The 57,216-nt window shown below is 66.9% G+C and carries 52 protein-coding genes, 1 other RNA gene, 1 pseudogene and 1 riboswitch (1 of these 55 only partly in view); of the genes and pseudogenes, 15 read left to right on the forward strand and 39 right to left on the reverse strand.

The genetic code is table 11. The features are described from left to right. The first annotated feature begins 1 nt into the window (after position 1). The 4 genes from EVS83_RS11575 (at position 2) to EVS83_RS11590 (ending at position 4,681) form a co-directional block, all read left to right on the forward strand. Complete coding sequence (locus EVS83_RS11575; protein ID WP_246022904.1) at positions 2–373, forward strand: pilin; 372 nt, start codon at positions 2–4, stop codon at positions 371–373. Further along, positions 342–2,402: a HEPN domain-containing protein gene (locus tag EVS83_RS11580; protein ID WP_133501203.1), complete on the forward strand. Its 2,061-nt coding sequence runs from the start codon at positions 342–344 to the stop codon at positions 2,400–2,402. The genes EVS83_RS11575 and EVS83_RS11580 overlap by 32 nt, the downstream gene beginning before the upstream one ends. Then, positions 2,374–4,137: a hypothetical protein gene (locus tag EVS83_RS11585; protein ID WP_133501204.1), complete on the forward strand. Its 1,764-nt coding sequence runs from the start codon at positions 2,374–2,376 to the stop codon at positions 4,135–4,137. The genes EVS83_RS11580 and EVS83_RS11585 overlap by 29 nt, the downstream gene beginning before the upstream one ends. A gap of 127 nt (positions 4,138–4,264) precedes the next feature. Beyond that, positions 4,265–4,681 (forward strand): pilin, encoded by a 417-nt coding sequence (locus EVS83_RS11590; protein WP_133501205.1) that lies wholly within the window; start codon positions 4,265–4,267, stop codon positions 4,679–4,681. Here EVS83_RS11590 and EVS83_RS11595 read toward each other — a convergent pair whose 3' ends face one another. The 8 genes from EVS83_RS11595 to EVS83_RS11630 are packed head-to-tail and all read right to left on the reverse strand — an operon-like array spanning position 4,682 to position 12,642. Then, positions 4,682–5,485, reverse strand: a complete 804-nt coding sequence (locus EVS83_RS11595) for a methyltransferase domain-containing protein (protein WP_166636890.1) — start codon at positions 5,483–5,485, stop codon at positions 4,682–4,684. It abuts the gene before it with no gap. 8 nt (positions 5,486–5,493) lie between these two features. Continuing rightward, positions 5,494–6,432 (reverse strand): glycosyltransferase family 2 protein, encoded by a 939-nt coding sequence (locus EVS83_RS11600; RefSeq protein WP_133501207.1) that lies wholly within the window; start codon positions 6,430–6,432, stop codon positions 5,494–5,496. Beyond that, the gene (locus EVS83_RS11605; protein WP_133501208.1) at positions 6,416–7,909 is read right to left on the reverse strand and encodes a lipopolysaccharide biosynthesis protein; all 1,494 of its coding nucleotides are present in this window, start codon (positions 7,907–7,909) and stop codon (positions 6,416–6,418) included. The genes EVS83_RS11600 and EVS83_RS11605 overlap by 17 nt, the downstream gene beginning before the upstream one ends. Continuing rightward, positions 7,906–8,478, reverse strand: a complete 573-nt coding sequence (locus EVS83_RS11610) for an acyltransferase (protein ID WP_133501209.1) — start codon at positions 8,476–8,478, stop codon at positions 7,906–7,908. Before EVS83_RS11610 ends, EVS83_RS11605 begins: the two co-directional genes overlap by 4 nt. Continuing rightward, on the reverse strand, positions 8,475–9,584 hold the full coding sequence (locus EVS83_RS11615; RefSeq protein WP_133501210.1) for a DegT/DnrJ/EryC1/StrS family aminotransferase: 1,110 nt from the start codon (positions 9,582–9,584) through the stop codon (positions 8,475–8,477). The genes EVS83_RS11610 and EVS83_RS11615 overlap by 4 nt, the downstream gene beginning before the upstream one ends. A gap of 1 nt (position 9,585) precedes the next feature. Further along, on the reverse strand, positions 9,586–10,542 hold the full coding sequence (locus EVS83_RS11620; protein ID WP_133501211.1) for a glycosyltransferase family 2 protein: 957 nt from the start codon (positions 10,540–10,542) through the stop codon (positions 9,586–9,588). Between the two features lie 4 nt (positions 10,543–10,546). Next, positions 10,547–11,773, reverse strand: a complete 1,227-nt coding sequence (locus tag EVS83_RS11625) for a glycosyltransferase family 4 protein (protein WP_133501212.1) — start codon at positions 11,771–11,773, stop codon at positions 10,547–10,549. Next, positions 11,773–12,642 carry a glycosyltransferase family 2 protein gene (locus tag EVS83_RS11630; RefSeq protein ID WP_133501213.1) on the reverse strand — a complete coding sequence of 290 codons (870 nt, stop codon included), beginning with the start codon at positions 12,640–12,642 and terminating at the stop codon, positions 11,773–11,775. Before EVS83_RS11630 ends, EVS83_RS11625 begins: the two co-directional genes overlap by 1 nt. 302 nt (positions 12,643–12,944) lie before the next feature. Between EVS83_RS11630 and pilB the strand changes: the two genes are divergently transcribed. From pilB to EVS83_RS11650, 4 genes are read left to right on the forward strand one after another with little or no spacing between them, the layout of a single operon-like run. Then, positions 12,945–14,672, forward strand: a complete 1,728-nt coding sequence (pilB, locus tag EVS83_RS11635; RefSeq protein WP_133501214.1) for a type IV-A pilus assembly ATPase PilB — start codon at positions 12,945–12,947, stop codon at positions 14,670–14,672. 11 nt (positions 14,673–14,683) lie between these two features. Next, positions 14,684–15,934 (forward strand): type II secretion system F family protein, encoded by a 1,251-nt coding sequence (locus EVS83_RS11640; RefSeq protein ID WP_133501215.1) that lies wholly within the window; start codon positions 14,684–14,686, stop codon positions 15,932–15,934. A 6-nt stretch (positions 15,935–15,940) separates the two neighbouring features. Continuing rightward, positions 15,941–16,804, forward strand: a complete 864-nt coding sequence (locus tag EVS83_RS11645; RefSeq protein WP_133501216.1) for a prepilin peptidase — start codon at positions 15,941–15,943, stop codon at positions 16,802–16,804. An 8-nt stretch (positions 16,805–16,812) separates the two neighbouring features. After that, positions 16,813–18,798, forward strand: coding sequence for an acyltransferase family protein (locus EVS83_RS11650; protein ID WP_133501217.1), 1,986 nt, complete (start codon positions 16,813–16,815; stop codon positions 18,796–18,798). Here the strand turns inward: EVS83_RS11650 and coaE are convergent. The 4 genes from coaE to EVS83_RS11670 all read right to left on the reverse strand — a co-directional run bounded on the left by coaE (position 18,777) and on the right by EVS83_RS11670 (position 24,096). Then, positions 18,777–19,388, reverse strand: coding sequence for a dephospho-CoA kinase (gene coaE, locus EVS83_RS11655; protein WP_133501218.1), 612 nt, complete (start codon positions 19,386–19,388; stop codon positions 18,777–18,779). The two genes, EVS83_RS11650 and coaE, sit on opposite strands and share 22 nt — an antisense overlap. Positions 19,389–19,407: 19 nt before the next feature. Then, the gene (locus EVS83_RS11660; protein WP_133501219.1) at positions 19,408–20,361 is read right to left on the reverse strand and encodes a Nudix family hydrolase; all 954 of its coding nucleotides are present in this window, start codon (positions 20,359–20,361) and stop codon (positions 19,408–19,410) included. Between the two features lie 69 nt (positions 20,362–20,430). Next, positions 20,431–23,160, reverse strand: a complete 2,730-nt coding sequence (gene secA, locus EVS83_RS11665) for a preprotein translocase subunit SecA (RefSeq protein ID WP_133501220.1) — start codon at positions 23,158–23,160, stop codon at positions 20,431–20,433. A gap of 138 nt (positions 23,161–23,298) precedes the next feature. Next, the gene (locus tag EVS83_RS11670) at positions 23,299–24,096 is read right to left on the reverse strand and encodes a peptidoglycan DD-metalloendopeptidase family protein (protein ID WP_425456102.1); all 798 of its coding nucleotides are present in this window, start codon (positions 24,094–24,096) and stop codon (positions 23,299–23,301) included. An 88-nt stretch (positions 24,097–24,184) separates the two neighbouring features. Here EVS83_RS11670 and EVS83_RS11675 point away from each other — a divergent pair, with 88 nt between their 5' ends. Further along, a complete protein-coding gene (locus EVS83_RS11675) occupies positions 24,185–24,631 on the forward strand; it encodes a DciA family protein (RefSeq protein WP_246022906.1) in 447 nt (148 codons plus the stop codon). Positions 24,632–24,888: 257 nt separating this feature from the next. Here the strand turns inward: EVS83_RS11675 and lpxC are convergent, their stop codons facing one another. The 17 genes and pseudogenes from lpxC to rsmI form a co-directional block, all read right to left on the reverse strand. After that, positions 24,889–25,812 carry a UDP-3-O-acyl-N-acetylglucosamine deacetylase gene (lpxC, locus tag EVS83_RS11680; protein WP_133501222.1) on the reverse strand — a complete coding sequence of 308 codons (924 nt, stop codon included), beginning with the start codon at positions 25,810–25,812 and terminating at the stop codon, positions 24,889–24,891. Between the two features lie 535 nt (positions 25,813–26,347). Next, positions 26,348–27,394: pseudogene (ftsZ, locus tag EVS83_RS11685) on the reverse strand (cell division protein FtsZ); the annotation flags it as partial. 167 nt (positions 27,395–27,561) lie between these two features. Next, positions 27,562–28,800, reverse strand: a complete 1,239-nt coding sequence (ftsA, locus tag EVS83_RS11690; protein ID WP_133501224.1) for a cell division protein FtsA — start codon at positions 28,798–28,800, stop codon at positions 27,562–27,564. Continuing rightward, the gene (locus tag EVS83_RS11695) at positions 28,797–29,669 is read right to left on the reverse strand and encodes a cell division protein FtsQ/DivIB (protein WP_133501225.1); all 873 of its coding nucleotides are present in this window, start codon (positions 29,667–29,669) and stop codon (positions 28,797–28,799) included. Before EVS83_RS11695 ends, ftsA begins: the two co-directional genes overlap by 4 nt. Next, positions 29,666–30,646 (reverse strand): D-alanine--D-alanine ligase, encoded by a 981-nt coding sequence (locus tag EVS83_RS11700; protein ID WP_133501226.1) that lies wholly within the window; start codon positions 30,644–30,646, stop codon positions 29,666–29,668. The genes EVS83_RS11695 and EVS83_RS11700 overlap by 4 nt, the downstream gene beginning before the upstream one ends. Further along, positions 30,643–32,082 carry a UDP-N-acetylmuramate--L-alanine ligase gene (gene murC / locus EVS83_RS11705; protein WP_133501227.1) on the reverse strand — a complete coding sequence of 480 codons (1,440 nt, stop codon included), beginning with the start codon at positions 32,080–32,082 and terminating at the stop codon, positions 30,643–30,645. Before murC ends, EVS83_RS11700 begins: the two co-directional genes overlap by 4 nt. Further along, entirely contained in the window at positions 32,079–33,185 is a 1,107-nt protein-coding gene (murG, locus tag EVS83_RS11710; RefSeq protein WP_246022910.1) for an undecaprenyldiphospho-muramoylpentapeptide beta-N-acetylglucosaminyltransferase, read from the reverse strand. Before murG ends, murC begins: the two co-directional genes overlap by 4 nt. After that, entirely contained in the window at positions 33,182–34,498 is a 1,317-nt protein-coding gene (ftsW, locus tag EVS83_RS11715; protein ID WP_133501228.1) for a putative lipid II flippase FtsW, read from the reverse strand. Before ftsW ends, murG begins: the two co-directional genes overlap by 4 nt. After that, the gene (gene mraY / locus EVS83_RS11720) at positions 34,498–35,592 is read right to left on the reverse strand and encodes a phospho-N-acetylmuramoyl-pentapeptide-transferase (protein WP_133501229.1); all 1,095 of its coding nucleotides are present in this window, start codon (positions 35,590–35,592) and stop codon (positions 34,498–34,500) included. Before mraY ends, ftsW begins: the two co-directional genes overlap by 1 nt. Continuing rightward, positions 35,582–36,958 (reverse strand): UDP-N-acetylmuramoyl-tripeptide--D-alanyl-D-alanine ligase, encoded by a 1,377-nt coding sequence (locus EVS83_RS11725; protein ID WP_133501230.1) that lies wholly within the window; start codon positions 36,956–36,958, stop codon positions 35,582–35,584. Before EVS83_RS11725 ends, mraY begins: the two co-directional genes overlap by 11 nt. Next, on the reverse strand, positions 36,955–38,424 hold the full coding sequence (locus EVS83_RS11730) for a UDP-N-acetylmuramoyl-L-alanyl-D-glutamate--2,6-diaminopimelate ligase (RefSeq protein ID WP_133501231.1): 1,470 nt from the start codon (positions 38,422–38,424) through the stop codon (positions 36,955–36,957). The genes EVS83_RS11725 and EVS83_RS11730 overlap by 4 nt, the downstream gene beginning before the upstream one ends. Further along, positions 38,421–40,208, reverse strand: a complete 1,788-nt coding sequence (locus EVS83_RS11735) for a peptidoglycan D,D-transpeptidase FtsI family protein (RefSeq protein WP_246022919.1) — start codon at positions 40,206–40,208, stop codon at positions 38,421–38,423. Before EVS83_RS11735 ends, EVS83_RS11730 begins: the two co-directional genes overlap by 4 nt. A 110-nt stretch (positions 40,209–40,318) precedes the next feature. Continuing rightward, the gene (gene ftsL, locus EVS83_RS11740) at positions 40,319–40,582 is read right to left on the reverse strand and encodes a cell division protein FtsL (protein WP_115647957.1); all 264 of its coding nucleotides are present in this window, start codon (positions 40,580–40,582) and stop codon (positions 40,319–40,321) included. Continuing rightward, positions 40,582–41,520 (reverse strand): 16S rRNA (cytosine(1402)-N(4))-methyltransferase RsmH, encoded by a 939-nt coding sequence (gene rsmH, locus EVS83_RS11745; protein ID WP_133501253.1) that lies wholly within the window; start codon positions 41,518–41,520, stop codon positions 40,582–40,584. Before rsmH ends, ftsL begins: the two co-directional genes overlap by 1 nt. 11 nt (positions 41,521–41,531) lie before the next feature. After that, entirely contained in the window at positions 41,532–41,978 is a 447-nt protein-coding gene (gene mraZ, locus EVS83_RS11750; RefSeq protein WP_133501233.1) for a division/cell wall cluster transcriptional repressor MraZ, read from the reverse strand. 354 nt (positions 41,979–42,332) lie between these two features. After that, positions 42,333–42,685: RNase P RNA component class A (gene rnpB / locus EVS83_RS11755), an RNA gene on the reverse strand. A 56-nt stretch (positions 42,686–42,741) separates the two neighbouring features. Further along, positions 42,742–43,569, reverse strand: a complete 828-nt coding sequence (gene rsmI, locus EVS83_RS11760; protein WP_133501234.1) for a 16S rRNA (cytidine(1402)-2'-O)-methyltransferase — start codon at positions 43,567–43,569, stop codon at positions 42,742–42,744. 61 nt (positions 43,570–43,630) lie between these two features. On the opposite strand from rsmI, the gene EVS83_RS11765 reads away from it, so the two are divergent. Genes EVS83_RS11765 through EVS83_RS11790 form a run of 6 tightly spaced genes read left to right on the forward strand, consistent with a single transcriptional unit; the run spans position 43,631 to position 48,768 of the window. Next, positions 43,631–45,022 carry a penicillin-binding protein activator gene (locus EVS83_RS11765; protein WP_246022914.1) on the forward strand — a complete coding sequence of 464 codons (1,392 nt, stop codon included), beginning with the start codon at positions 43,631–43,633 and terminating at the stop codon, positions 45,020–45,022. Position 45,023: 1 nt separating this feature from the next. Beyond that, complete coding sequence (locus tag EVS83_RS11770; RefSeq protein WP_246022916.1) at positions 45,024–45,404, forward strand: YraN family protein; 381 nt, start codon at positions 45,024–45,026, stop codon at positions 45,402–45,404. Then, entirely contained in the window at positions 45,404–45,913 is a 510-nt protein-coding gene (locus EVS83_RS11775; RefSeq protein ID WP_133501236.1) for a metal-dependent hydrolase, read from the forward strand. Before EVS83_RS11770 ends, EVS83_RS11775 begins: the two co-directional genes overlap by 1 nt. Then, positions 45,910–47,298, forward strand: coding sequence for an FAD-binding oxidoreductase (locus tag EVS83_RS11780; RefSeq protein ID WP_133501237.1), 1,389 nt, complete (start codon positions 45,910–45,912; stop codon positions 47,296–47,298). The genes EVS83_RS11775 and EVS83_RS11780 overlap by 4 nt, the downstream gene beginning before the upstream one ends. Before the next feature lie 36 nt (positions 47,299–47,334). Continuing rightward, on the forward strand, positions 47,335–47,940 hold the full coding sequence (locus tag EVS83_RS11785; RefSeq protein WP_133501238.1) for a uracil-DNA glycosylase family protein: 606 nt from the start codon (positions 47,335–47,337) through the stop codon (positions 47,938–47,940). A gap of 9 nt (positions 47,941–47,949) precedes the next feature. Then, positions 47,950–48,768 carry an SGNH/GDSL hydrolase family protein gene (locus EVS83_RS11790; RefSeq protein WP_133501239.1) on the forward strand — a complete coding sequence of 273 codons (819 nt, stop codon included), beginning with the start codon at positions 47,950–47,952 and terminating at the stop codon, positions 48,766–48,768. On the opposite strand, the gene thiL is transcribed toward EVS83_RS11790, so the two are convergent. The 10 genes from thiL to glyA all read right to left on the reverse strand — a co-directional run. Beyond that, on the reverse strand, positions 48,765–49,757 hold the full coding sequence (gene thiL / locus EVS83_RS11795; RefSeq protein WP_133501240.1) for a thiamine-phosphate kinase: 993 nt from the start codon (positions 49,755–49,757) through the stop codon (positions 48,765–48,767). The genes EVS83_RS11790 and thiL overlap by 4 nt on opposite strands. 19 nt (positions 49,758–49,776) lie before the next feature. Further along, positions 49,777–50,241, reverse strand: a complete 465-nt coding sequence (nusB, locus tag EVS83_RS11800) for a transcription antitermination factor NusB (RefSeq protein WP_133501241.1) — start codon at positions 50,239–50,241, stop codon at positions 49,777–49,779. After that, positions 50,238–50,717: a 6,7-dimethyl-8-ribityllumazine synthase gene (ribH, locus tag EVS83_RS11805; protein ID WP_133501242.1), complete on the reverse strand. Its 480-nt coding sequence runs from the start codon at positions 50,715–50,717 to the stop codon at positions 50,238–50,240. The genes nusB and ribH overlap by 4 nt, the downstream gene beginning before the upstream one ends. A gap of 72 nt (positions 50,718–50,789) precedes the next feature. After that, positions 50,790–51,890 carry a 3,4-dihydroxy-2-butanone-4-phosphate synthase gene (gene ribB / locus EVS83_RS11810; RefSeq protein ID WP_133501243.1) on the reverse strand — a complete coding sequence of 367 codons (1,101 nt, stop codon included), beginning with the start codon at positions 51,888–51,890 and terminating at the stop codon, positions 50,790–50,792. Continuing rightward, positions 51,887–52,486: a riboflavin synthase gene (locus EVS83_RS11815; RefSeq protein WP_133501244.1), complete on the reverse strand. Its 600-nt coding sequence runs from the start codon at positions 52,484–52,486 to the stop codon at positions 51,887–51,889. Before EVS83_RS11815 ends, ribB begins: the two co-directional genes overlap by 4 nt. Positions 52,487–52,618: 132 nt before the next feature. Beyond that, positions 52,619–52,762: riboswitch (FMN riboswitch) on the reverse strand. Between the two features lie 126 nt (positions 52,763–52,888). Then, the gene (locus EVS83_RS11820) at positions 52,889–53,644 is read right to left on the reverse strand and encodes a class I SAM-dependent methyltransferase (protein ID WP_133501245.1); all 756 of its coding nucleotides are present in this window, start codon (positions 53,642–53,644) and stop codon (positions 52,889–52,891) included. Next, entirely contained in the window at positions 53,641–54,738 is a 1,098-nt protein-coding gene (gene ribD, locus EVS83_RS11825) for a bifunctional diaminohydroxyphosphoribosylaminopyrimidine deaminase/5-amino-6-(5-phosphoribosylamino)uracil reductase RibD (protein WP_133501246.1), read from the reverse strand. Before ribD ends, EVS83_RS11820 begins: the two co-directional genes overlap by 4 nt. 167 nt (positions 54,739–54,905) lie before the next feature. Next, entirely contained in the window at positions 54,906–55,430 is a 525-nt protein-coding gene (gene nrdR, locus EVS83_RS11830) for a transcriptional regulator NrdR (protein ID WP_133501247.1), read from the reverse strand. After that, the gene (locus tag EVS83_RS11835; RefSeq protein WP_133501248.1) at positions 55,430–55,963 is read right to left on the reverse strand and encodes an energy transducer TonB; all 534 of its coding nucleotides are present in this window, start codon (positions 55,961–55,963) and stop codon (positions 55,430–55,432) included. The genes nrdR and EVS83_RS11835 overlap by 1 nt, the downstream gene beginning before the upstream one ends. Beyond that, positions 55,963–57,216: the 3' portion of a serine hydroxymethyltransferase gene (gene glyA / locus EVS83_RS11840; RefSeq protein WP_133501249.1), read on the reverse strand. The gene runs 9 nt beyond the window's last position; only the last 1,254 of its 1,263 coding nucleotides appear in the window; the start codon falls outside the window, past its right edge; the stop codon is at positions 55,963–55,965. The genes EVS83_RS11835 and glyA overlap by 1 nt, the downstream gene beginning before the upstream one ends.

The following is a 57,216-nucleotide window of genomic DNA, read 5'->3' on the forward strand; positions in this document are numbered from 1 at the left end:
CATCCTGGCCGCCATCGCGCTGCCGGCCTACCAGGACTACGTCGCCCGCTCGCAGGTGTCGGAAGGCATGAGCCTGGCGTCGGGTGCGAAGACGGCTGTGGCCGAGTACTACGCGAACTATGGCGCGTGGCCGACCGACAACCCGGCTGCTGGCTTGGCCACTGCCGCGTCGATCAAGGGCAAGTACGTGACGAGCGCGACCGTTGCTACGGGCAAGATCAACCTGGTCTTCAACGAGACGTCGACGAGCTCGAAGATCAAGGGCGCGGGCACGGGCCTCACGCTGAGCCCGGTGGACAATCAGGGTTCGATCTCGTGGACCTGCACCGGCGGTTCGATCGGTGCGAAGTACCGTCCGAGCTCCTGCCGCTAATCGCCGGCTGGACGAGAAGGGCCGCGAGAGCGGCCCTTCTTTTTTGCGTATGGCCTCAACGCGCGTCATTGCAGCAGTGCTCGCGGTCGTGCTTGCGACTGTCATAATCGCCGCCTATTGGCCCGGCCTCCACGGGCCATTCCTGTTCGACGATTACGCCAATCTCCCAGCACTCGGCGCCTTTGGCCCGGTCGACAATTTTCGTACTTTCGCGTACTACCTCACCTCCGGCCGAGCGGATCCTACTGGCCGACCGTTGGCGCTGCTGTCATTTCTGATTGATGCGCGTGATTGGCCTGCAGATCCGGCATCATTCAAACGCACCAACCTCGCGCTGCACGTAGCCGTCGCGCTTCTGCTCTTCGACACCGGGCGCCGCGTGTTGATGCAACTCGGTCGCGACGCTACACAAGCGACGCTATGCAGTGCCGTCGGTGCCGCGCTCTGGGCCGTTCACCCAATGCTTGTGTCGACGACACTTTACGTCGTGCAGCGAGAAGCGATTCTTGCATCGCTTTTCACGGTTCTGGGCCTCTGGACGACCGTATCGCTGTGGCCAAGCATTCAAGCGGGTGAACCCCGGGCCCGTTGGACATTCGCCGCCAGCATAACGTTGGCGACGTTACTCGCTACCCTTTGCAAAGCTAACGGCGCCCTCCTTCCGTTGCTTGCGAGCGTCCTCATGGGAACGGTGCTGTGGACACCCGCGCCGCTCCCCCGCGCATCGCAGCGCGTCGTTGGGCTCGTTATCGGCGTCCCTTCTGTTTCCCTGCTGCTCGTACTGGCTGGTTTAGGAATCCGAGGAATCGGCTTGGGGCTTATTCCGCAGCGCAATTGGTCAGTGATCGACCGATTGATGACGGAGCCGCGCATACTGGCAACGTATTTGCGCGATTTGCTGCTCCCTCGAACGGACACTACGGGGCTCTTCAACGACGCTACCGTTCCCTCCTACTCCTTGATCGAGCCAGCCAGCACACTACCTGCAATAGCGTTGGTTGGAGCGCTCCTGACAATCGGCTGGCGTTTTCGGAAAACTCAGCCACTCGTCGCACTCGCCATCCTGTTCTTCTTCTCGGCGCATCTTCTCGAGTCCACCGTCATCCCACTCGAACTTGCATTCGAGCATCGCAACTACGCCGCGTCGCTCTTCCTATTTCTGCCGGCCGCCGACTGGCTCATCGGTGGGGGGCGTCGTGCTCTGGCCTCGCGACGATGGCGACACGCGACCTACTTCGTAGCGGGCGTGCTGCCACTCCTGCTTGCCGGCCTCACCTGGACGCGCGCCAGCGTTTGGGGCGACGAAAGTCGCCAAGCATTGGCGTGGGCGGCAAATGTTCCTCTTTCCGCCCGGGCACAGACCTTTGCAGCGCGACATGAAATCGATGCCGGCGCGCCTGCTGTTGCGGCCGGGCGCGCCCGCTTGGCGCTTGCGAGAACCCCCGCTGAGCCACAGCTCGCACTCGCATTGCTGGACGCTGGCTGCATTCAAGGCGGCGTCGGCCCCTCCGACCTCGAGCTTGCAGAAACCGCCCTGAGAACCAGCCATGTGCTGACCAGCCAGATCTACAACTGGGTGTCGTTTCATGTTGCGCAAAGCGCCGAAAATGGCTGTCGCGGGTTGGATCGTGCAAGCCTCTCTCGGCTCGTTGAAGCGCTTGGCGAAAACCCCGCTGGACACACCATCCCCGGCCGTCTGCAAGACGTCGCCCAGCTTCGAGGTGAGCTGGCGATCACTACTGGCGACCGCGCACACGCGGAGTACTGGTTCCAACGTGCTTACGACGCCGATCCGCGCCCTGCCGTAGCCCTACAGCAATCGGCGCTGCTCGCTCAGCATGGATTGCCGTGCGAGGCGCTACATGTTCTGCGACACGCACACGACCGTCTCGTAATGCGGCCGAAGATCGAGTTATCCATGCAGGGTCTGCATGCGTATCTGCTATGGCGAGACGGTTACTGGAAACGCGAGGCCCTTCGACTCGACACGATAGTGCGTCATGAAGCCGACGATCAGTGCCATGCGTAAGGTCTGCATCGCCGCGCCGCTAGCGACACTGAACCTCGCAATTGCGGCACTACTAGTGGGCATGACCGTGGCCATTTACTGGCCTGGTCTCCACGGCGGCTTTCTCTTCGACGACATCCCGAATCTGGTGGGCGCCACCGAGTGGCGGATGACCGAATTCACTGCGGATCAAGTCCGGCGCGTAGTCGGGGCGGACATGACAGGGGCGTTCGGGCGAGGCCTGGCAATGCTCACGTTTGGCCTCAACCATCTACTGACAGGTGACAGCCTGTGGTGGATGAAGTTGACCAACGTGCTAATCCACGCTTTGAACGGTGTCCTCATATGGCGGCTCAGCCGATGGATGTGTCAGCGCCTCGATGGCCGTGCAGGAGATATGGCGCCGCTCCTCATCGCGACCGCATGGCTCTTACACCCGCTACAGGTATCGACGGTCCTCTACACGATCCAGAGAATGGAGCTTGGTGCGCAATGCATGGTGCTTGCGTGCCTGCTAGCGTATGTGCGCGGGCGCGAGGCCAGCTTGCGCGGGCAGCACAGCCTGTCGTGGTTTGCACTCGCGGCCGCATTCGTCGTCGTGGGTCTGGGGTTCAAGGAATCGGCCGCGCTGGCGCCGGCGTTCTGCGCACTCATCGAGATATTCGTGCTGCGGTTCGCTTGTCGTAACGCCACGACGTCGAGGCAGCTACGGATCGCCTACGGTGCCGCCGCGTTCATCGCGGTCGCGATTTACGCTACCTATGTCGTGCCACATTTCGCCACGGCCGAGATGTATCGGGCGCGCGATTTCTCGGCGTGGCAGCGGTTGCTTACGCAGCCGCGCGTACTTGTGCTCTACGCTTCGGAAGCGTTATTCCCCTTGCCCGATCGCTTCCGGTTCTACTACGACGACATCGTTGCCTCGACGGATCTCACGACACCTTGGCTGACGAGCGTGTGCTTGCTGCTTCTCCTCGCGTCCGTGGGCGGAGCATGGATGTTGCGCAAGCGGCGCCCAGTACTCGCTCTCGGACTGATGTGGTTTCTCGTTGCGCACGCGCTGACGAGCAATGTGGTTCCTCTCGAGCTTGCGTTCGAGCACCGAAACTACCTGGCGCTTCTTGGACTGTGCTGGGCGGTATTCGATGTCGGCAAGTTGCTGACAGGTCCCCTCAACAGAGACGCGCGGCTAACTTTGGGAGCGCTGGCCGTGTTGGTGCTTGCCGGCGCCACGCTTCTTCAGACGCTCACATGGGGCGACCCTTTCCGCCTCGCCGTTGCGCTGGATGCCCGGGCGTCGCAGTCTTCTCGCGCGGCCTACGGTTTGGGCGTCGCTATTTATGGACGCACGGGAGACGATTCCAATGTGCCTGCATGGTCACTTGCGCATCGCCAGTTCGAGGTCGCCAGCCAGCGCAGTCCCCACAGCATTCTCGGGGACCAGGCGATCATTCTGATGGACAGTCGCGCGGGACGGTCGGTTCCTGCCGCGCGATGGTCAGTACTGCGTCAGAAGTTGACCTCCAGCGGCGATCGCCCCGAAAACCTGATGGCATTGGACGCGCTGGTCGCATGCGCAATGCAACCACACTGCGGAGTTGACCAAACGCCGTTGGGCGACGCTCTCGAGTATGCCGCCCGTCACAATCCGACCTCGCGAGATCTTGAGCGACTGCGAAGTTCGTTACAGATTGTTGGCCAATCCAGTGTCTCGAAGGGCGCGCTCACCACCCCGCTGCAGTCAGCGCCGCGCTGAAATCGGCTTGCGCGATGTTGGCACTGAACTTGCAAGCAATGTCGTGGGGATAACGGACGCGCACCCCAATGGTCGGAAAGAGGTTGAGGGCGGTTCCGACCGGCGCACCGGGAACGAGGTGGGAACCATGTCCAAGCAGTCGGGTTTTACATTGATCGAGCTCATGATCGTCGTCGCGATCATTGCCATCTTGGCTGCCGTGGCGCTACCCGCTTATCGCGACTACGTCACCCGGGCTCAGGTTTCTGAGGGTTTTTCCTTGGCCACAAGCGCAAAGGTCGCGATCGCGACCTACTACGGCGAATACAGCGCTTATCCCAATAACAATGCATCGGCTGGTATGGCGCTCCCCGCATCGATCAAGGGGAAGTACGTCAGCGCCGTAGTGGTCGACAATACGGGCTCGATCACGATCACCTATGGTGGCGGGAGCAACGCGGCCATCAACGGCCAATCGATGACGATGCAAGCGACGAACAACGGCGGCGCGCTGAACTGGACCTGCTCCGGTCTGCCGCGTAAATACTTGCCCTCGAACTGCTGATCACGCGACCTGCGCTTTGCGGAAGAGCATTAAGGGCTCTTCCGGGTTAACGCCCCAGCGTTCCGCGTCGAACCCGGGCAGGACATCGCCATGATCAAGAGGCGATGGTACGAGCCCAGTGCGTCCAATCTGCTCGAAGACGTCTCCTCCGAACAGTCGCACGTGGTCGTCTTGTCCGTAGAGCTGCTCGCGCGCGGACGGCGCGCTTACGGCACGATCTTCAATTGTGCGGGCAAGTCCCGCACACCAAGGGGTCTGCAGAATGGCTGTTCCTGCGTGCGCCAAGACGCGCCGGATCTCGCCCGTCGCCCGGTCCAGTTGCGTTACATGCTCCAACACGTGATTGGCGATGACGATGTCGAAGCTTTCGGGCTCGAATGGTAAGGATTCGAGGTTAAGGCGGTCGATGCCAGGTCGGGACGGCATGAGATCGCCGCGGACATAGCGCGCCGGTAATTGCGATTCGATCCATCGTTCCAGCACGGGCTCAGGCGCAAGATGCAGAACTCGCGCGCCGGCGAAGCGATCGCCGAGATCCGTGTTTTCGAGATAGAGACGGAGGTGCCGGTCGCGATCCGTGCATCCGCAACGCGGACACGCGAAGTGGTCGAGGTCACTTCCGATCATGTGCAGTTCCCGCATGAGCGGTGGCGCGGCGCGCCAACCGCCACGCCACGGGAGGAAGCACGGCACAGTCCGCGCGCAGACGACGCAGAACCGCCGGCGGCCGAATACCGTCGCAATGATTCCCGCGGCCAGCGCGCCGCCTGAAGCCCAAGCGGCTTTGAATCGGAAGGTCGACATCGGTCTCCTCAGGGAAAAAAGACGCCGCGCCGACGCCACGCCACCGAGCTCGCTGCGCGTAACGGGCCTAGGAGTACTTGTCCTGCCACCCATGCGCGGCTCGCGTCCAGGCCGCGGATCGAACGCAGCGTCGCGGCCAGTTCCGGCACCGCTCCCAAACGCCCGCCGAGTAGGGTATGCACCGTGGTTCGACCGAGCATACGGCCCGCAGCGCGTCGCGCGTCGTGTGGCATCGCCCCCTGTGCGAGCGCCTCAACGATCGCGTCGACATGGCCTTGTAGCACGACCTCAGGAAGCGACGTAATCATCGAGCCCGGCGAACGCCAGCGGTACGCAGCAAGTGGCGCATCGATGTAGGCAAGATCGCCCTTCGCGGCCAACCGGATATGCAGGCGGTAATCGATGTAGGGCGGCGACACACCCAGCACTGCGTCGATGGCCTGCCGCCGGTACAGCAACGTGCTGTGACACAGGAAATTTCCGCGCCTCAATAACTCGCGCCCGTCGATGGTCGTCCCCACGTCGCGGTTGAAGACACCCAACGGTCGCTCGTCCGGCGCGATGACGGTCGCATTCGTGTAAACGGCTGGCGACCGGGGAGACTTGGCGAGGCGGTCGAGCTGCATCGCCAGCTTGCCGGGCAGCCAATAGTCGTCACCATCGAGGTGAGCGACGAATGCGCCGCGCGCGCGCGCGACGAGACTTGAAAGATTCGCGCTCGGCCCAAGCCGGGTCGGGTTGAAGATCGCGTGCACTCGCGGGTCAACGTCGGCAATCGATTGCGCGATGTCACGCGTGCTATCGACGGAACCGTCGTCGCCGACCAATACCTCCACCGCTTCCGCGCCAACCTGATCCAGCACCGACGAGATGCAGCGGCGGATGAATGCCGCATGCTGGTATGTCGTGATGCATACCGTGACGAGTGGGTCAGGCGACGTGTTCACGGGACCACCAGCGTCGAAGCTCCTCGCGCGCTCCCGCGTGCGACAACGACGTCACCAACAGGGTCGTAAGCACGAGCGTCCCGACGATTAGGAACGCAGCCAGACGCCCGGGGGCGCCGTAGGTGGCGAGCCACGATGCCGCCACGACGCATGCCAAGCCGCCAAGGAGTGGCCGCAAGCAGTCGGTCGCGAACCAGCGGGCTTGCCGAGCCGCCAGGAAATGACGATGAATCACAGGCAGCCACAGGAGTGCGAACGCCATATTCGCCGCGGCATAGACAACAGCGGCCGCGCGAGCGCCCCAAACAGCCGCGGCAACGGCCAGCAATGGAGCTTGGATCAATGCCTGGCTCGCCGTGACTTTGGCATGGAGGCCCAGCTGCCCGCGCGCATTCTGGAGCTGGTACGCCTGCGCCATGATCGCAACGGCGATGTTGCCGACCCCGTACATCGCCGCGATCCAAACAGGGTCGATCGTCGCTGCGCGAACGCTGGGGATGAGCAGGGCGCCTCCAGCGATGATCGCCACTAGCGCTGTCGTGCCAAGCGAAACAGACAGCGCCGTCCCCAGTCCGTACAGCGCTCGCAGATGGTCCTCATCACCACTGGAGACAAGGCGTGTAAGCCGCGGTTGAATCGCGGTTTGGAGTGCGCCAACCGTTAGCGTGACGGCAGACGCCATGTGGACGCCTAAGGAATAGGCACCATAGTCCTTCAGCGCGAGCACCGAAGACAAAACGAACCGGTCGAGTTGCGAACTCGCCAGCCATAGCGCGGATAGCCCGGCAAGGGCCAGCGAGAAGCGGACTTGCGTATTGAGTTCAGCGCGTTCAAGCGGTGACGCGGGTACGTGCAGGACACGCTCTAGCACAATGCGGTAACCGACCATTTCGGCAAGCGATACGACGGGCTGCATGGCAAAGAAGCCGACTACGCCCGTGTCGGTCATCACCGCGGCTGCCAGAGCTCCAAGGGTGCGTGCGACCGCCGCCATCCCTTGTATGACATTAACCGCCACTTGCCTCTCGAGCGCAGCCAGCGCCGCGCGATCGAGCAGCATCGGCATCCGTAATGCGAGCGCCGCGGCAATCAAGATAAGAACAGCGTGTGTCGTCCCGGCATCGAGTTGCGCTGGCCCCAGCCAGCGCAATGCGATCGGCCGCGCAAGCGCGAGGAACGCGACGAACAACATCGCTGCGAGGGCCGTGATCGGCCGACGCGCGACGCCGATGAGAGTGCGAATTTCGCCCAGCCCGCCACGTCCATGGTGCCAAGCAGTTGCGCGCGCAAGCCCCGCGGTTATGCCGGCATCGAACAAGGGAAGAAGCCCCTGCAGCAGCAGATGGAATCCGACGAGGCCGTAGGCGTCGGCTCCCAATTCACGGTAGATGAGCGGCGCCGACAACACGCTCGCGACGGCCGCGATGCCAGTACCCGCGATGCTAGCCAGCACGTTGTGCCGTAGGCGGCTCGTCACGGCCGGTCGATATCCGTGAGCTGCCTCTCCAGTTCGAGTAGGCGACGGCTTCGCGCCTTAAGGCGTCGGGCAGGCGCGCCGCCATAGATGCCGAACGCCTCGCAACGCCCACGCACGAGCGACAGTGCCGCGACGGCCGCGCCCTCTTCCAGCACGGCCCCCGGCAATACCACGCTGCCGCAGCCTACGATGACGTGCCTACCGATTTCGACGTCGGCATGCTTCACCGCAGTCAACGCTTCCGGCACTGTCGGATTCGTCATCGCGTAGCCCGAGTAGTCATCACTGCTCGAATAGATCGATACGCGCGATGACAGATTGGCGAAGTCGCCCAGTCGCATCCGTCCACGACCGATGAGGCTGGTGTACGCCGCGACATGGACATGGCGCCCGATCTCGATTCCGCCAGTACCTGCGCTCAGCAAGCAGAAATCGTCGATTCGAACGTGGTCGCCGAGAACGATGCGTTGGGCCCCATGGAAACTCGCCAAACGGGAAATGCGCACCTCGCGCCCGTATGCGGCGAAGCCGATGCGCTCGAGTTCGTCAGGGGCCAGAAACGTCGTCATCCACCGCGGACCACATCGATAACACGCTGCTGATCATCGGGTGACAGCTCTGGATAGATCGGCAAGCAGATCACACTATCGGCCGCCTGCCGCGCGACCGGCAAGCCGGCGGGCGCCGCGCTCGGGCGGCCGCGATACATCGGAAAGTCGCTGATAAGCGGGTAGAAATAGCGTCGACCGTAGATGCCAGCGCTCTTCAATTGGCGATACAGCTCATCACGACTGCATCGAAATGCCTCCCGTACGAAGACGGGATAGTAGCTGCCGTTCGGCTCATGCTCGTCCATCGCTTCGAGGCGCTCCAGACCGCGGATGCTGCCGAATGCAGCGTCGTAACGCACCGCAATCTCCCGACGGCGGTCGATGCAATCGTCAACATGCGCGAGCTGGCGAAGCCCCAGCGCAGCCTGGAACTCGTTCATCTTGCCGTTGATTCCGGCCGCCACAACGGTCACTTCATCAGCGAACCCAAAGTTCTTGAGATAGTCGATCCGCTGCTTCGTCTGTGCGTCGCGAGAAACGATAGCCCCGCCTTCGAAAGTGTTGAACACCTTGGTGGCGTGGAAACTCATGATGGCGAGGTCACCAAACGCAGCCAGGCTCTGCCCGCGATAGCGCGCGCCAAATCCGTGCGCGGCGTCATAGATCGTTCTTAGCCCGTACGTGTCGGCGATGCGCTGGATCGCTTCCACGTCAGCGGGTCGACCGTACACATGGACCGGCATGATCGCAGTCGTCCGCGGGGTGATAGCAGCCTCAATGCGTGCGGGGTCGATCGACAGCGAGACGGGGTCGATGTCGACAAAAACGGGCTCGATGCCGTTCCACAGAAGCGAGTGCGCGGTGGCGACGAACGAGTAAGGCGTCGTGATCACCTCACCGGAAATCCGCAGGCATTGCAGCGCCGTAATCAGCGCGATCGTCGCGTTGGCAAACAAGGATACGAATGGAACGCCCAGGTACGACGCAAGCGCGCGCTCGAACTCGCGATGAAACGCGGCGCCGTTCGTGAGGTCGCGACGCGTCCAGATGCGCTCCAGATCCGGCATCAACTCTTCGAGCGGCGGAAGGAACGGCCGGGTGACGTAGATGTCGCGATCGCTCATGTCATTTCCTTTCGGGCCCGCGGCTCCATCCATCACGTATGCCCCGCGCCATCGCTGCCAGCTGCGGCCACCTGACAGCGTCGAAAATCCCGTGGACTACTGCTGTCAGCACCAGCTTGGGGACGAGCCAGATCTTCCAAACGCGTGGCACATAGGACCGGCGGACCAGGGCCGTCGCGTTGCGGAAGAGATAGTAATGCCGACTCGGGCCACGGTACGGCCAGATGCGCCATCCGAACCACCAGAAACGCCAAGTCTTCTCTCCCATGCGGTGGACGAAACTGATCTCCGGGACGCCGTACAGGGCTGCACCTTTTGCGCGAACGCGGAAACTCCACTCGGTGTCCACGTGATCGATGAAAAACCCGTCCTCCGGTCCGCCCAGCTCCGTGAACATTCGCGCAGAGGCCAAAGTGCCGCTGCCGTTGAGACTGGAACAGGGGACCGGTGGCCCGGCGACCGGATGCACCCGCGACCAGCGCAGTCCGCGGATTTGATGAAAGCCGTGGTCGAGGCCCGTGGCGTCGTCGATCAGACGCGGGCCCACGCATGTCAACTCCCCGAGCTGCATCACAAGTCGCTCGCGGGCCTCGACCAGGCGCTGGACCTCGCCCGCGCTAGCCTCCGTGTCCTGATCGAGGAGTAAGACGACTTCCGCACCGCGCCCCAGCGCGTGGACGATGCCGACGTTCAATGCACGTGCAAGGCCGAGGTTGCTTCCGTTGTAGATGACGTCGGCACCAACAGCTGCTGCAAGCGCATCGATTGCTTGCCGGCGACTGTGACTGGAACCGTTGTCGACGACGATGCGGTGCGCGTCTCGTGGAAGATGATTCAATTGACGCGCCAGGACGTCGAGGTCGGGCTCGAAGGTGACGGTTACGGTGGCCAGACGTCTCGACACAGCGGGCTCACATTCGCTACTCGCGAAGGCGTGGCTCGGCGTGCCGGCACCCATTCGACTAAACTCCGCGCCCAATTTCGCGCTTCAACAGCGCGGCGTAGCGGCTTGCCACGCTAGTCCAATCGAGCTGTGACAGTGCGGCCTGGCGTGCGGCGATCGCACGCGAACGTGCTCCGTCAGGGTCATCCAGGACCGCCGAGATCGCGTCTACAAGTGCAGCTGTATCGACTGCGTCCACACGGGCCAGATGTCCGCCTGCAATCCGCTCGAGTTCAACCGACGCTGCTACACGTCCGATGATCGCAGGGCATTCGCACCCGACCGCTTCAATGGCAACGAGGCCCAGACCCTCCTGATCGCCGGAACTTGCTTCCACGAACGGGGCGACGAAGACCGCCGCGCGCCGGTAGTACGCGGGCAGCCCGGAGTGACGCACAGCGCCTTCAAAACTTATGAACGCATCGAGTCCGGCATCGAGCACCTGCTGCTGCAACGCCGGTGCGTCGGGGCCGCTTCCCACTATCGTCAGGCGCGCGTTGGGGTGACGCCGAAGCAACTCCGGCATCGCGGCAACAAGATGCCTGACGCCCTTCTTTTCGACGAGGCGGCCGACGAAAAGGATCTCGTCGTCACGACGCACGACGGAGCGGTCGGGCGCAAAAAGGCACGTCAAATCGACCCCCATCGGCATGACCTCGACATCGCCCCTGAAGCCGAGGCGCTCGACCGATTCGCGCATTGGGGAGCTTACAACCGTAACGCACGAGGCAATTCGCAATGCAGCACGCTTGGCCCAACGGCCAAGGAGGCCCCGGAACATGAAGAGGTCACCGCCGTGCGATGTCAGCACGACGGGCGGCAGACGTCTCACCGCAAGTCCAGCGGCGGCCAGTGCCATGCCTTGCGGTATCAGCCAATGCGCATGCACGACATCGAATGCGCCGCGCGTGAGGGCGCGCCAGGTCGCATGTATCTGCGCCGCAAAGAAAAGTGGGAGAATGAACCAACACAGCGGTCGCCGCCGCAGGTTCGATGCGAGTCCTCCGGCGTGGACGAGCGTTTCCAGGCTCGCCGGCCCATATCGATAGCGCTGAATGTCCACGCCGTCCAACGCTTCCCGCACGGATGCGCCATCGGCGTGCGGAGTCAGGACGGTAACCTCAAAGTCCCGCACCAAACGGCGACACAGTTCGTGGACGAAGCCCGGCTCGGTGTCACCGGCCCAACGCGGGTATGTCGACGCGAGGACAAGCAAACGATGCCGCGCGTCAGGTGCGTCGGACATCAGCGCCTGCCTGTTTCGTCGCGCGCCGTCAGGTACGTCAGCGACGTGATCTGCTCTGAAACCAACCCGATGAGAAAGACGATCACCGATGCGCTGAGTAGCAGAGCGCTCATGTTGGTGAACCGGTGCTGCGTGGCGAAGGTGTACGCGTAATAGGCGATGCCCAAACCACCGAACGTCACCGATACCGGCGCAAAAAGCTTGAGCGGCGAATAAAGGGTCGCGATTTTGAAGATGATTAAAAGAAATCGCACGCCGTCCCGCAACGGGCGGATGTGGCTGCGACCGATGCGCTGCGCAACCGGAATAGGCACGTAGGCGACCGGATATCCGCTGCGGAAGAAGGCCATCGTCGACGTTGTTGGATATGAGAAACCGTTCGGCAGGAGATGCAGGAACTCGCGGAAGCGCGCAGCCCGAACGGCCCGGAACCCGGAAGTGAGGTCGGCGACCAGGTGACCGGTCATCCAGCTGGCAAGCCGATTGTAGAAGGCGTTGGCAACACCGCGGCTTCGGTTAGCCTGCCCGCTTGCATCACGCGCGCCGACGACCATGTCGTATCCGTCGTCCAGCCGCCTCAGCAACACGTCGATGTGCGAGGGGTCATGCTGTCCATCGGCATCCATGAAGACGATGATGTCGCCATTCGCCGCACGCGCGCCTCGCTTGATCGCCGCGCCATTGCCCATGGAATAAGGCGAGGAGAGGACCCGTGCTCCGTGCTCACGAGCAACGCGGGCGGTGGCGTCCGTGGACCCGTCGTCCGACACGATCACTTCGGCATCAGGAAAAGCCGCTCGCAAAATAGGCAATGTCTTCGCGAGCCCTGCTTCTTCGTTTTTCGCGGGCAGTACGATCGTCAGCGACATCCCGATTCCTGTTGATGGCCGTTGTCAGGCGCTCGCCCAAGGCTTTACGCCGACGTCGCCCTCGAAGCGGAGATCAGCGCCGATCGAAGGCATTGCGTCAACGCCTGCTCGGTCCCCGTCTCCCTCTAGGCGACCTGGTGGCTCCGCGAGCGGCCCGTCGGAAGTGTCGTCGCTGGCGACCGGCCGCCGCCCGCGCCGTTCCTGAAGGGCGCCAGGACGATAGTCGAAAATGGCGGTGTCGTCCGCAATGCGTGGCCCGGATTTTGCGTTAGAGTCCTGAGAGGGGCTGGAAAAGGGTCAACATGAATACCGTCGCTGCCGCCAATCTGGTGGGGATCACGGGCATTGCCCGTCGTCTGGTGCTCGACGGAGCGCTGGATGAGAGCGTCGCGCGCGAGGCCATGTCCGCCGCGACCACGGAAAAGAAGCCGCTCGCGGTCTACCTGTCGGACCGCCGGCTGGTGTCGGCCGCCAGCATGGCCGCCGCCAATTCGGTCGAGTTCGGGGTACCGCTGCTCGACGCGAACGCGTTCGACCCCAGCCAGTCGGCCATCAAGCTGGTCAACGAGGAACTGCTCCGCAAGCATGGGGTGCTGCCGCTGTTCAGGCGCGGCAACCGGCTGTTCGTCGGCGTCACCGACCCGACGAACTCGCACGCGCTCGACGAAATCAAGTTCCAGACGAACCTGGCCGTCGAAGGCATCCTGGTCGACGCCGACACGATCGCCCGCTGCCTGGACCGCTGGGCAGACACCTCCGACACGCTCGGCGACGGCGGCGGCGATGACGAGGGCCTCGAGAACCTGGAAGTCGGCAAGGACGACGACTTGGGTGCGGCCGGCGACTCCGGCGTCGACGCCAAGGGCGACGACACACCCGTCGTCCGCTTCGTCAACAAGGTTCTGGTCGACGCGATCCGTCGCGGCGCTTCGGACATCCACTTCGAGCCCTACGAGACGGATTTCCGGGTGCGCATGCGCATCGACGGCATCCTGAAGAACGTCGCGAAGGCGCCGTCGAAGCTCTCGACCCGAATCGCCGCGCGCCTGAAGGTCATGGCGCAGCTGGACATCGCGGAAAAGCGAGTCCCGCAGGACGGGCGCATCAAGCTCAACCTGTCCAAGACGAAGCAGATCGACTTCCGCGCGAGCACCCTGCCGACGCTGTTCGGCGAGAAGGTGGTGCTGCGTATCCTCGACGGCAGCGCGGCCAAGCTCGGCATCGACAAGCTCGGCTACGAGGACGACCAGAAGGATCTGTTCCTCAGCGCTATCGCCAAGCCCTACGGCATGGTGCTCGTGACCGGCCCGACTGGCTCGGGTAAGACGGTGTCGCTCTATACGGCGCTCAACATCCTCAACGACGAGACCCGCAACATCTCGACGGTCGAGGATCCGGTCGAAATCCGCGTCGCGGGCATCAATCAGGTCCAGCAGAACCAGAAGCGCGGCATGACGTTCGCCGCCGCCCTGCGCTCGTTCCTGCGCCAGGACCCGGACGTCATCATGGTCGGCGAAATCCGCGACCTCGAGACGGCCGAGATCGCCGTCAAGGCGGCGCAGACCGGTCACATGGTGCTGTCGACCCTGCACACGAACGACGCGCCGCAGACCGTCGCCCGCCTGATGAACATGGGCATCGCGCCCTACAACATCATTTCGTCGGTCTCGCTGATCATCGCCCAGCGTCTCGCCCGCCGCCTGCATGACTGCAAGCGCCCGGTCCAGCTCCCCGAGCACGCCCTGATCGCCGAGGGCTTCACGCCCGAGGAAATCGCGACCGGCTTCACGGTGTACGAAGCCGTTGGTTGCCCGGATTGCACCGAGGGGTACAAGGGGCGGACGGGCATCTACCAGGTCATGCCGATGACGGAAGAGATCCAGGCGATCATTCTGGAAGGCGGGAACGCCATGCAGATCGCTCAGGCGTCGCAACGTTCTGGCATCCGGGATCTGCGCCAGTCCGCGCTCATGAAGGTGCGCAACGGCGTCACCAGCCTTGCCGAAATCAACCGCGTCACGAAGGACTAAGGGACTAAGCCATGTCCGCGAGCCGATCGACAGTCAAAACCACCGCCCGCGCCAACGACGGCCTGCAGACCTTCACCTGGGTCGGCAAGGACAAGCGCGGCGTCGTCATGAAGGGCGAGCAGGCGGCGAAGAACATCAACCTGGTCAAGGCGGAACTGCGCCGGCAGGGAATCACGCCGCAGACGGTGAAGCCGAAGTCGAAGCCTCTGTTCGGTGCGGCCGGCAGCGCGATCAAGCCGCGTGACATCGCGATCTTCAGCCGCCAGATCGCCACGATGATGAAATCGGGCGTGCCGATCGTGAGCGCGCTCGAGATCATCGGCAACGGCAACAAGAATCCGCGCATGCGCGCGATGGTCGACTCGATCCGGGGCGACATCCAGGGCGGCATGTCGTTCACCGAGGCGCTGACCAAGCATCCGGTGCAGTTCGACGAGCTCTACCGCAACCTCGTCCGTGCCGGCGAAGCCGCAGGCGTGCTCGAGACGGTGCTCGATACGATCGCCACCTACAAGGAAAACCTCGAGGCACTGAAGGGCAAGATCAAGAAGGCGATGTTCTACCCGGCGATGGTCGTCGCCGTTGCGCTGATCGTCAGCGCGATTCTTCTCGTGTTCGTCGTGCCGCAGTTCCAGGAAGTGTTCAAGGGCTTCGGCGCCGACCTGCCCGCCTTCACACTGATGATCATCCACCTCAGCGACTTCATGGTGTCGTGGTGGTGGCTGATGCTGCTTGGACTTATCGGCGCAGGCGTCGCATTCATTGCGGCGAAGAAGCGCTCGCTCGCGTTCCAGCACTTCCTCGATCGCATGATCCTGAAGGTGCCGGTGATCGGCCAGATCATGCACAACTCATCGATCGCACGCTTCTCGCGCACGCTCGGCGTTACGTTCAAGGCGGGCGTGCCGCTGGTCGAGGCGCTGGATACCGTCGCAGGCGCAACGGGTAACGCGGTCTACACCGACGCGGTCTATCGCATCCGCGACGACGTGGCGGTCGGCTACCCGGTCAACATGGCGATGAAGCAGGTCAACCTGTTCCCGCACATGGTCATCCAGATGACGGCGATCGGCGAAGAAGCCGGCGCGCTCGACACCATGCTCTTCAAGGTCGCCGAGTTCTATGAGCAGGAGGTCAACAACGCGGTCGACGCGCTGTCCAGCCTGCTCGAGCCGATGATCATGGTGTTCCTCGGCGTGATCGTCGGCGGCATGGTCGTGGCCATGTACCTGCCGATCTTCAAGCTCGCTTCGGTCGTCTGACGCTGGATGGCGTTTCTCGATCAGAACCCCCAGCTCGGTTACCCGCTCGCAGCAGGCTTCGGCCTGCTGGTAGGCAGTTTCCTCAACGTCGTCATCCTCCGGCTGCCGACGCGGCTGGAGTGGACGTGGAAGCGCGATTCGCGCGAAGTGCTCGGGCTCGACGAGGTCTACGACCCGCCGCCGCCGGGCATCGTGGTCGAGCGCTCGCATTGCCCGCACTGCAAGCACGTCCTCAGCTGGTACGAGAACATCCCGCTCTTCAGCTGGCTGGCGTTGAGGGGCCGCTGCCGGCACTGCAAGGCGCCGATTTCGCCGCAGTACCCGCTCGTCGAACTCATGACGATGCTGCTGTTCCTCGCCTGCGTGGCCCGTTTCGGGTTCGGCTGGCAGGGTTTCGGCGCGATGCTGTTCACCGGCTTCCTGATCTCGATGTCGGGCATCGACCTGCGCACGCAGCTGTTGCCCGATTCACTGACGCTCCCGTTGATGTGGCTGGGCCTGATCGCGGCGTCGGACCATCTCTACATCCCCGCCAAGCCCGCGCTGATCGGCGCGGCCGTGGGCTACGCGAGCCTGTGGTCGGTGTGGTGGCTGTTCAAGCAGCTCACCGGCAAGGAAGGCATGGGGCACGGTGACTTCAAGCTGCTCGCAGCGATCGGTGCGTGGACGGGTCTGCGGGGCATCCTGCCGACGATACTGATCGCCTCGCTCGCGGGCGCGATCATCGGCTCGATCTGGCTGGCGATGAAGGGCCGCGATCGCGCAACGCCGATTCCCTTCGGCCCCTATCTCGCGATCGGCGGCTGGATCGTGTTTTTCTGGGGCGACACGCTGGTCAACAGCTACCTGCAGTTCGCGCACCTGCGTTGACCTCGGGTATGGCGGTAACGCCCAAACCGGGCTTCCGGCCCGATATCGAAGGGTTGCGGGCGCTGGCAATAGTGCTGGTCGTCGCGTGCCACGCGGGACTGCCGGGCTTCGCCGGCGGGTTCATCGGCGTCGACGTGTTCTTCGTGATCTCCGGGTACGTGATCACGCGATTGCTCGTCTCCGAATGGGCGGCGAACGGACGCGTCGATTTCACTGCGTTCTACGCGCGCCGCGCGAGACGTCTCGTCCCAGCACTGCTACTGATGCTCGGAGCGACGGGGTTCGCGGCCGCTGTACTGCTCGCGCCGTGGGAACAGTCCGAGCAGTCGGTGTCCATTACGGCGGCCGCGCTTTGGATCAGCAACATCCGCTTCGCGCTTGCCGATCTCGACTATTTCGCGCCCGAAGGCGCGTCCAACGTGGTGCTTCATACCTGGTCGCTCGGCGTCGAGGAGCAGTTTTACCTCGTATGGCCCGCCTGGCTGCTCGCGTGTCTCGGCGCATGGAGCTGGCAACGCCGTAATGCCAGTACGAGTCAGCTGCTCGCAAGTCTCTCCGCCACGTTGCCAATCGCCCTCTTTCTAGCCGCAGCGATGACAGTCGCTGCGCCGCGACTGGGCTTCTACATGATGCCGGCGCGATTCTGGCAATTCACTGTCGGTGCGCTCGTCTATGCGGCAGTCGACGAGCGTCGCCGCACAGCCGGTCCGCGGGCAGCGGCTTTTGTCGGCGTCGTCGGGTGCGCGTCAATCGGGCTCGCGTGCGCACTGATCGACAGTCGCACGTCGTATCCCAGTCCGTGGTCACTCGCACCGACCCTCGGGGCGGCGTTGCTTCTCGCCGCGGGCAGTCTGGCGCCAGGCAACGCCGTCAGTAACGTGTTGTCGACTCGCGCGGGGCAGGCCATCGGGCGTTTGTCGTACGGCTGGTACCTGTGGCACTGGCCACTACTCGTGCTTGGCAGCGGCGCCGTGATCGTGCCGAGCGTGTCACTGCGCATTGCACTCTCGCTCGCCGCGCTTGGCCTGGCTGCGATCTCCTATCGCCTCGTCGAACGGCCGCTGCGTCGCCCCGACGGCCGTCGCGCCGGGCAACTACGCTCGCTGGCGACAGCGGTTTCGGCATTGCTCGCGGTGGCGCTCGGCGCGTACACGTGGGCACAGCATGTGCCGCGCTGGATGCACATCGCATCCCAGCAGCGAATCGAGGCGGCGCGGACGGATATACCTTCCATCTACGGGAAAGGCTGCGACGACTGGTACAACAGCGACCGCCTCATGCCGTGCATCGACGGCGACCGGCACGCGCCCCATACGGCCGTGGTCCTAGGCGACAGCGTTGCATTGCAGTGGTATCCCGCACTCGCGAAAGTCTTCGCACGCGAAGGCTGGCGCCTCATCGTCCTGACCAAATCGTCGTGCCCGGCCGCAGATATCGACTTCGTCTACGAGCGGATCGGTCGGCGCTACGACGAGTGCACGCGATGGCGGCGTGCTGCGCTCGACTACGTTGTGCATGCGACGCGAGCGGACCTGGTCCTGATTGGTTCGTCGGCGGCGTATCCGTTTTCGCGGACCGAATGGTCGGCCGGTACGCGCAGTGTCCTGGCAAGTCTCGCTCCGGCCACACCCCGGATCTACGTGATTCGCCCAACGCCAATGCTTGGCTTTGACGGTCTTGCCTGCCTTGGTCGCCTCGCATGGCGCCCGGAATGGTTGCGCTCCGCGGCCGGCTGCTCCGTTCCTATGCAACATGCTTCGGCGTTCGACGGCGTGCGCGACGCGATTGCCGCGTACCCGACGGTTCGCATTGTCGATCTCGATACAGACGTGTGTCCGAATGGGCGGTGCTCGGCCTATCGCGACGGCCGTATCGCCTATCGAGATGGCATGCACCTCACCGCATCGTTCGCGCAGACGTTCGAACCCCAATTCCGCCGTGCGCTGGAGCCCGGCATACGCGATGCGGAAGGTCAGCCGGTCGCGAGCCGCTGATAACGCTCATGAAGGGCGTGGGCCTGATTGGTCAGTGCTTCGCGCGTTCCCGTGTTGACGACCACATCGTCCGCGATCGCCAGACGCTGCGCCCGGGTCGCCTGTGCAGCGATCATGCGGTCGGCGAGCGCGCCGTCGATTCCGTCACGGGCGATCAGGCGCTCGTGCTGCACTTCGACCGGCACGTCGACGACGAGGATGCGGGAAAAGTAGGGATATGACGCACGCCCGCCGCCTTCGGCCAGCAGCGGGATCGCCGCGACGACGTAGGGCGATGTCGCCTCGCGGCACCGCTGCTCGATCGTGCTGCGGACCAGCGGATGCACGATCGCTTCGAGCGCAGCGCGCGCGTCGGGTGCGTCGAAGACGCGTCGTCGCAGTGCGGCGCGGTCGAGCTGGCCGTCGGGTTGCAGGACATCGGCGCCGAAGCGTGCGACGACCGCCGCCAGCCCGGGCGTGCCCGGCGCTACGACCTCGCGCGCAATGACGTCGGCATCGACCACCTCGATACCTCGCGCTTCGAACTGCCGCGCGACTTCCGATTTGCCGCACGCGATGCCGCCGGTCAGGCCGATGACATAGGGCTGCATGGCGACCTCCGCGTCCAGCCTAGCCGACATCGAAGAAGCCGCGGATGCCGGCCACGCCTTGCGCGCCGTGGCCACGCGCGATGTCGATGTCGGCCGGGCCGACCCCACCGATGGCATAAAGGGGCAGCGACGTGTGTTCACGCAAGGCCGCGAAGCCGGTCCAGCCCATGGGCGACTTGTCGGGATGCGATGGCGTGGCGGCGACATGGCCCAGCACCGCAAAGTCGCATCCCAAGCGTTCGGCCGCCGCGAGGTCGTGGGCGTCGTGGCAGGACGCGCCGACGAGCACGTCGGGACCGAGCGGTCGTGCATCCAAGGTGCCGAGCTGGGCGGCGCGCAGGTGGACGCCGATGCGGAGGCGTCGCGCGGTTTCGATGTCCCCGTTGAGCAGGACCTCGGCGCCCACGGCACGGCAGCGCTCGATGGCGCGCTCGACGGCGGATCGCCAGCGTTCCGGTGGCGTCCCCGGCGAACGCAGCTGCACGCGACGGACACCGCTGTCGAGCGCTGACGCCAGCCGCTCGAGCCATGGATCCAGATCGTCGCCGAGCGCAGGCGTCACCGCGTACACCGGCGATTGCAGCAGCGCCGCGACCACCGGGCGATCCGCCGGCGGCATGTCGTAGCGCGCGAGCTTGTCGGCGGGCACCCAGGCGAGCGCCTGCCCTTCCCGTCCACGCACGGCGCCGGTCCATGCCTCGACGATGCGCACGTCGAGCACGAGCGCCTTGTCCGGGTACTGCTGCGGCACGCGGATGAGCGCAGCGCCAACGCGCGCGTCGATGCCGAGCTCCTCGTGCAGCTCGCGAGCAAGCGCCTGCTCGGGTGTCTCGCCCGGCTCGCATTTGCCGCCCGGAAATTCCCAGAGCCCGGCGAGGTCGCGACCTTCGGTACGCCGCGCCAGCAGCACGCGGCCACGGGCGTCGCGAATGACCCCCGCGACGACGTGGATCGAGCGACGCGCCTCAGCCATGGCCCGGACACGACACCGGCGCGACCGTGAGGCCGCGCCGGCGAGGGGTACCGCGTGCGCGTTGTCCGGTCAGGCGAGCTGGCCGTGGCAGTGCTTGTACTTCTTGCCGCTGCCGCAGGGACACGGGTCGTTGCGACCGATTGTCGCGCCTGCAGCCGCAGCCGCCGCGCCACCCGCCGCGAGCACGTCGCCCGCTTCCTCGTCGGCGCCGAAGCCGCCGACGTCGGCATGCTGGAACTGCATCTGGCGCGCCTGCGCTTCAAGCTGCGCGCGTGCGGCGGCTTCTTCCTGCGCGATCTCCTCCTCGGTGCGGATGCGCACGCGGGCGAGCAGCGTTACGACTTCGCGCTTGACCTTCTCCAGCATCTCGGAGAACAGCTCGAACGCTTCGCGCTTGTACTCCTGCTTCGGCTGCTTCTGCGCGTAGCCGCGCAGGTGGATGCCCTGGCGCAGGTAATCCATGCGCGCGAGGTGCTCCTTCCAGTTCTGGTCGAGCACGTTGAGCATGATGTGCTTCTCGAGCATGCGGGCGGTCTCGCTGCCCAACGTCTGCTCGCGATCGTCGAAGTGCTTGGTCACCGCGTCTTCGACGTGCGTCAGGATACCCTGCGCGTCGAGTTCCGGCGACGACTTGACCAGCGCGTCGAGGTCGAGCTGCACGCCGAAGTCCTCGGCGATGGTCGCCTCCAGGCCGCGCAGGTCCCACTGCTCGTCGATCGAGTTCGGGGGACCGAACTTCTCGACCGTCTCGGCGACCACGTCGCCGCGGATCGCGACGATGTTCTCGGCGATGTCGTCGGCTTCGAGCAGCTCGTCGCGCTGGCCGTAGATGACCTTGCGCTGGTCGTTGTTGACGTCGTCGAACTCGAGCAGGTTCTTGCGGATGTCGAAGTTGTGCGCCTCGACCTTCCGCTGTGCGTTCGCGATCTGCTTGGTGACCAGCGGCGACTCGATGATGTCGTCTTCCTTCAGGCCCATGCGCGCCATGACGCGCTGCACCCAGTCGGCCGCGAAGATGCGCATCAGGTTGTCTTCGAGCGACAGGTAGAAGCGCGACGAACCCGGGTCGCCCTGACGGCCCGAACGGCCGCGCAACTGGTTGTCGATACGACGCGACTCGTGGCGTTCGGTACCGACGATGTGCAGGCCGCCCGCGGCCTTGACCGCCTCATGGCGCGCCTGCCATTCCGACTTCAGGCGCTGCCTGGTGACTTCGTCGACTTCGCCGTTCGCTTCGAGCGCGGCGAGTTCGGATTCGAGCGAACCGCCGAGCACGATGTCGGTACCGCGACCGGCCATGTTCGTCGCGATCGTGATCGCGCCCGGACGGCCCGCCTGCGCGACGATGTGCGCTTCGCGCTCGTGCTGCTTGGCGTTGAGCACCTCGTGCGGAATGCGCAGCTCCTCGAGCTGCTTGCTCAGCATCTCGGAGACTTCGATCGACGTGGTGCCGACCAGCACCGGCTGCTTCTTCTCGTAGCAGGCCTTGATCTCGTTGATGACCGCGCGGTACTTGCCGTTGCGGTTGAGGAACACCGCGTCCGGATGGTCCTTGCGGATCATCGCGCGGTTGGTCGGGATCACGACCACTTCCAGGCCGTAAATCGACTGGAATTCGTAGGCTTCCGTATCCGCCGTACCGGTCATGCCGGCCAGCTTGCCGTACATGCGGAAGAGGTTCTGGAAGGTGATCGACGCGAGCGTCTGGTTCTCGCGCTGGACCGGCACGCCTTCCTTCGCTTCCACCGCCTGGTGCAGGCCGTCGGACCAGCGACGGCCCGGCAGCGTGCGGCCGGTGAATTCGTCGACGATGACCACCTCGCCATCGCGCACGATGTAGTCGACGTCGCGCTGGTAGATCGCGTGTGCGCGCATCGCGGCGTTGAGGTGATGCACGACGCTGAGATGGCGCGGGTCGTAGAGATCCTCGTCCTCGCCAAGGATCCCGGCCTGGCGAAGCAACTGTTCCGCGTGCTCCTGACCCGCTTCGGACAGGAACACCTGCTTGCCCTTCTCGTCGACCCAGAAATCGCCCTCGCCCTCTTCCGTCGCCTGGCGGACGAAGCTCGGAACGATGCGGTTGACCTTGATGTAGAGCTCCGGCGATTCGTCGGCCGGGCCCGAAATGATGAGCGGCGTGCGCGCTTCGTCGATCAGGATGGAGTCGACTTCGTCGACGATCGCGAAGTTGAGGCCGCGCTGCACGCGATCCTGCTTCGACAGCGCCATGTTGTCGCGCAGGTAGTCGAAGCCGATCTCGTTGTTAGTCGCGTAGGTGATGTCGGCGGCGTAAGCGGCATGCTTGTCCGACGACGGCATGCCCGGATACACGACGCTGGTCGTCAGGCCGAGCCAGCCGTACAGCTTGCCCATGGTCGCGGCGTCGCGACGGGCAAGGTAGTCGTTCACCGTCACCACGTGCACGCCCTTGCCTTCGAGCGCATTGAGGTAGACGGGCAGCGTCGCGGTCAGCGTCTTGCCTTCGCCCGTGCGCATCTCGGCGATCTTGCCCAGGTGCAGCACCATGCCGCCGATCAGCTGCACGTCGAAGTGGCGCATGCCCATGACGCGGACCGAGGCCTCGCGGCAGACCGCGAACGCCTCGGGGAGCAGCTTGTCGAGCGATTCGCCGGTTTGGATGCGCTGCTGGAACTCCGGCGTCTTCGCCTTCAGCTCCTCGTCGCTCAGCTTCTGCATCTGCGGTTCGAGGGCGTTGATCTTGTCGACGGTGCGCTGCAGCTGACGCAGGAGGCGTTCGTTGCGGCTGCCGAAGACACGGGTGAGCAGGCTGTTGAGCATGACGGACCGGTTGAAAAAGGGGCTGCAGCGACGTTCGAGCGTCGCCGCCAATAAAAAAGGGCGCTGGGCGCCCTTTTACGGCATCGCGGATTGTAGCTGGAGGCGGCGGACGGCGTTTACAAGCCGGCCGGCAGCGGGTCAGCCGCGCAGCGCGCCCTGAAGGAACGGGCGCGGATTCACCACGCGACCGTCCTGCCAGACTTCGAGATGCACGTGCGCGCCCGTCGACCGCCCGGTCGAGCCCGCCTTCGCGATCTCATCGCCCGCACGGACGAGTTCGCCCTGATGGCGCTCCAGTCGCGAGTTGTGCGCGTAGCGCGTCACATAGCCGTTGCCGTGGTCGATCTCGACGACGTTGCCGTAGCCCGAGCGCTCGCCGACGAAGCTGACCACGCCATCGGCGACCGCGAGCACGGGGTCGCCGGTGTTCGCCGAGAAGTCGATGCCCTTGTGGAATTCGCCGCCGCCAGCGATCGGATCGGCACGATCGCCGAAGCCGGAGGTGACGTAGCTGTCGAGCACCGGCGCGCGCGAGGGCACGGCGGCCAACGTGAGCTTGCGATCGGTCAGCAGCGTGTCCAGCACGGTCAGCTGGTCACCCGAGCTGCGCAGCTGTCGCGACAGCAGGTCGAGGCTCTGGCCCAGCTCGGCCTTCGGCATGTCGTGGACCGGGCCCGCGCCGCCGACGCCGACCGGGCGGTCGAAGTCGAATTCGCCGTCCTTGAGGCCGCCCATGCGGGTGAGGCGTTCGCCGAGCGCGTTCAGGCGGTTGGCCTGCGCCTGCAGCTCGCCGACGCGCGCCGCCAGTGCATTGACCTCGCGCTGCGCCTGCCCCGGCGCAAGGCGCGCCTGCGCCAGCTGCTGCTGGTAGTGCTGGCCGGAGATGGCCGAGCCGGCGACGCCGCCGGCGACCAGCAGCGCGAGGCCGCCGGCCATGAAGATCGAGAGCGCCAGCGCCGGGCGCCGGGCTGCACGCTCGCCGAGGACGGCAAGCGCGTCGCTGATGAGATCGCGGGGATTTACGATGGCCGAAACGCTCATAGGTCCGATGTCAGATTCCACGCCCAGATCCCGGAAGAAGGCCACCGGTCCCGTCCGTGCACCGCTCGATGCGTTGCTGGATGGACCGGGCGGCGACCCCGTGCGTCGAGCCCTGTGGCTCGATGACCTGGACGGTCGATTACGCCCATGCCTGCCGGAAGGACTGGCCGCGCACGCGCGGCTCGCGAACTTCGATCGCGGCAGACTCGTGTTTGTCGTCGACGCTCCGGTCTGGCAGGCCAAGCTGCGGCTGGCCATCCCGGAACTCCTTCATGCGGCCCGATCCATCGGGCTTGCTGCGGACGACGTCGTGATCAGGACATCGCCGGGGACGTCCACCGACCGACCGGTCAGGGCACCTCGTCCCATGTCCGCCGAAACGCAGAAGGCGCTGCAGGCGGCGTTGGCATCGCTGAGGGACGCCGAATAGGTCCCGTACGCGTGATGCCCCTCCCGTACGGCACGGTATCCGGACGGCGAAGTGGCGCATCGTACGCAGCCCCGGAGGCGGGGGTGTTAACAGCCCGGTAAGCGAGGCGACGGTTTCGTTAAGACCGGGTTATTCGTCACCGGAAATTCACCCGGGTGACGACGAACGGTCGTGATGCCTGCCCCGAAACGACCGCGGCGCGAACCCGAGGGCCGCGCCGCGCAATGCAAGTCGTTGATTGGAAAGGCCGAGGCCGATCAGATCGTCCCGAGCGCCGGCAGGCCGGCCGAGCCGAAGACCACGGGCGTCGGCTCGGAGTCGGTGAAGGTCACCTCCTCCCACGCGCCCTGCTCCGCCAGCAACGCCCGCACCAGCTTGTTGTTGAGGGCGTGGCCCGACTTGTAGCCCTCATAGGCACCGATGATCGGGTGACCGGCGAGATACAGGTCGCCGACGGCATCGAGGATCTTGTGACGCACGAATTCGTCGGCGTAACGCAGGCCGTCGTCGTTCAGCACGCGGAACTCGTCGAGCACGATCGCGTTGTCCATCGAGCCGCCGAGGCCGAGGTTGCGCTCGCGCATGTACTCGAGGTCGCGCATGAAACCGAACGTGCGTGCACGGCTCACTTCGCGGATGTAGGCCTCGGTCGAGAAATCGACGACCGCGCGCGACTGCGACGCCGGGATGGCCGGGTGGTCGAACTGCACGGTGAAGCCGATGCGGAAGCCGTCATGCGGCGTGAAGCGCGCGAACTTGTCGCCCTCACGCACCTCGACCTCGCGTGTCACGCGGATGAAGCGCTTCGGCTTCTCCTGCTCGGCGATGCCCGCCGATTGCAGAAGGAACACGAACGGGCCTGCAGAGCCGTCCATGATCGGCACTTCGGCCGCGGACAGCTCGATGTAGCAGTTGTCGATGCCGAGGCCGGCGAGCGCGGACAGCAGATGTTCGACGGTCTGGATCTTCGCCGGGCCGCAGCTCAGGCCGGTGCAGAGGATCGTCTCGGTGACGAGGTCGGCACGTCCCGGAACGTCGACGACCGGATCGAGGTCGGTGCGACGGAAGACGATGCCGGTGTCGACCGGTGCCGGGCGCAGCGTCATGAACACCTTTTCGCCGCTATGCAGACCGACGCCGGTCGCGCGGATGGTGTTCTTCAGGGTGCGCTGACGCAGCATGGGTCGTGGTCGAGCCTGGTATTAGCCGGTCGGAAAAGTTAACACGGGGTCCGCTGAACCTGAACGGAAAACCCGGCACGGGCTGTTTCACCGACGGCTTATAAGCGGGACCCGCCGTGAACGGAAAGTCATGCGGACCGGTTGGGGCACTGATGCGCCGACGGCCGGTCACCGAAGACGCAAAACGGTGGGATGCCACGACGGCATCCCACCCCAATCGACGGCCGACGGACAGGCGGCCGAAGTAGTCGACGTCGCGCGTGCGACGTGTGCTGCAGCCGATGCGATGCACGCATCGGCATGACGACTAATCGCGAGAGGGCCCGCCATCGCGGCCCGCTCGCGCGGTGCGTCAGTCCGCCTGGCGACGCAGGAAGGCCGGGATGTCGAGGTAGCTGTCGCCACCGAAATCCGCGACCGCCGGGGTCGACGCCGGTGCGGACGGCGCTGCGTCGACGCGCGTGCGCAGGCCGCTGGTGAAGCTCGGCACGCCGCTCGAGACGTTCGGCGAGTACGCGTTCGCGACTTCGTCGATCGGCAGACCCGTGGTGCCATCGCGCTTGCTCGCGACGACCTGCATCTGCGGACGACGCTGCGGCTCGAACGTGCTCGCGCGCGCGGCGTTGCGGTTGAGGCCCGTCGCCACGACGGTGACGCGCACTTCGTCCTGCATGTCCGGATCGAGCACGGTGCCGATGACGACCGTCGCGTCCTCCGACGCGAACTGCTCGACCGTGCGGCCGACTTCGTCGAACTCGGCCATCGTGAAGTCTGGGCCGGCAGTGATGTTGACGAGGATGCCGTTCGCGCCCGACAGGTTGACGTCGTCGAGCAGCGGGTTCTGGATCGCCGCTTCGGCCGCAGCCTGCGCGCGATCGTCGCCACGCGCGGCGCCCGTACCCATCATCGCGAGACCCATCTCGCTCATGACGGTGCGCACGTCGGCGAAGTCGACGTTGATCAGGCCCGGACGGACGATGAGATCGGCGATGCCCTGCACGGCGCCGAGCAGCACGTCGTTCGCGGCGCGGAACGCCTGGATCATCGTCGCGTTGCGACCGAGCACGGTGATCAGCTTCTCGTTCGGAATCGTGATCAGCGAGTCGCAGTGGTGCGACAGCTCCTCGATGCCCTTGAGCGCGACCTGCATGCGGCGGCGGCCTTCGAACGGGAACGGCTTGGTCACGACGGCGACGGTCAGGATGCCCATCTCCTTCGCGAGCTGCGCGACGACCGGCGCGGCGCCGGTGCCGGTGCCGCCGCCCATGCCGGCGGTGATGAACACCATGTCGGCGCCCTGCAGCGCGTCCATGATGCGGTCGCGATCTTCCAGCGCGGCCTGGCGGCCGACTTCCGGATTCGCGCCTGCGCCGAGGCCCTTGGTGACGTTGCCGCCGAGCTGCAGCTGCAGCTTCGCGCCGCAGTTCTTGATCGCCTGCGAGTCGGTGTTGGCGGTGATGAACTCCACGCCGTCAACGCTGCTGTTGACCATGTGGGCCACGGCGTTGCCGCCGCCACCGCCCACGCCCACCACCTTGATGACGGCATTCGGCGCCATCTTCTCGACCAGTTCGAATTGCATGTCCGTTGTCCTCGTTGTTGGTGCAGGCATTCGTTACGTCCCCGATGCCCGCTTTATTTGATGTCTATTGTTGCTGATGTACGAAACGCTTTGTGTTGTCGCTACGAAAATTTCTTCGACTTTTCTTCGTTGTCACCGCCCACGCACGACGACGACGCGCTCTGCCCTCAGAACTCGCCGCGATACCAGTTCTTCAATCGACTCAGGAAGCCGCCTGCACGACCGGTCGGCAGCATCGGCCGACGCGGGTTCTCGATCTGGCTGCCCATGAGCAGCAGGCCCACGCCGCTGGCGTGCACCGGATTGCCGACGACTTCGCCCAACCCCGTGACGTGCTGCGGAATGCCCACGCGCACCGGCATCTGCAGCATCTCTTCCGCGAGTTCCACGACGCCTTCCATCTTCGACGCGCCACCCGTCAGCACCATGCCGGCGCGGACGTGCTGCTCGAAGCCAGAGCGGCGCAGCTCGGCCTGCACCATCTCGAAGATTTCCTCGTAACGCGCCTGCACCGCCTGCGCGAGCGATGCGCGCGGCATGCGACGCGGCGGGCGGTCGCCCACGCTCGGCACCTGGATCGACTCTTCCGCAGTCGCCATCTGCGCCAGCGCGCACGCGTAGCGGACCTTGATCTGCTCGGCTTCCGGCGTCGGCGTGCGCAGCATGTGCGCGATGTCCTCGGTGACCTTGTCGCCGGCGATCGGCAGGCTCGCGCTGTGCGCGATCGCACCCTGCACGAACACCGCGATGTCGGTCGTGCCCGCGCCGATGTCGACGCAGACCACGCCGAGCTCGCGCTCGTCCGGCGTCAGCACCGCCTGCGACGAGGCGAGCACCGACAGGATCAGGTCGTCCACTGCGAGGCCGCACTTCTGCACGCACTTGCTGATGTTGGCGGCCGCCGACTGCGCGCAGATCACCAGGTGGGCATGCACCTCGAGGCGCACGCCGGTCATGCCGACCGGGTTGCGGATGCCTTCCTGCGAGTCGTCGAGCACGTAGTCGCGCGGGATAGCGTGCAGGATCTTCTGGTCCGCCGGGATCGCGACGGCCTTCGCCGCTTCGAGCACGCGATCGAGGTCGGCGTACGTGACCTCGTTGTTGTCGCGGATCGGCGCGATGCCCTGCGAGTTCCGGCACTGGATGTGGCTGCCGGAGATCGAGGCGTAGACCGAGCGGATCTCGCAGCCGGCCATCAGCTCGGCTTCCTCGATCGCGCGCTGGATGGACTGCACCGTCGAATCGATGTCGACGACGACGCCGCGGCGCATGCCGCGCGATTCGTGCGAGCCGAGTCCGATCACTTCGATCGGCTGGCCGGGCAGATATTCGCCGACCAACGCCGTCACCTTGGAGGTGCCGATGTCGAGGCCGACGATCAGTGATTTGTCGCCCTTGCGGTTCATGTGAGAGACGAAGTGGGGAATCGGGGGAAGACGAACGCAGCGCGCGGCGCCGGCGTTGCGGATAGGGCGCGCTTGATCGTGTCGATCGCGGCGGTCCACGGAGTGATCGGCAGCTCGGCGGCGGCGGCCGTGGGCTTCGCGGGTGCAGGCGCCGACGGCGTGCTCCACACGAGCGCGAAACCATTGGTGTAGCGAAGGTCGGCACGCTCGATGTGGCGCTCGGGATTCACCAGCAGCTGCGGCATCAGGCGCACGAAACGGCCGATGCGCGCACGCGCTTCCGCACGACCGACAATCACCTGCGTGGGAATGCCGCCGTGTGCCCGATCGAGCAGCGTGAGCGTCCAGCTGCCGCGCGGATCGAGCACGACGGTGTCGACCTGCATGCCGATCGGCGCGAACAGCGTGCGCGCCTGCTGGTAGAGCTCGACCACGTCGCGCGTGCGCGCATCCGGGCCGTCGAAATTCGGAAGACCAGCCGGCACCTGCGCGCCGCGCGCATCGAACAGCGCGCCGCGGTCGGACAGCAGGCGATCCTTGCCCCAGCGCGCGAACGGGCGATGCTCGGTGATCGACACTTCCAGCACGTCGGGCCAGCGCTTCCGCACCTGTGCCTGGTCGACCCACGGCAGCTTGGCGACCGCCGCCTGCGCGCCCTGCAGGTCGACGGCGAAATAACCGTGCTTCGCGTACGGAAGCAACGCCGCCTGCACGAGCTTCGGGTCGACATGTTCGAAACGGCCCGTCGCACGCAGATGCGTGAGCGGCCAGCGCTCGGCGCCGATCCATCCGCGCAGCACGGCGACCACCGGCAGCGCAACGAGCGCTACCGCGATCAGCCAGCCGGCGAGACGGAGCATCGGATTCACGCCGAGGCACCCCAGCGCGCGAGGCTCGACTCGAGCACGCGCCAGCACAGATCGGCGAATTCGATGCCGACCTGGCGCGCGGCCTTGGGCACAAGCGAGTGACTGGTCATGCCCGGCGCGGTGTTCACTTCGAGCAGGAAGAACTGGCCGGCGCGGCGATCGCGCATCACATCGACGCGCCCCCAGCCTTCGCAGCCCGCGGCCTTGAACGCTTCGACGGCGATGCGGCGGATCTCCGCCTCGTCCTCGCCTTCCAGACCCGGACACAGGTACTGCGTGTCCTCGGCGATGTACTTGGCGTTGTAGTCGTACCACTCGCCCTTCGGGACGATGCGGATCGACGGCAGCGCGACGAAGTCGTCGCCGTTCGCGATCACCGCGACGGTGAGTTCGTCGCCGACGACGAGCTGTTCCATCAGCATCTCGCCCGGATAGCGTGCGGCGAGTTCGACGGCTTCGTCGAGGCCCGCGTCGTCATGCACGCGCGACACGCCGACGCTCGAGCCTTCGCACGACGGCTTGACGATCACCGGCAGGCCGAGGCTGCGGCCCGCGGCATGCACGTCGTCGCCCTTCTTCAGGCGGATGTAGCGCGGCGTCGGCAGGCCGACGCTCAACCACACCTGCTTGGTGCGGATCTTGTCCATCGACAGCGCGGAGCCGAGCACGCCCGAACCGGTGTACGGAATGCGCAGCGCCTCGAGCAGGCCCTGCAGAACGCCGTCTTCGCCACCGCCCTTGTTGCCGTGGAGGATGTTGAACACGCGGTCGACGCGGCCGTCGCGGATCGCATCGACCAGCGCCGGAATGCCGTCGACGCCGAATGCATTCACGCCCTTCGACTGCAGCGCCTCCAGCACGTTGCGACCGGAGTCGAGCGAGACTTCGCGCTCGGAACTGGTGCCGCCCATGAGCACGGCGACGCGGCCGAAAACGGCCGGATCGGTGACGCGCGACGGGACGATGGCGATGCTCACGAATCGGCTCCTTCGAAACCGTGGGCCGCGATGTGTTGCGCGGCGTGGCCGATGTCGCCCGCGCCCATCATGAGCAGCAGGTCATCGGACTTGAGAACGTCGGGCAGCACGCGCGCGAGATCCGCAGCGCGCGACACGACGACAGGTTCGGTGCGTCCACGCGCGCGGATGGCGCGCGCCAGCGACTTCGCGTCGGCGCCCGCGATCGGCGCTTCGCCGGCGGGGTACACCTCGGTCAGCACCAGCACGTCGACTTCCGACAGCACCTGCGCGAAATCGTCGAACAGGTCGCGCGTGCGGCTGTAGCGGTGCGGTTGGAATGCGACGACGAGGCGCTTCTCGCCCCAGCCGCCGCGCGCGGCCTTGAACACCGCTTCGAGTTCTTTCGGGTGGTGGCCGTAGTCGTCGACCAGCGTGACCGTGCCGCCGCCGGTAACGGGCACCTGCGCGAGCAGGTTGAAGCGGCGACCGATGCCCGCGAAGTTCTCCAGCGCGCGACAGATCGCCACCTGCTCCACGCCGAGCTGCCAACCCACTGCGGCGGCCGCGAGCGCGTTCTGCACGTTGTGGCGACCCGGCAGCGCGAGCGTGGTCTCGCAGCGCGTGCCGTCGGGCATGCACAGCGTGAAACGCATGCGCGCGCCCTGCTGCGTCACGTTCTCGGCGCGCACGTCGGCCTCATCGGAGAAGCCGTAGGTGAGCACGTGGCGCGTTGCGTTCTTTGCGAGGCGCGCGACTTCCGGGTCGTCGATGCACAGCACCGCGAGGCCGTAAAACGGCAGGCGATGCAGGAATTCATCAAATGCCGCCTGCACCTTGGCGAAGTCGCCGCCGTAGTTCTCGAGGTGGTCGGCATCGATATTGGTGACGACGGCGATCTGCGGGTTGAGGCGCAGGAAGCTGCCGTCGGATTCGTCGGCCTCCGCGACCAGCCAGTCGCCGCCGCCGAGCTTCGCGTTCGCGCCGGCCGCGAGCAGCTGGCCGCCGATCACGAACGTCGGATCGATGCCGCCCTCGCCCAGCACGCTCGCCGTAAGCGATGTCGTGGTCGTCTTGCCGTGCGTGCCGGCGATCGCGATGCCGCGCTTGAAGCGCATCAGCTCGGCGAGCATCTCGGCGCGCGGCACGATCGGGATGCGCTTCTCGCGCGCCGCCATCAGTTCCGGGTTGTCGGCCTTGATCGCGCTCGACACGACGAGGCATTCGACGCCCTCGACGTTCGTCGCGTCATGGCCGCGATGCACGGTGATGCCGAGGCGGGCGAGGCGACGCGTGACTGCATTGTCCGCGTTGTCGGAACCCGACACCTGATAGCCCAGCGTGCACATCACCTCGGCGATGCCGCTCATGCCGACGCCGCCGATACCGACGAAATGCACGCGCGCGCCACCCTGGGCGGCGTCGTCGAGAAGGCGGTGGCGATGCGTTGCGATCATGCGGCGCGATCCATGGCGATCTGTTCCATGACGAGGTCGGCGACGCGCGATGCGGCGTCGGGCCGGGCCAGCGCGCGTGCGGCGTCGGCCATCGGCCGCAGCTCGGCGCGCGAGGCGAAGGATTCCAGGGTGTCGGCGAGCTTCGCCGCGAGGTGTTCGTCCTGCGGGAGCAGGCGCGCGGCGCCACGCTCGACGAGGAACTGCGCGTTCTTGGTCTGGTGGTCGTCGACCGCCTGCGGGAACGGCACGAGCACGCTGGCGACACCGACCGCGCAGACTTCGGCGAGCGTCAGCGCACCGGCGCGGCAGACCACGAGGTCGGCCCATGCGTACGCGGCGGCCATGTCCGCGATGAAAGGTTCCACGCTGGCATCGACGCCGGCGTCTCGATACGACGCGATCGCCGCATCGAGCATGCGTTCGCCGCACTGGTGACGGACCTGCCAGCGGGTGCGATCGCGCTGCGCAGCGATCGCCGTCGGCACCGCACGATTCAGTGCCGCCGCGCCCTGACTGCCGCCGAGCACCAACAGGCGCAGCGGGCCGTCGCGGTATTCGAAGCGCGTCGACGGCGGCGCCACTTCGGCGATCTCGGTACGCACCGGATTGCCGACGACCTCTTCCTTCGCGAAGCTGCCCGGGAATCCCGTCAGCACGCGACGCGCCATCTTCGACAGCACGCGATTGGTCATGCCCGGCGCGCGGTTCTGTTCGTGCACGAACAGCGGAACACCGGCGAGACGCGCAGCGAGTCCACCTGGGCCCGCCGCAAAACCACCGAAGCTGATCACCGCCTTCGGGCGACGACGCGACAGGATCGAGCGCGCAGCCGACACCGCGGACATCAGCTTGAACGGCGCGGCGAGCAGCGTCGCTGCGCCATTGCCGCGCACTCCGCGGATCGCGATCGTGTCGACGTCGATGCCGTGCTGCGGCACCAGCCGCGTTTCCATCCCGCCTTCGCTGCCGAGCCAGCCCACGGCAACGCCGCGGCGGCGCAGCTCGTGCGCAACGGCAAGGCCCGGGAAGATGTGCCCGCCCGTGCCGCCGGCGAGGATCATCACGCCCATCTCTGCATTCGCGTTGGCGCGAACGTCAGTCATGCGCTGCGTCCGAACACGGGTTCGACGCGCGGACGCAGGCGGTTGGTGCCGCGCGTGTCGTTGCGGCCGATCGGCGCAGGCGACATCGGCGCTGCCGACATCGGACGCGCGACGGGCGCATCCGAATGGGCTGCGGGCGCTGGTGCGCCGAAAGCGTCACGACGCAGCGCCACCTGGCGACGGGCGCGTTCCAGTTCGTAGGAGATGCGCAGCAGCAGGCCCATCGCACCCAGCGTCATGGCGAACGACGAACCGCCGTAGGAGATCAGCGGCAGCGTGAGGCCCTTGGTCGGCAGCAGGCCGAGGTTCACGCCGATCGACACCGTGCTCTGGATGCCGATCCACAGCGCGATGCCGAACGCGCAGTAGCCCGCGAAGTGTCGGCGCATTTCGACGCACTGCAGGCCGACCCACAGCGCGCGCGCGACGAGGCCCGCGTACAGCGCGATCACGAGGCAGACGCCAACGAAGCCGAGTTCCTCGGCGATCACCGCCATGATGAAGTCGGTATGCGCTTCGGGCAGGTACGACAGCTTGTGCACCGACGCGCCGAGGCCCGCACCGAACCATTCGCCGCGGCCCACCGCCATCAGCGCATTCGCGAGCTGGTAGCCGTCGCCGAACGGATCGGCGAACGGGTCGGTGAACGACGTCAGGCGTCGCACGCGGTACGGCTCAAGCAGGATCATCGCGCCGAGCGCGGGCAGCAGCGCGAACAGCGGGCCGACCAGGCGCGGCAGGTTCGCGCCGCCGAGCACCAGCATGCCGGCGGTCATCGCGAGGATGAGCGCAGACGAACCGAAGTCCTTCTGCACGGCGAGCAGCACGCCCGCGAACGCGCAGGCCACGCCGATCACCTTGATGATCGCGCGCCACGATGCGCTCACCTCTTCGCTGAAGCGCTTGAGGTAGGCCGCGAGCCACACCACCATCATCAGCTTCACCGCTTCCACGGGCTGGAAGTTGGTGAAGCCGAGATTGATCCACCGACGCGCGCCCTTCACCGTCACGCCGAGACCCGGCACGGCGACCACCAGCAGCAGCGCGAGGCCGACGATCGGCATCCACTGCGCGTAGCGCTCGATCGTCTTGAGTTCGATGCGCATCATCGCCATCGCGGCGACGGAACCTGCGAACAGGAACACGAGGTGGCGCGTCAGGTAATACGTCGGGCTCGTCGCCTGCGCGACCGAGCTCGAACCCACCATCACCACGCCGAGGCACAGCAGCGCGCCGATCAGGCCGAGCAGCCACGGATCGAAGCGACCGGTGATGGCGTCGAGTCGCGTGGCCTGGCGGGAGGACATGTCCATCAGCGCACCTTCAACGTCGCGAGGCCGATGAGGACGAGCACCACGGAGATGATCCAGAAGCGCACGATCACGCGCGGCTCGGGCCAGCCCTTGAGCTCGAAGTGATGGTGGATCGGCGCCATCTTGAAGACGCGCTTGCCGGTGAGCTTGAAGCTGGCGACCTGGATCATCACCGACAGCGTCTCGATGACGAAGATGCCGCCCATGATCACCAGCACGAGTTCCTGGCGGACGATCACCGCGATCGTGCCGAGCACGGCGCCGAGCGCGAGCGCGCCGATGTCGCCCATGAACACCATCGCGGGATAAGTGTTGAACCACAGGAAACCGAGGCCGGCGCCCGCGATCGCCGCACAGATGACGATGAGCTCACCCGCGCCCGGAATCTGCGGGATCTGCAGGTAGGTCGAGAACACCGCGTTGCCCGAGGCATACGCGAATACGCCGAGCGCGCAGGCGACCAGCACGGTCGGCATGATCGCGAGGCCGTCGAGGCCGTCGGTGAGGTTCACCGCGTTCGAGAAGCCGACGATCCACAGATACGCGATGAACACGAACGACACGCTCACCAGCGGCAGCGCGACCTGCTTGAACAGCGGGATGTAGAACGTCGTCGCCGCCGCCACGCCGGGGTTCGCGTAGTAGTAGAGGAACAGGCCGGCGCCGAGGCCGAACACCGACTGCAGGAAATACTTGGTGCGCGAGCGCATTCCGTTCGGATCGCGCTTGACGATCTTGATCCAGTCGTCCCACCAGCCGATCGCGCCGAACGCGATCATCACCGCGAGCACCAGCCACACGTAGCGGTTGCGCAGGTCGCCCCAGAGCAGCACCGACGCGAGCACGGTGAGCAGGATCAGTGCGCCGCCCATCGTCGGCGTGCCCGCCTTCGAGAAGTGCGACTGCGGGCCGTCCTTGCGGATCGGCTGGCCGCCCGCCTTCAGCTGGCCGAGGCGACGAATGACCGCCGGTCCCCACCAGAGCGAGAGGAACAGCGACGTCAGCGCGCTGAGGATGCCGCGGAACGTGAGATAGCCGAACAGGCCGAAGTGGCTCTGCAGCTGTTCGAGCCAGCGGGTGAGTTCAAGCAGCATGCGGATGTCCGTTGAGGAGCGCGGCGACGATTCGATCCATCGCACTGCCGCGGGAGCCCTTGATGAGCACGCGCACGTCGGCGGACAGATCCGCGCGCAGCGCCTCGGCGAGCGATTCGTGAGTGGCGAAATGGCGCGCGTTCGGGCCGAAGGCGTCGACCGCGGCGGCGCTGAGCGGGCCGAGCGCATAGAGCCGCGCGAGGCCGGCTTCACGTGCGCGCGTTCCGGCCTGCGCATGCAGCGCGACCGCGTCGTCGCCGAGTTCGCGCATGTCGCCGAGCACCAGCCACGACACACCCGGCATCGCGGCCAGGGTGTCGATCGCGGCGGCGAGCGAACCGGGGTTCGCGTTGTAGCTGTCGTCGATCAGCGTCGCACCGCTGCGCAGACGATGCGTGACGAGGCGGCCTGCGACGGGACGCGCGGTGGACAGGCCCGACGCGATCGTCGACAACGGAACGCCGGCGCCGATCGCGAGCGACGCGGCCGCCAATGCATTGCGCACGTTGTGGCGGCCCGGCATCGCGAGCTCGATCGACGCCTCGCCCTGCGGCGTGACGATCGTGAAGCTCGAACCGTTTTCGCTGAGCGCGATGTCGCGTGCGGTGACGTCGGCGCTGGTCTCGAGGCCGAAACGGATATGACGACGACCCGCCGCACGCTCGGCGAAATACGGCGCGAAGCTGTCGTCGGCATTGATCACCGCAACGCCGTCCGTGGGCAGCGCGTCGTAGATCGCGGCCTTGGTGTCGGCGACGCCGAGCAGCGAACCCATGCGCTCGAGATGCGCCGGCGCGATGTTGTTGACGATGGACACGTCGGGGCGCGCGATCGCCGTCAGATACGCGATGTCGCCCGGTTGCCCCGCACCCATCTCGTAGACGGCGAACTCCGCGTCTTCCGGCGCGTCGATCACCGCGAGCGGCAGGCCGATCTCGTTGTTGCGGTTGCCGGGATTGCCATACGTGCGGCCGGCCTGCTCGAGGATGGCGAGCGTGAGCGTCTTCACGCTGGTCTTGCCGTTGCTTCCGGTGATCGCGACGACCTTCGTCGAACGCGACGCCTGCACGCCGCGCGCGAGATCCGCGAGCGCGAGTTGCGTGTCGCCCACCAGCACCTGCGGCAGGTCGCCGGTGATACGCGACACCAGCGCGGCACCGATGCCCGCATCTGCCGCGGCGGACACATGATCGTGGCCGTCGAAGTTCGCGCCCTTGAGCGCGACGAACAGGCTCGACGCGCACACCTGCGGCTCGACGCTGCTGAGCCCGCGCGTGTCGGTGAGCAGGCGGTCGACGACGATGTCCTCGCCGACGACACGGCCGGCGGTCATCGCGGCGATATCGGACAGACGCAGCGGCCTCATGCGTGCACCTCCAGCGCTTCGCGCGCGACTTCGGTGTCGTCGAACGGATGCTTCACGCCCGCGACCTCCTGGTAAGGCTCGTGGCCCTTGCCCGCGATCAGCACGACGTCGTCGGCATTCGCATCGTCGATGGCGCGACGGATCGCAATGCGGCGATCGCGCAGCACGATGGCGCGCTCGCGATTCGCGAAACCTTCGAGGATGCCGGCGACGATCGCGTCACCGTCTTCGCCGCGCGGGTTATCGTCGGTGACGATCGCGATATCGGCGAGCTTTTCGGCGATGCCGCCCATCTGCGGACGCTTGCCGGTGTCGCGTTCGCCACCGCATCCGAATACGCAGATGAGACGACCGCGCGTGTGCGCGCGGAGTGTCGAGAGCGCCTGTTCCAGGGCATCCGGCGTGTGCGCGTAGTCGACGACGACGAGCGGTTGCCCGGCGGCCCCGAGGCGGTTCATGCGGCCGTGGATCGGCTGCAGGCGCGACAGCGTGGCGGCGATGTCCGCGAGGTCCGAACCGAGCGCATGCAGCACGCCGGCGACCGCGAGCAGGTTGTCGACATTGAAGCGGCCGAGCAGCGGCGAGCGCACGGTCGCGCTGGCTTCCGGGCCGACGAGTTCGAACACAAGGCCGCTGGCATCGAGCGCAACGTCGTGCGCGCGCAGCACCGCGTCGGCCGCGCCGCGCGAACTGACGCCGATGGCACGCACGTTCGACGGCAGCGCCTCGAACAGCTGGCAACCGTACTCGTCGTCGAGGTTCACCACCGCCGACTGCAGGCCGGGCCAACCGAACAGACGCGCCTTCGCGGCGCCATAGGCGGCCATGGTGCCGTGGTAGTCGAGATGATCACGCGTGAGATTGGTGAAGACCGCGATGTCGAAGCGCACGCCGTCGACGCGGCCCTGATCGAGCGCGTGCGAGCTGACCTCCATCGCCAGCGCATCGGCGCCTTCATCGCGCAGGCCACCGATGAGCTGATGCAGCTTGAGCACGAGCGGCGTGGTGAAACCGGTCGGTTCCGTGCGTCCGTACAGGCCGGCGCCGAGCGTCCCGATCGTGCCGGCCGTCGTGCCGCGCAGCGTCCACGCCTGTGCAATCAACTGCACGGTCGACGTCTTGCCATTGGTGCCGGTGACGCCGACCACCGTCATCGCTTCGGTCGCGCGACCGTGGAAGCGATGCGCCATTTCGCCGAGGCGCGCACGCAAACCCGGCACCGCGATCGCATCGGCCGGTGCGGGATGTTCAGCGGGCGCCGGCGGCTCGAACAGCACGGCGGACGCGCCGCGCGCCTTCGCCGCGTCGACGAAACCGAGGCCGTGCGCGCCGAATCCGCCGATCGCGACGAACGCATCGCCGGTCGTGATTTCGCGGCTGTCCTGCACGAGCCCGGAAACGACCAAGTCGACGGGGATGCCGTCGACGTCGGGAAGCAGCTCGGCAAGTCGCATCGTGCGCGTCATGGCGTCACCGGTGCGACTTCGAGGGGAATGTCGACGTCGTCATCCGATGCGACCGGCGCAGGCATCGGCGGCGCAGTGGCGGCCGCGGCGACGCGGTTCGGGTTCGACAACTTGTCCTGCGCGGCGAGCCAGGTCTCGATGTCGTCCGGCGGCACGTCCATCAGGCGCAGCGAACCCTCCATCACCGACTTGAACACCGGCGCGGAAACGAGGCCGCCGAAATAGCCCTTGCTCGGATCGGGATCGTTGACCACGACGACCGTCGCGAAACGCGGGTTGTCGACCGGCACGATGCCGGCGAAGTACGAGAGATAGCGCTGCGAGTAGCCACCGCGACCGTTGAACTTGCGCGCGGTGCCGGTCTTGCCGGCGACGTGGTAACCGAGGATCGCGCCCTGCGTCGCGGTGCCGCCCGGCTCCGTCACCGTCTGCATCATCTTGATGACTTCGTGCGCGACCTTCGGATCGAGCACCTGCCGCGTCTGGCCGTGTTCGCCCTTGACGAAGGTCGGCGTGGTGAGCACGCCGTGGTTCGCGATCGCCGCGTACGCGACGGCGATCTGCAGCGGCGTCGCCGAGAGGCCGTAGCCGTACGAGATCGTCGCCTTCTGCAGGCCGTTCCAGCGCGACGGCGGCGCGAGCACGCCCGACACTTCACCCGGGAAGCCGCTGCCCGGCTTGCTGCCGTAACCGAAGCGACGGATGAAATCGTAGAAGTAGCGATCCTGCAGCTTCGCCGAGATCTTCGACGCGCCGATGTTGGAGCTTTTGGTGATGACGCCGGTGACCGTCTGCAGACCGTAGTTGCTGTGGTCGCGGATCGTGTACTTGCCGAGCTTCATCCAGCCGGGCGACAGGTCAATCGGCGTCGTCGGCGTCACCACGCCCGCCGTCAGCGCCGCCGCGATCGTGATCGGCTTCATCGTCGAGCCGGGCTCGAAGACGTCGGTGATCGCGCGGTTGCGATGCGCATCGCGATCGGACGTCGAGACGGCGTTCGGATTGAACGTCGGCAGGTTCGCCATTGCCAGCACTTCGCCGGTGGTGACGTCGAGCGTGACGATCGAGCCGCTCGACGCGCCGTGTTCCATCAGCGCCTTTCGCAGTTCGCGATAGGCGAGGAACTGCATGCGACGGTCGATGGTCAACGTAAGGTCGCGGCCCGGCTCGGCTGCGCGCACCAGGTCGACGTTCTCGATGATGCGCCCGTGGCCGTCGCGGAGTACGCGCTTCGCGCCGGGCTTGCCGCGCAGCCATTCGTCGAACGCGAGCTCCAGACCTTCCTGGCCTTCGTCGTCGACGTTCGTGAAGCCGAGCACGTGCGCCATCGCCTCACCCTGCGGGTAGAAGCGACGGTATTCGCGCTGGCTGGCCACCCCGGGAATGCCGAGTGCGACGATATGTTTCGCCTCGTCCGGATTGATCCGGCGCTTGAGGTAGAGGAATTCCTTGCCGGCTTTCTGGCTGAGCTTGCGCTGCAGCACGTCGAGCGGTACGCCGATCGCATTCGCGAGCTGCGGCAGGCGGTCCGGATTCTTCAGCAGTTCCTGCGGATTGCCCCACACCGACTCGACCGGCGTCGATACCGCGAGCGGCTCGCCGTTGCGGTCGGTGATCATGCCGCGCGAGGTGGGGATCGGAATCTCGCGCAGCGAACGTGCTTCGCCCTGCGCGACGTAGAAGTCGCGGTCGAGCACCTGGATGTAGAACGCGCGCGCGACCAGCGCAAACGAGCACAGGCCCATCGCCGCGACGATGCACAGCAGGCGCATGCGCACGTCCATGCGAGAACGGCCGCGTGCACCGCCGGCGCCGCCGACGAGTGCACGCAGGCGACGCGCGAACTCGGCGCGGCGCGTGTGCTCGTTGCGATGGCGGCGATCACCCGGAATGCTCATGGGCGGATCACCACGATGTCGTTGCCTTCGGGAAACTTCATGCCGAGCCGGTCGCGTGCGACCTGGTCGATGCGATTGGACTCGGCCCACGTCGCTTGTTCGAGCTGCAGGCGGCCGAATTCGATGTTGAGTTCGTCGCGCGCGCGCTCGAGCTTGGACACCTGCACGAACAGCTGGCGATGACGCTGGCGCGTTTCGACGATCGCGAGCGCGGTGACCACGTTGGCGACGACGAGGACGGCGAGGAGGACGCGCAGGATCATGCGACCTCCTTCAATTTTTCGGCGACACGCAACACCGCGCTGCGCGCGCGCGGATTCACCGCGAGTTCCGCGTCGTCCGCCTTGATCGCGCCGCTGACGTCGCGCAGTACCGGCGTGAATGCGACTTCGACCGGCATGCGGCGATTGCCGGCCGGCGCCTTCGCGTGCTTCGCGATGAACTGCTTGACGATGCGGTCTTCCAGCGAATGGAAGCTGATCACCGCGAGGCGACCACCGGGCTTCAGGCGCGCCATCGCGGCGTCGAGGCCATCTTCGAGATCGCCGAGCTCGCGGTTGATGAAAATGCGGATCGCCTGGAACGAACGCGTTGCCGGGTGAATCTTCTGATCGCCGCGCGGAATCACCGATGCGATGAGCTCCGCGAGTTCGGCAGTACGCGCGAACGGTGCCTGCGCACGGCGCGCGACGATCGCGCGAGCGATGCGTCGGCTCTGGCGCTCTTCGCCGAACGTGTAGAGCACGTCGGCGATCTCTTTTTCCGACGCGGTGTTGACCCACTCCGCCGCGCTGATGCCGGACTCGGGGTCCATGCGCATGTCGAGCGGGCCGTCCTTGCCGAACGAGAAGCCGCGCTCGGCGACGTCGAGCTGGGGCGACGAGACGCCGAGGTCGAACAGCACGCCGTCGAGGCCGGCGGCCGTGGCCTCCCACTGCGCGAGCTGCGCGAAGCTGCCGCGGAAGATGGACACGCGCGGATCGCCACCGAACTCGCGTTCGGCGACGGCAATCGCGTCGGGATCCTTGTCCATCACGAGCAGGCGACCTTCCGGGCCCAGTTGTTCCAGTACGCCGCGGGCATGCCCGCCGCGACCGAACGTGCCGTCCAGATACGTTCCATCCCCAACGACACGCAGACCGTCCAGGACCTGCGCGTACATCACCGGGAGGTGGCCTGCGAGCGCCCCGCGCTCCATGCCACCCGCCGTCACAGCGCCAGATCGAGCAGCCCGTCGCTCAGATCGTCGTCAGAGATCGTCTGGCGGATCTGCGCGTGGTGGGCCTGCTCGCTCCACAGCTCGAACTTGTCGCCCATGCCCAGCAGCACGGCGCGCTTCTCGATGCCGACCGCGGCGCGGTGGCTCGCCGGCACGCTGATGCGGCCGTTGGCGTCGGGCTCGACGAAGGTCGCGGCACCGACCAGCTTCAGCTGGAAGATGCGGCTGGTCCGCTTGGTCTTCGGCAGCGCATTGACCTGGTCGCGCACGCGCTCCCAGACCGGCTGCGGATAGAGATAGAGCGAGCCGGACTCGAACGGGTTGTACGTGATCACCAGGCGGCCGCCGCACTCACGCGCGATGACGTCCCGGTACGCGGTGGGAACCGCCATCCGGCCTTTGTCATCGATGGTGATGGCGGATTCGCCCTGAAACACGGACCTGTCCCCTTCCGGTCTTGCCCGTCTTCACGCGGGCTTGATGGCTACGGGAAAACCACGGAATACCCGGTTTTCCCACGGGGACCCACCTTATGCCCCACTTTGGGGGTTGTCAACAATCCGGCGCAGTCATTTTTGTAAGTGAAGTCAACGACTTGCGGCGAACTTGAGAGACTTGTTCAAGCTTTATCCACAAGCTGCTGTTTTGTCTCAAATGTTGAGACAACAGGCACTTGGACGCGAATCGTCACCGAATGTCCACAGGCCCTACAGCCGGCTTCACGCGGGCCACCACTCGTCGGCACGCGGGGCTACGGCTGCTTGCCGCAAGTGGTTGACGGGAAAGGAAAGCGGCGGAGCCGGCCGGTAAGCCGGGTTCTGTCGTGGACAGTCATTCCTCTCGGCGAGGCGTCACCGCCTGCGCTCAAGCAACCTACCCGGAGGCACCGCGGGTCGCGGCATCGCCTCCCTATTTGGTCTTGCTCCCGGTGGGGTTTGCCGTGCCGGTCCGTTGCCGGACTCGCGGTGCGCTCTTACCGCACCGTTTCACCCTTACCACGCGCGCCTTTCGACGCCGTTCGGCGGTCTGCTCTCTGTTGCACTTTCCGTCGGCTCGCGCCGCCCAGGCGTTACCTGGCACCGTACCCTGTGGAGCCCGGACTTTCCTCGGCATCCGAAGATGACGCGACTGTCTGGCCGGCTCCGCCGCGGCGCAGTGTAGCGGTGCGCCACCCGTTCGGCCTGAACCCGCGAGCGGCCTTCAGGCGATTTCGCCGCCGTAGAGCGCTTTCCGGGGCGCGCCGGTGAGTTCGGCGGCGATCTTGGCGGCCTGCGACGGCTTCAGGTGCTCGCAGAGCTTGGCGTAGACGCGACGGCCTTCCGCCAACGTCGCGTCCGTATCCTCCGGGGCACCTTCGACGACCAGCACGAACTCGCCCTTGCGCTGGTTCGGATCGGTGGCGACGGCCGCGTGCAGCGAGGCGAGATCCCCGTCCAGAACCGTCTCGAACAGCTTGGTGAGTTCGCGGGCGAGCACGGCACGGCGACCGCCGAACACGGCCGCGAAGTCGGCCAAGGTTTCCTCGATGCGATGCGAGGCCTCGTAGAAGATCAGCGTGCGCGGTTCGCCGAGGAGCGCCGTCAGCCGCTCGCGCCGCGCCCCCCCCTTCGCCGGCAGGAAGCCTTCGAACGCGAAGCGATCCGACGCGATCCCGGCCACGCTCAGTGCCGCGATGGCCGCGCAGGCACCCGGAACCGGCGACACGCGGATGCCGGCCTCGCGCGCGCCGCGAACCAGCCGGAAGCCGGGATCGCTCACCAGCGGCGTACCCGCATCGCTGACCAGCGCCAGCGACTGCCCCTCGCGCAGCCGTCCGACGAGCTGCGCGACCTGCGCGTCCTCGTTGTGCTGGTGCAGCGCGACGAGCGCCTTCTCGATGCCGAAATGCGCCAGCAACTGGCGCGTATGGCGCGTGTCCTCGGCGCAGATGGCGTCGACCGAACGGAGCACCTCCTGCGCGCGGGCACCGAAGTCGCCGAGGTTGCCGATCGGGGTGGCGACGACGTGGAGCGTGCCGGGGGTCTGCATCGTGGTCCTGCACAGGGGCGCGGGTAGAATCGTACCCCGGTCCACGTCGATGCCCGCGCGCATGCCCACCGCCGTCCCCCGCGTCACGTTCCGTTCGATCACCCGCATCGCTGTCCTGATGCTCGCGACCGCGCTCGTCTTCGGTTGCGCGCAGACGCCGACCCGCAGCACCGGCCCGACGGAAGCGTCGAGCTCGGCGTCGCGCGAAGCGATCCGTGAAGCCGCGCGGCTCGCCGCTGCCGCCGCGACGCAGACCGGCGCGCAGCGTCACGACACCGAGGCGCAGATCGATCGCCTGCTCATCCAGCTCGACGATGCCGCGCTTCAGCAGGAAGCCGGCCGCCTCGCCGCGGACGATCCGCTCTACAGCTACGTCGGTCGCGCACTGTTGCGTCGCGGCCTGCCGCTGCCGCATGCGTTCGCGCGCGGCTGGAATTTCGACAACCGCCCGCCCGCCGAGCGCGACGGCTATCGCCCGCCGGTGAAGCTCGCGGTGCTGTTGCCGCTGTCGGGTTCGCTGTCGGTCGCCGCGCGTCCCGTGCGCGACGGCTTCCTAGCCGGCTACTACGGCGAAACGCGTCGTCGCCCCGACGTGCGCTTCTACGACACCGCCGGCACGCCGGCCGGCGCGATGTCCGCGTACGACCGCGCGACCGCCGACGGCAACGACTTCGTGGTCGGTCCGCTGGGCCGCGACGAAGTGAGCGCGCTGTTCGGTCGCGCCGAACTCGGCGTGCCGATGCTCGCGCTCAACCGCGGCACGCAGTCGACGCCGAAGGGCCAGTCGAGCTTCTCCCTGTCGCCGGAGGACGAAGGCCTCGCCGCGGCGGATTACCTGACGCGTCGCAATGCGCGCAACGTGCTGGTCGTCGCCGCGGGTGACGACACGCAGCGCCGTGCAGTGGCCAGCTTCCGCGAACGCCTCACCGCGCGTGGCGGCACCGTCGTGGCCGTGGCCGATGACGACGCGACGGACTTCGCGCCCGTCGTCGCCGGCAAGCAGGTGGATGCGGTGTTCATCGCGACGAAGGGCAATACCGCGCGCCTGGTCGTGCCGCGTCTGTCGACCGCCGGCCTCGGCGGCAAGCCGCGCGTAGCGACGTCGCAGATCGTCACGGGCACCGGCAAGGCGGACGACGATCGCGTGCTCGACGGTATCGCGTTCCCGAGCGAATCGTGGCTGACGCGCAGCGTGCATGGCCTCTCGACCGCCGAAGCCACCGGCGCGCGCCTCCCGAGTGCGAAGGGTCCGGCCGGCCGACTGTTCGCGTTCGGTTTCGACGCCTGGCTGCTCACCGCGTATCTCGACTCGCTCGGTCATCAGGCGGATGCCTCGGTCGACGGCGCGACCGGCGTGCTCCGTCTCGACGGTTTCGGCAACGTGCAGCGCACGCCCGCGTGGTCGACGTTCGCGACCGGCGACCCGGCACCGCTGGCGGACGCCGCGCGCTGACGTGACGCCCGCCGCCTCCACGCGCTCGCGCGGCGCGCGCGTGGAAGCCGCGGCTCGCGAGCATCTTGTTCGCGCCGGGTTGTCGCCCGTCGCCGCGAATGCGAACTACCGCTTCGGCGAACTCGACCTCGTGATGTGCGACGGGGCGATGCTGGTGTTCGTCGAAGTCCGCTATCGCGCCGACGACCGCTTCGGCGGCGGCGCGCAGTCGATCACCCACGCCAAGCGCCGCAAGCTCGTGCAGGCGGCGAGCGCGTTCCTCGCCGCGCATTCGCGCTGGGCCGATGCGTCGTGCCGTTTCGACGTCGTCGATGCGAGCGGGGATCTCGAGCGACCGACGCTTGCGTGGATCCGCGACGCCTTCCGCGCGGACGACGCCTGATGCCGAGCTTCGTCGGCCATTTCACGAGTCCGCTCGCCACGCGCATCGCGCGCGTGCTGCCGCCGCGACTGCTCGTCGCCGGCCTCGTTGCGTCGATGCTGCCGGATCTCGACACGATCGGCGCGTTGTTCGGTGTCGAGCGCGACACGCTGTTCGCGCATCGCGGCATCACGCATTCGTTCGCGTTCGCGCTCGTCGTCGCGGGCATCGCGATGCTCGGCTCGAATTGGCTTCAGGTAAGCAGGCCCCGCGCCGGTTTGTTCGTTCTCGCCTGCGCGCTGTCGCATCCGCTGCTCGACCTGCTCACCAATGGCGGCCCCGGAGTGATGATCGGCTGGCCACTGTCGGATGCGCGCGTTTTCGCGCCGTGGCGACCGATCGAGGTGTCGCCGCTCGGCGTCGGCTTCTTCAGCGCGCGCGGGCTGACGGTGGTCGCGTCGGAACTCGTGTGGATAGTTACTCCTTCGCTTCTCATCGCGTTCGCGGCGCGCAGGCGGGCGACGCAATGAGCCGCTTGCCGCACGCGTTGCAGGCGCGACTGGCGACATTGCTCGGCGACGGCTGGCGCACCGATCCCTCCGAACGCCTCACCTACGGTTACGACAACTCGCGACGCGAGGCGATGCCTGATGCCGTCGCACTGCCGCGCGACCGCAATGACGTCGTCGAACTCGTCCGCGCCTGTCGCGAGCATCGCGTGCCGATCGTTGGGCGCGGTCGCGGCACCAACACGACGGGCGCCGCAGTGCCGGTGGCCGGCGGTGTCGTCGTCTCGTTCGAGCGAATGGATCGCATCCTCGACGTCCGCCCGGGCGATCGCTGCGCGATCGTCGAACCCGGAGTACTCAACGGCGACCTGCAGGCCACGCTCGCCCCGCACGGCCTGTTCTGGCCGCCGGACCCGACCAGCGCCGCATTCAGCACGGTCGGCGGCAACCTTGCCTGCAACGCGGGCGGCCCGCGCGCAGTGAAGTACGGTGCGAGTCGCGACAACGTGCTCGCGCTCACCGCCGTTACCGGCGCGGGCGAACTCGTGACGTGCGGCAGCGCGACCACGAAGGGCGCAACCGGCTACGACCTGCAGCGCCTGCTCGTCGGCAGCGAAGGCACGCTCGCGCTCATCGTCGAAGCGACGTTGCGCCTCGTGCCGAAGCCGTCCGCGCGTCGCGCGTTGCGCGCGATCTATCGCGACGTGGCGAGCGCGGCGGCGGCCGTGGCGCGGCTCATGGCGCAACCGGTCACGCCGTCGATGCTCGAGTTCATGGACGCCCACGCGGTGCGGCTTGCGCGCGACGTCGGCGGTGCGGATCTGCCGATGCAGGCCGGCGCGCTGCTGATGATCGAAGCGGATGGCGATGCGTCTGAACTCGACGCGGCGGTCGTCGCGCTTTCGAATGCCGCCGCAGGCGATGGACTGATGTCGCTCGATGCAGCGCCTGACGAGGCCGCGCGCGAAAGACTCTGGGCGGCGCGCAAGGCGCTGTCGCCGTCGTTGCGCACGCTCGCGGCCGGCAAGATCAACGAGGACGTCGTCGTCCCGGTATCGCGCATTCCCGCGTTCGTCGATGGCGTGCAGGCGATCGCACGCGAGGCCGATCTTCCGATCGTCTGCTTCGGCCACGCCGGCAACGGCAACCTGCACGTCAACATCCTCTATGCGCCGGAGGATGCTTCGCAATGCGCGCGCGCGGATGCCGCGCTCTCGAAGGTGTTTGCAGTGACCGTTTCGCTCGGCGGCACGCTCTCGGGCGAGCACGGCATTGGCCTCGCCAAGCGCGACTTCATGCCGCAGGCGATCACTCCGGCGACGCTCGCTCTCATGCATGCCGTCAAGGCGACATTCGATCCCGATGGCATCCTCAACCCCGGCAAGCTGCTGCCCGACCGCACGTAAAGCGCGAGTTCCGCCGTCGTCGTGCATCGTGCCGACATGGCCCTCCACGCCCTCCTCGATTCCATCCGCGCCTGCCGCCTGTGCGAAGCGCATCTGCCGCTCGGGCCGCGCCCGGTCGTGCGTGCGTCCACCACGGCGCGACTGCTGATCGTCGGCCAGGCGCCGGGCACGCGTGTGCATGCGAGCGGCATCCCGTGGGACGACGCGAGTGGCCGCCGCCTGCGCGACTGGCTGCAGCTGGCACCCGACACGTTCTACGACGAAAGCCGCGTCGCGATCGTGCCGATGGGCTTCTGCTATCCGGGCAAGGCGGGAAGCGGCGATGCACCTCCGCGCACGGAATGCCGCGCCACGTGGCACCCGCAACTGCTGCCGCTGCTGCCCGGTGTCGGCCTGACGTTGCTCATCGGCCAGTACGCGCAGGCGTATTTCCTCGGCGAGCGCCGCAAGGCCACGCTGACCGACACCGTGCGCGCCTGGCGCGACTACGCGCCGACCCTCGTTCCGCTGCCTCATCCGAGCCCGCGCAACGTCGGCTGGTTCAAGGCGAATCCGTGGTTCGACGCCGACGTGCTGCCGTTCGTGCGGGAATGCGTCGCCGCGCTGCTGGACGGTCGACCGTCGGCGTCGCCGCTGCGCTAGCGTCGGCGCATGGGCATCGCGATCCGCATCCGCCGCATCGCTGCCGCCGTCGTGCTGTGCGCGACGGCGATGACATTGCATGCCGCGGAGCCCACGCCGCTGCGCGTGATGTTCGTCGGCAACAGCATCACTTACGTCAACAACCTGCCCGCGGTCGTGTCGGCCTACGCACGCGCGCAACCGGACGGCCCGCCCATCGAGACCATCACCTACGTCGCGCCCGGCGGCACGCTGCACGAACGCTGGGACGACGGTGCCGCAACCGCCGCGCTGCGCGATCGGCATGTGGATGTGCTCGTGCTTCAGGAGCGCGGTGCGGTGCTCGGCTGCGTGCAGTCCGAAGTCGATCGCGCGTCCGCGGACTGCCGCGATGCACTGGCGGCGCACCGCGCGTTCGCCGAGCTCGCCAGGACGCTCGGCACACGCGTGCTCGTGCTCGAAACCTGGTCAACCGACGCCCAAGGCCAGTCGACGCAGCACGACGGCGCGACGCGCGTCGCGGGCCGAATCGGCGCGACGGTCGTGCATGCCGGCGACGCCCTGCAGGCGCAGGCGCATGCCACCTCGCGCGCGGCGACGTTCCCGGACGGCGTGCATCCGTCGTTGGGTGGAACGCTGGTGATGGGCGCACAGCTCTATCGCGCGATCACGGGTGTCGCGCCTACCCCGACCTCCCTGCGCATCGACTTTCCGCTGCTACCCGCGCGCCCGGCGGTCGATCCGCATGTGCCACTCGAAACGCAGCTGGTCGGCTTGCCGGTGCAGGTCTACCTGCTCGAACACGACGCGCTCGCGCCGGTGCTCGACCGGGCGTCTCGCTACCACTAGCGCGCGGCGAAGTGGTCGAAGCCGGATCGTGCGGGCGTCCATGGGCGACCGTCGGCGTCGAATGCCGTAACACCTGCGCCGGCGTCCACGGTGCCGATGCGTGACAGCGCGATCCTCGCGTCGCGCGCCATCGCCTCGATGCGCGCCGCAGCAGCCGCAGGCGCGGTGAAACAGAGTTCGTAGTCGTCGCCGCCACTGGCCTGCAGGCTGCGGCGAGCGTCATCCTCGAATGCCGAATGCAAGGCATCGGAAGCGGGCAACGCGTCGACGTCGATATGCACCGCGACCTCGCTGGCGCGCGCGATATGCGCGATGTCGGCGAGCAGGCCATCGGACACGTCGATGCATGAGGTGGCGACGTCGACCAGCGCGCGACCAAGCTGGACACGCGGGACCGGGCGGTCGAGCCGTGCCGCCAACGCGTCCGCGACGCGGTCGTCGACAGTGGGCGGCGCAGCGACGGAGCCGATTCCACGAAGCGCGAGCGACGCCGCCGCATCGCCCAGCGTCCCGCTCACCCAAACGTCGTCACCGACGTGAGCACCTTCGCGACGCAGCGCACGCCCGGGCTCGACCACGCCGTGCACGGTCACGCACACCGACAACGGACCGCGCGTCGTATCCCCACCGACCAGCGCAATGCGATGCATCGCTGCGAGCTCCGAGAAGCCGTCGACGAATGCATCGAGCCAATCGCTGTTCGACTCGGGCATCGACAGCGACAACGTGCACCATGCGGGTTCGGCGCCCATCGCGGCGAGATCGGAAAGATTGACGGCCAGCGCCTTCCAGCCGATGTCGGCGGGACGCGTGTCGAGCGGGAAATGCACGCCCGCGTTGAGCGTGTCCATCGCGACGACGAGCTGCCGACCGGCGGGCACGTCGAGAATCGCCGCGTCATCGCCGATGCCCAATACGACGTCGCCGCGTGCGACGACGCGGCGACGGATGCGCTCGATGAGGTCGAATTCGCCCGGACGCGACGTCATGGCGATGCCGCGCTGTTGATCAGCGACGACGCGCCGCCTGCACTTCGGGCGCGCGCCACTCGGCGGCGGCGTGGTCGAGCACGCCGTTGACGTAAGTGTGGCCGTGCTCGGCGCCGAAACGCTTGGCGGTTTCGATCGCTTCGTTGATCACGACGCGATACGGCACATCCGGACGCATGCGCAGTTCGTACGCGGCGAGGCGCAACACCGCGCGCTCGACCGGGTCGACCTGGTCGATGTCGCGATCGAGGAACGGCTGCAGCGCTTCGTCGAGCGCTTCGCGATTGCCGTCGACGCCGCGCACGAGGTCTTCGAAGTACTCGAGGTCGGCGATCTCGCGCGCCTGTTCGTGCGCGAACTGCGCAATGACCTCGCGCACCGGTGCGCCCGACATCTGCCAGGCATACACGGCCTGCAGGGCGCGGCGACGCGCACGCGAGCGGAGTACGGGATCGATGCCGTCGCGACGGGAATGCTTGTTCATGCGTTTGCTCCGGGCAGCTGCGTCAGCAGGTGCGCCATTTCGATGGCGACCAGCGCCGCTTCTTCGCCCTTGTTGCCGTGGCTGCCTCCGGCGCGTGCCTCGGCATCCTCGAATCGTTCGACCGCGAGCACGCCGTTGGCGACGGGAACGCGATAGTCCAGCGACACCCGCATCAGGCCGTCCGAACACCCGTCGGCGACCTGCTCGTAATGCCGCGTGTCGCCACGCACCACGCAACCGAGCGCGACGATCGCCACGTGCCCACCGGCCTGCGCCAGGCGTGCCGCCGCGACCGGAATTTCCCACGCCCCCGGCACGCGGATGACGTCGACCGCCGCGTCGTCGACGCCGTGGTCGACGAAGGTCTTGCGCGCCCCGGCGACCAGCGTATCGGTGATGCGCGGGTTCCAGCGGCTGGCGATAATGGCGTAGCGCGCGCCCGCAGGGCTGCGCAGGTCGCCTTCGAGATGCGGCATGGGCCGGAGGCTCGCGGAAAGGGTCGGCAATTCTAACGGGTGGCCCGCGGCCGGCCGGTGAGACGGCCCGGCTCACCGCGCCGGGTCGACGTACTCGACGACCTCGAGCCCGAAACCCGCCAGCCCGATCTGCTTGCGCGGCGTGCCGATCACGCGCAGCCGGCCGAGACCGAGGTCCGCGAGGATCTGAGCGCCCGCGCCATTACGACGCCACTCCGCGAGCCCACCACGATCCCCCTCGCCCAGCGGCTGCTCGCGGATGCGGGCGAGCAGCGCGTCCGCGCTCGACGGCTCGGACAGCAGCACCAGCGCGCCGCGACCTTCGGCCGCGATGCGCGCGAGCACGTCACCGACCGCCGGACCGAAGTCGGCGCGTCGCCAGTGCAACGCGTCGGCAAGCGGATTGAGCATGTGCACGCGCACCAGCGTCGGCGTCGCGGGATCGACGTCGCCGCGCACGAGTCCGTAGTGCAAGGCGTGGCTCACGCGGTCGCGGTAGACCGCGAGCGTGAACGGGCCGTGCTCGGTGTCGATGGCGCGCGTCTCCACGCGCTCGACCGTGTGCTCGTTCTCGAGGCGATAGCGGATCAGCTCTTCGATCGAGCCCATCTTCAACCCGTGCTCGCGCGCGAACACTTCGAGCTCGGGACGGCGCGCCATCGAGCCGTCGGGATTGAGGATCTCGACGAGTACGCCGGCCGGTTCGAGCCCGGCGAGCAGCGCCAGGTCGCTCGCCGCTTCGGTGTGCCCCGCGCGACTGAGCACGCCGCCCGGCTGCGCCATCAGCGGGAAGATGTGGCCCGGCTGGCTCAGGTCGTCCGCACTCGCATCGGGCCGCACCGCCGTGCGCACGGTATGTGCACGGTCGTACGCCGAGATGCCGGTGGTGACGCCTTCCGCCGCCTCGATGCTGACGGTGAAGTTGGTGTGGTGCGGCGAAGTGTTGTCTCGCACCATCGGCGGCAGGCCGAGCTGACGGCAGCGCTCGCGCGTGAGCGACAGGCAGACCAGGCCGCGCGCATGCGTGACCATGAAGTTGATGTCCTGCGGCCGCACGAGTTCGGCGGCCATGATCAGGTCGCCTTCGTTCTCGCGATCCTCGTCATCGACGATGACCACCATGCGGCCCGCGCGGATCTCTTCGAGCAGTTCGGGAATCGGTGCGAAGCTCATGCGCGCTCTCCGCTCAGCAGTCGCTCGACGTAGCGGGCGACCAAGTCGATCTCGAGGTTCACCGTGTCACCGACGCGCGTCGACGCGAACACCGTATGCGCGACGGTGTGCGGCACGAGCGCGACGTCGAAACCGTCTGCATCGACGTCGTTGACGGTCAGGCTCACGCCGTCCACGCAGATCGAACCCTTCTTCGCGATGTAGCGAAGCAGCGCCTTCGGTGCGGAAAAGCGCCAGCGTTCGGCGCGCGCGTCGTTGTGCACCGAGACCACCGCGCCGACGCCGTCGACGTGACCGCTGACGAGATGACCGCCGAGGCGGTCGTTCGGTCGCATCGCCCGTTCGAGGTTGACGGGCGCGCCCGCGCCGAGCCGGCCGAGCGTGGTGAGCGACAGCGTCTCGGTGGACGCGTCGGCCTCGAACGACGCCGCATCGAACGCAACGACCGTGAGGCAGACGCCGTTCACCGCGATGCTTTCGCCGAGGCGCACGTCGTCGAACGGCAGCGTGCCGGTGGCGATGCGCAGGCGGACGTCGCCGCCGCGCGGTTCGACGCTGGCGATCGCGCCGACGCCTTCGATGATGCCGGTGAACATCAGCGCGCCTCCGGTGCGAAAGCGGCGATGGAGCGGTTGTCGTTGGACATGAAACGTTTCTCGCGCAATGACGAAAGCGAAAAACGCCTCAAGGCACGAGGCGATGCACGCACGGCACGCGCCGCGCGAGGACACCGTCTTCTTTCATCCGGACTGTAACCGTCGGCTCCGGCATCCGACCGGATCTGCTGACCTTCCGCATCGCGGAAGCGCTCGCGGGCTCGCGCTGTCGCGCCTACCGCCGGTGGGGAATTGCGCCCCGCCCTGAAGACGTCAATGGAAGCCGGCGAACCGGCGCAGGCAGTTTACCCCGCCGGGGACGTCCGGGCCGCCGTGCCGGCCCGCACACGGCCGCGCAATGTGGAAACAGTGCGTGCTAGCGACTTCGTTCGACCGTCGGGGCTAGGGCTTGCGGCGGAGGTGCAGAAACAACGGCCACGTGATGCGGCGTACGGTCGTGGGTTCGCCCCAAGCCTCCTGCAGCGCCGCGCGGTGCAGTTCGACTCCGTCCTCGCCCGTCCGCGCGCGGTGCTGGACGACCGCCGAGAAGCTGGACAGGTAGCCGACGAAGCGCTCGAACGGCCAGTCGACCGCCAGCGTCATGGGCGGTGTGTCGATGCGCGCGAACGGCCAGTCGAAATCGGCGTAATGCCGCTTGATGAACGCGCGTTCCGGCGGCCAGTCGCGTTCGATGCGCTCGCGGAACGGAAGCACCGCGGATGCCATGTCGGGTGACACGTCGAAGTCGTCGTAGCCCCATGCGGCGAGCACGCCACCGGGACGCAGCACGCGATCGCATTCGGAGAAGAACGTTGGCACGTCGAACCAGTGCATGGCCTGCGCGACGGCGACGAGGTCGACCGACGAGTCGAACAGCCACGTGCACTCGCCGGGCTCCACGGTGAGCGTCACGTTCGGAACGTTCGCATCGTTCGCCCAGTGCTGCGCCAGCTGCTTCGCGCTCGGATCCGTCGCGTGCACGTGCGCGAATCGCGCGGCGAGATCGCGCGTCGCCTGTCCACTGCCGCAACCGGGCTCCCACACATGCGCGGTCGCCGGCACATGCGACGCAATCACGTCGAACAGCGCCGCGGGATATTCCGGACGCGCCGACGCGTAGGCCTCCGCGACACCCGAAAAATGATCCTGCACGGTCACGTTCGCGGTCTCATCAGCAGACGGAGATCGTCGCCCGTGTGGCGCGAGTCGACGATACGCATGCCGAGGCGCTGGTCCATCTGCTGCACGTCCAGGCCGTCGAACAACGGGCGGGCATGGGCACCGAGCAGCACGGGCGCGACGTAGAGCAGCAGCTCGTCGACGAGACCCGCGGCGAGGAACGCACCGGCGAGCGTCGCGCCGGCTTCCAGCTGCACTTCGTTGATGCTGCGTTCGCCGAGCAGGCGCAGCACGGCGTCGAGATCGAAACGCCCTTCCCGCACGGGCGCGACGGCCATCTGCGCATCGCACTGCTTGGGCAGGCGCGCGTCGGGCGCATGGATGTAGAGCGTCGGTGCCTCGCCTTCGCGCACGCGACCGCGGTTGATCGTCGCGAGGCCCGGGTCGAGCACGACGCGCAGCGGTGCGACGAACGGCGTGTCGTCGCCGAGGCGGACGGTGAGCTGCGGATCGTCGGCGAGCACGGTACCGGCGCCCGTCATCAGCGCCGAGGCACGCGCACGCCAACGCTGCACGTCGAGACGCGACGCCTCGCCACTGATCCACTTGGAGTCGCCGCTCGCGAGCGCGGTGCGGCCATCGAGACTGGTGGCGAGCTTGACGCGCAACCACGGCCGCCCGCGTTCGACACGCGACAGGAAGCCGCGATTGAGTTCGCGCGCCTGCGCTTCCATCAAGCCGGCCTGCACCTGGATACCGGCCGCGCGCAACTTTTCGAAGCCGGCGCCGTCCACCTTCGGGAACGGGTCTCGCATCGCCGCGACCACTCGCGTGACGCCGGCTTCGATCAGCGAATCGGCGCAGGGCGCGGTGCGCCCGGTGTGCGCGCAGGGTTCGAGCGTGACGTAGGCCGTGGCACCGCGCGCCCGCTCGCTCGCCTCGCGCAATGCGAACACTTCGGCATGCGGCCCGCCCGCGCGTTCGTGGAAGCCTTCGCCCACGACCTCGCCATCGCGTACGAGCACGCTGCCCACCATCGGGTTCGGCTTCGTCGTGTACGCGCCGCGTTCGGCGAGGCGCAGCGCGCGCGCCATCATCGCGTGATCGAGGGCGGAGAACGCGGTATCGGACATGGCGGCTCGGCGGTCGTCAGAGGTGGATGGGCAGACGGGACACTATGCGCGGCGCCGCGACTCGATCCGGCGCCATCGGCGCGGCACGACTCGCTTCGCAGGTAACACGCCCGATGCTGCGAGACCGGTGACACGCTGGATCAGGCGTCCGCGCATCGGCCGCACCATCAGCGACGACGTCCCTTTTCCGGCTTCGGTTCGTCTTCCGCAAGCAGCGGCAACTGCCCTTCGGTCGGCGCAACGTCGCGCTCGAGGCGATCCAGTTCCTCACGGAAATCCGCAACGTCCTCGAACGCGCGATACACCGACGCGAAACGCACATACGCGACGTGGTCGAGCTTGCGCAGCTCGCCCATCACAAATTCACCGATGCGGCGCGAGGGCACTTCGCGTTCGGTGGTCATGCGCAGCTGGTGCACGACCGAGCGAACAGCAGCCTCGATCTGTTCCTCGGCCACCTGGCGCTTCTGCAGCGCGCGATCGAAACCGACGCGCAGCTTGCGCGCATCGAAGGCCTCGCGCCGACCATCGCTCTTCACGATCGCAGGCAACTTGAGTTCGATGGTCTCGAGCGTGGAAAACCGCTCGCCACAGGCCTCGCAGACGCGACGACGACGGATCGTCGCCCCGTCTTCGGACACGCGCGAATCGATCACGCGAGTGTCTTGGTGCTGGCAGAACGGGCAATGCATCAGCGGCCGCCCGGTCGATCCGGGACAGGTGTAGACGGAGCATCTTGCAGTCCGAATACGAACGGCCAGACCGCCATGCTCATGGCGGGAACGTCATTGAAACGTGCCGGCATGTAAACACTGCGCATCGCTGCGCGCACCGCCGGCTTCGCGATGGCCGCCATCGACGCACAGATGGCGTGCGCATCCACGGCACGTCCATCCGGTCCGATGAGGATCGCAACCGTCACCTCGGCTCGATCCTGGCCGAGCCCCCGCGGCCAAGTTGGCGCCACGGTCTTTACGACGCGAGCCGGATCGGCGTGAACGCCGGGCGCAACTTCCGGCCAAGCGACATCGAAGACTTCGCCGACGGTACGGCCCGCGTAGTACTCGATATCGCCCGGATGGCAGCGCACCGGACGCGCATGGGAACCCGGCGTCGTGAGATCCGTGTCGGCGGACATTGGCTCCGTTGACGGGACGCCCTGCGCGCTGGCGGCTGGCGAAGCCATTGCCAGCGCAATCGTCAAAGCCGATGCGATGGAACGCATCACACAGCGGACCCGTACACCGGGAAGTTCGCGCATTGCGACTGCACCGCATCCGCCACACGCGCGATCACGGCCTCGTCCTTCGGATTGTCGAGCACGTCGGCGATCCAGTTGGCGAGCGCGACGCACTCGGCTTCCCGATAACCACGTGTGGTCACCGCCGGCGTACCCAGGCGCAGACCTGAAGTCACGAACGGCGAGCGCGGATCGTTCGGCACGGAGTTCTTGTTGACGGTGATGTGCGCGCGGCCGAGCGCGGCTTCCGCGTCCTTGCCGCTGACGTCGCGGCCGATCATGTCCACGAGCATCAGGTGGTTCTGCGTGCCGCCCGAAACGATCTTGTAGCCGCGCTTGATGAGCGTGTCCGCCATCGCCTGCGCGTTCTTCACGACCTGCGCCTGGTAAGCCTTGAACTCGTCCGACAGCGCTTCCTTGAACGCGACGGCCTTGGCCGCGATCACGTGCATCAGCGGGCCGCCCTGGATGCCGGGAAACACGATGCTCTGCAGTTTCTTGGTCAGCTCTTCCGACGGATTCTTCGCGACGATGATGCCGCCGCGCGGGCCGCGCAGCGTCTTGTGCGTGGTCGACGTCACGACGTGCGCGTGCGGCAGCGGCGACGGGTAGACGCCCGCGGCGACGAGGCCGGCAATGTGCGCCATGTCGACGAAGAACAGCGCGCCGACCGAATCGGCGATCTGGCGCATGCGCGCCCAGTCGACGATCTGCGAGTACGCGGAGAAGCCCGCGACGAGCATCTTCGGCTTGTGCTCCTGCGCAAGGCGCTCGACCTCGGCGTAGTCGATCAGGCCGTTCTCGTCGACGCCGTACTGCACGGCGGTGTAGATCTTGCCGGACAGGTTCACCTTCGCGCCGTGCGTGAGGTGGCCGCCGTGCGCGAGCGACATGCCGAGGATCGTGTCGCCCGGATTGAGCAGCGCGAAGTAGACGGCCTGGTTGGCCTGCGAGCCCGAATGCGGCTGCACGTTCGCGTAGTCGGCATCGAACAGCTGCTTGCAGCGGTCGATCGCGAGCTGCTCGGCGATGTCGACGTATTCGCAGCCGCCGTAATAGCGCTTGCCGGGATAACCTTCCGCGTACTTGTTGGTCAGCACCGATCCCTGCGCTTCCAGAACGCGCGGCGAAGCGTAGTTCTCGGACGCGATGAGTTCGACGTGGTCCTCCTGCCGGCGGCGCTCGTCCGCGATCGCCTGGGCCAGCTCGGGGTCGAATCCTTCGATACGGGCATCGCG

It is taken from the genome of Cognatilysobacter terrigena (genome assembly GCF_004361065.1).
GTDB classification, from domain to species: Bacteria; Pseudomonadota; Gammaproteobacteria; order Xanthomonadales; family Xanthomonadaceae; genus Cognatilysobacter; species Cognatilysobacter terrigena.

Excerpts from the sequence above, each read along its gene's own strand:
- EVS83_RS11585 (WP_133501204.1), top strand. The coding sequence starts at position 2,374 with ATGAAGCCGACGATCAGTGCCATGCGTAAGGTCTGCATCGCCGCGCCG.
- EVS83_RS11590 (WP_133501205.1), top strand. The coding sequence starts at position 4,265 with ATGTCCAAGCAGTCGGGTTTTACATTGATCGAGCTCATGATCGTCGTC.
- EVS83_RS11595 (WP_166636890.1), bottom strand. The coding sequence starts at position 5,485 with ATGTCGACCTTCCGATTCAAAGCCGCTTGGGCTTCAGGCGGCGCGCTG.
- EVS83_RS11610 (WP_133501209.1), bottom strand. The coding sequence starts at position 8,478 with ATGACGACGTTTCTGGCCCCTGACGAACTCGAGCGCATCGGCTTCGCC.
- EVS83_RS11615 (WP_133501210.1), bottom strand. The coding sequence starts at position 9,584 with ATGAGCGATCGCGACATCTACGTCACCCGGCCGTTCCTTCCGCCGCTC.
- EVS83_RS11620 (WP_133501211.1), bottom strand. The coding sequence starts at position 10,542 with ATGGGTGCCGGCACGCCGAGCCACGCCTTCGCGAGTAGCGAATGTGAG.
- EVS83_RS11625 (WP_133501212.1), bottom strand. The coding sequence starts at position 11,773 with ATGTCCGACGCACCTGACGCGCGGCATCGTTTGCTTGTCCTCGCGTCG.
- EVS83_RS11630 (WP_133501213.1), bottom strand. The coding sequence starts at position 12,642 with ATGTCGCTGACGATCGTACTGCCCGCGAAAAACGAAGAAGCAGGGCTC.
- pilB (WP_133501214.1), top strand. The coding sequence starts at position 12,945 with ATGAATACCGTCGCTGCCGCCAATCTGGTGGGGATCACGGGCATTGCC.
- EVS83_RS11640 (WP_133501215.1), top strand. The coding sequence starts at position 14,684 with ATGTCCGCGAGCCGATCGACAGTCAAAACCACCGCCCGCGCCAACGAC.
- EVS83_RS11645 (WP_133501216.1), top strand. The coding sequence starts at position 15,941 with ATGGCGTTTCTCGATCAGAACCCCCAGCTCGGTTACCCGCTCGCAGCA.
- EVS83_RS11650 (WP_133501217.1), top strand. The coding sequence starts at position 16,813 with ATGGCGGTAACGCCCAAACCGGGCTTCCGGCCCGATATCGAAGGGTTG.
- coaE (WP_133501218.1), bottom strand. The coding sequence starts at position 19,388 with ATGCAGCCCTATGTCATCGGCCTGACCGGCGGCATCGCGTGCGGCAAA.
- EVS83_RS11660 (WP_133501219.1), bottom strand. The coding sequence starts at position 20,361 with ATGGCTGAGGCGCGTCGCTCGATCCACGTCGTCGCGGGGGTCATTCGC.
- secA (WP_133501220.1), bottom strand. The coding sequence starts at position 23,160 with ATGCTCAACAGCCTGCTCACCCGTGTCTTCGGCAGCCGCAACGAACGC.
- EVS83_RS11670 (WP_425456102.1), bottom strand. The coding sequence starts at position 24,096 with ATGGCCGGCGGCCTCGCGCTGCTGGTCGCCGGCGGCGTCGCCGGCTCG.
- EVS83_RS11675 (WP_246022906.1), top strand. The coding sequence starts at position 24,185 with ATGGCCGAAACGCTCATAGGTCCGATGTCAGATTCCACGCCCAGATCC.
- lpxC (WP_133501222.1), bottom strand. The coding sequence starts at position 25,812 with ATGCTGCGTCAGCGCACCCTGAAGAACACCATCCGCGCGACCGGCGTC.
- ftsA (WP_133501224.1), bottom strand. The coding sequence starts at position 28,800 with ATGAACCGCAAGGGCGACAAATCACTGATCGTCGGCCTCGACATCGGC.
- murC (WP_133501227.1), bottom strand. The coding sequence starts at position 32,082 with ATGATCGCAACGCATCGCCACCGCCTTCTCGACGACGCCGCCCAGGGT.
- murG (WP_246022910.1), bottom strand. The coding sequence starts at position 33,185 with ATGACTGACGTTCGCGCCAACGCGAATGCAGAGATGGGCGTGATGATC.
- ftsW (WP_133501228.1), bottom strand. The coding sequence starts at position 34,498 with ATGGACATGTCCTCCCGCCAGGCCACGCGACTCGACGCCATCACCGGT.
- mraY (WP_133501229.1), bottom strand. The coding sequence starts at position 35,592 with ATGCTGCTTGAACTCACCCGCTGGCTCGAACAGCTGCAGAGCCACTTC.
- EVS83_RS11725 (WP_133501230.1), bottom strand. The coding sequence starts at position 36,958 with ATGAGGCCGCTGCGTCTGTCCGATATCGCCGCGATGACCGCCGGCCGT.
- EVS83_RS11730 (WP_133501231.1), bottom strand. The coding sequence starts at position 38,424 with ATGACGCGCACGATGCGACTTGCCGAGCTGCTTCCCGACGTCGACGGC.
- EVS83_RS11735 (WP_246022919.1), bottom strand. The coding sequence starts at position 40,208 with ATGGACGTGCGCATGCGCCTGCTGTGCATCGTCGCGGCGATGGGCCTG.
- rsmH (WP_133501253.1), bottom strand. The coding sequence starts at position 41,520 with ATGGAGCGCGGGGCGCTCGCAGGCCACCTCCCGGTGATGTACGCGCAG.
- rsmI (WP_133501234.1), bottom strand. The coding sequence starts at position 43,569 with ATGCAGACCCCCGGCACGCTCCACGTCGTCGCCACCCCGATCGGCAAC.
- EVS83_RS11765 (WP_246022914.1), top strand. The coding sequence starts at position 43,631 with ATGCCCACCGCCGTCCCCCGCGTCACGTTCCGTTCGATCACCCGCATC.
- EVS83_RS11775 (WP_133501236.1), top strand. The coding sequence starts at position 45,404 with ATGCCGAGCTTCGTCGGCCATTTCACGAGTCCGCTCGCCACGCGCATC.
- EVS83_RS11780 (WP_133501237.1), top strand. The coding sequence starts at position 45,910 with ATGAGCCGCTTGCCGCACGCGTTGCAGGCGCGACTGGCGACATTGCTC.
- EVS83_RS11785 (WP_133501238.1), top strand. The coding sequence starts at position 47,335 with ATGGCCCTCCACGCCCTCCTCGATTCCATCCGCGCCTGCCGCCTGTGC.
- EVS83_RS11790 (WP_133501239.1), top strand. The coding sequence starts at position 47,950 with ATGGGCATCGCGATCCGCATCCGCCGCATCGCTGCCGCCGTCGTGCTG.
- thiL (WP_133501240.1), bottom strand. The coding sequence starts at position 49,757 with ATGACGTCGCGTCCGGGCGAATTCGACCTCATCGAGCGCATCCGTCGC.
- nusB (WP_133501241.1), bottom strand. The coding sequence starts at position 50,241 with ATGAACAAGCATTCCCGTCGCGACGGCATCGATCCCGTACTCCGCTCG.
- ribH (WP_133501242.1), bottom strand. The coding sequence starts at position 50,717 with ATGCCGCATCTCGAAGGCGACCTGCGCAGCCCTGCGGGCGCGCGCTAC.
- ribB (WP_133501243.1), bottom strand. The coding sequence starts at position 51,890 with ATGAGCTTCGCACCGATTCCCGAACTGCTCGAAGAGATCCGCGCGGGC.
- EVS83_RS11815 (WP_133501244.1), bottom strand. The coding sequence starts at position 52,486 with ATGTTCACCGGCATCATCGAAGGCGTCGGCGCGATCGCCAGCGTCGAA.
- ribD (WP_133501246.1), bottom strand. The coding sequence starts at position 54,738 with ATGTCCGATACCGCGTTCTCCGCCCTCGATCACGCGATGATGGCGCGC.
- nrdR (WP_133501247.1), bottom strand. The coding sequence starts at position 55,430 with ATGCATTGCCCGTTCTGCCAGCACCAAGACACTCGCGTGATCGATTCG.
- EVS83_RS11835 (WP_133501248.1), bottom strand. The coding sequence starts at position 55,963 with ATGCGTTCCATCGCATCGGCTTTGACGATTGCGCTGGCAATGGCTTCG.